Annotated in this window: 57 protein-coding genes and 1 tRNA gene; 17 read left to right on the top strand and 41 right to left on the bottom strand. The window is 37.6% G+C overall.

The annotated features are described in order from the left end of the window. Positions 1-238 precede the first annotated feature (238 nt). The 4 genes from BUC16_RS16560 to BUC16_RS16545 are packed head-to-tail and all read right to left on the bottom strand — an operon-like array spanning position 239 to position 2,882. The gene (locus BUC16_RS16560) at positions 239-805 is read right to left on the bottom strand and encodes a PhnA domain-containing protein (RefSeq protein WP_073371929.1); all 567 of its coding nucleotides are present in this window, start codon (positions 803-805) and stop codon (positions 239-241) included. Between the two features lie 55 nt (positions 806-860). After that, complete coding sequence (gene coaD, locus BUC16_RS16555; RefSeq protein ID WP_073371928.1) at positions 861-1,319, bottom strand: pantetheine-phosphate adenylyltransferase; 459 nt, start codon at positions 1,317-1,319, stop codon at positions 861-863. 7 nt (positions 1,320-1,326) lie between these two features. After that, positions 1,327-1,899 carry a TMEM175 family protein gene (locus tag BUC16_RS16550; protein ID WP_073371927.1) on the bottom strand — a complete coding sequence of 191 codons (573 nt, stop codon included), beginning with the start codon at positions 1,897-1,899 and terminating at the stop codon, positions 1,327-1,329. An 11-nt stretch (positions 1,900-1,910) separates the two neighbouring features. Next, complete coding sequence (locus tag BUC16_RS16545; RefSeq protein WP_073371926.1) at positions 1,911-2,882, bottom strand: D-alanine--D-alanine ligase; 972 nt, start codon at positions 2,880-2,882, stop codon at positions 1,911-1,913. A gap of 119 nt (positions 2,883-3,001) precedes the next feature. Between BUC16_RS16545 and BUC16_RS16540 the strand changes: the two genes are divergently transcribed. Beyond that, entirely contained in the window at positions 3,002-3,616 is a 615-nt protein-coding gene (locus tag BUC16_RS16540) for a PASTA domain-containing protein (protein WP_073371925.1), read from the top strand. After that, on the top strand, positions 3,606-4,649 hold the full coding sequence (locus tag BUC16_RS16535) for an RluA family pseudouridine synthase (protein ID WP_073371924.1): 1,044 nt from the start codon (positions 3,606-3,608) through the stop codon (positions 4,647-4,649). Before BUC16_RS16540 ends, BUC16_RS16535 begins: the two co-directional genes overlap by 11 nt. Before the next feature lie 157 nt (positions 4,650-4,806). Here BUC16_RS16535 and BUC16_RS16530 read toward each other — a convergent pair whose 3' ends face one another. The 6 genes from BUC16_RS16530 to BUC16_RS16505 all read right to left on the bottom strand — a co-directional run bounded on the left by BUC16_RS16530 (position 4,807) and on the right by BUC16_RS16505 (position 8,936). Next, positions 4,807-5,133, bottom strand: coding sequence for a helix-turn-helix domain-containing protein (locus BUC16_RS16530; protein ID WP_073371923.1), 327 nt, complete (start codon positions 5,131-5,133; stop codon positions 4,807-4,809). Positions 5,134-5,137: 4 nt separating this feature from the next. Further along, positions 5,138-5,479, bottom strand: coding sequence for a type II toxin-antitoxin system RelE/ParE family toxin (locus tag BUC16_RS16525; RefSeq protein WP_073371922.1), 342 nt, complete (start codon positions 5,477-5,479; stop codon positions 5,138-5,140). An 82-nt stretch (positions 5,480-5,561) separates the two neighbouring features. Continuing rightward, positions 5,562-6,026: a VOC family protein gene (locus BUC16_RS16520; protein ID WP_073371921.1), complete on the bottom strand. Its 465-nt coding sequence runs from the start codon at positions 6,024-6,026 to the stop codon at positions 5,562-5,564. A gap of 68 nt (positions 6,027-6,094) precedes the next feature. After that, complete coding sequence (locus tag BUC16_RS16515; protein ID WP_073371920.1) at positions 6,095-6,631, bottom strand: dihydrofolate reductase family protein; 537 nt, start codon at positions 6,629-6,631, stop codon at positions 6,095-6,097. Between the two features lie 212 nt (positions 6,632-6,843). Beyond that, positions 6,844-7,656, bottom strand: a complete 813-nt coding sequence (gene mnmL / locus BUC16_RS16510; RefSeq protein WP_211517995.1) for a tRNA modification radical SAM protein MnmL/YtqA — start codon at positions 7,654-7,656, stop codon at positions 6,844-6,846. Between the two features lie 23 nt (positions 7,657-7,679). Next, entirely contained in the window at positions 7,680-8,936 is a 1,257-nt protein-coding gene (locus BUC16_RS16505; protein WP_073371919.1) for an ATP-binding cassette domain-containing protein, read from the bottom strand. A gap of 281 nt (positions 8,937-9,217) precedes the next feature. Here BUC16_RS16505 and yaaA point away from each other — a divergent pair, with 281 nt between their 5' ends. Continuing rightward, positions 9,218-9,976: a peroxide stress protein YaaA gene (gene yaaA / locus BUC16_RS16495; RefSeq protein WP_073371917.1), complete on the top strand. Its 759-nt coding sequence runs from the start codon at positions 9,218-9,220 to the stop codon at positions 9,974-9,976. Between the two features lie 154 nt (positions 9,977-10,130). Here the strand turns inward: yaaA and BUC16_RS16490 are convergent, their stop codons facing one another. The 5 genes from BUC16_RS16490 to BUC16_RS16470 all read right to left on the bottom strand — a co-directional run bounded on the left by BUC16_RS16490 (position 10,131) and on the right by BUC16_RS16470 (position 15,861). Then, positions 10,131-10,943 carry a M48 family metallopeptidase gene (locus tag BUC16_RS16490; RefSeq protein WP_073371916.1) on the bottom strand — a complete coding sequence of 271 codons (813 nt, stop codon included), beginning with the start codon at positions 10,941-10,943 and terminating at the stop codon, positions 10,131-10,133. 263 nt (positions 10,944-11,206) lie between these two features. Next, positions 11,207-12,790 (bottom strand): MDR family MFS transporter, encoded by a 1,584-nt coding sequence (locus BUC16_RS16485; protein ID WP_073371915.1) that lies wholly within the window; start codon positions 12,788-12,790, stop codon positions 11,207-11,209. Positions 12,791-12,833: 43 nt separating this feature from the next. After that, positions 12,834-13,913 (bottom strand): HlyD family secretion protein, encoded by a 1,080-nt coding sequence (locus BUC16_RS16480; RefSeq protein WP_073371914.1) that lies wholly within the window; start codon positions 13,911-13,913, stop codon positions 12,834-12,836. A 12-nt stretch (positions 13,914-13,925) separates the two neighbouring features. Continuing rightward, a complete protein-coding gene (locus BUC16_RS16475; RefSeq protein WP_073371913.1) occupies positions 13,926-15,245 on the bottom strand; it encodes a TolC family protein in 1,320 nt (439 codons plus the stop codon). Then, positions 15,235-15,861 (bottom strand): TetR/AcrR family transcriptional regulator, encoded by a 627-nt coding sequence (locus tag BUC16_RS16470; RefSeq protein WP_073371912.1) that lies wholly within the window; start codon positions 15,859-15,861, stop codon positions 15,235-15,237. Before BUC16_RS16470 ends, BUC16_RS16475 begins: the two co-directional genes overlap by 11 nt. 223 nt (positions 15,862-16,084) lie before the next feature. On the opposite strand from BUC16_RS16470, the gene BUC16_RS16465 reads away from it, so the two are divergent. Beyond that, positions 16,085-16,957 (top strand): M48 family metalloprotease, encoded by an 873-nt coding sequence (locus BUC16_RS16465; RefSeq protein WP_073371934.1) that lies wholly within the window; start codon positions 16,085-16,087, stop codon positions 16,955-16,957. A 91-nt stretch (positions 16,958-17,048) separates the two neighbouring features. Here BUC16_RS16465 and BUC16_RS16460 read toward each other — a convergent pair whose 3' ends face one another. The 14 genes from BUC16_RS16460 to recF form a co-directional block, all read right to left on the bottom strand. Continuing rightward, a complete protein-coding gene (locus BUC16_RS16460) occupies positions 17,049-17,870 on the bottom strand; it encodes an energy transducer TonB (RefSeq protein WP_073371911.1) in 822 nt (273 codons plus the stop codon). Between the two features lie 246 nt (positions 17,871-18,116). Next, positions 18,117-18,190 (bottom strand) — tRNA-Pro (locus BUC16_RS16455). A 161-nt stretch (positions 18,191-18,351) separates the two neighbouring features. After that, positions 18,352-18,651, bottom strand: a complete 300-nt coding sequence (locus BUC16_RS16450) for a type II toxin-antitoxin system RelE/ParE family toxin (RefSeq protein ID WP_073371910.1) — start codon at positions 18,649-18,651, stop codon at positions 18,352-18,354. After that, on the bottom strand, positions 18,651-18,896 hold the full coding sequence (locus tag BUC16_RS16445; protein ID WP_073371933.1) for a type II toxin-antitoxin system ParD family antitoxin: 246 nt from the start codon (positions 18,894-18,896) through the stop codon (positions 18,651-18,653). Before BUC16_RS16445 ends, BUC16_RS16450 begins: the two co-directional genes overlap by 1 nt. Before the next feature lie 359 nt (positions 18,897-19,255). Next, complete coding sequence (locus BUC16_RS16440) at positions 19,256-19,717, bottom strand: hypothetical protein (protein ID WP_141226191.1); 462 nt, start codon at positions 19,715-19,717, stop codon at positions 19,256-19,258. A gap of 172 nt (positions 19,718-19,889) precedes the next feature. Then, positions 19,890-20,474: a hypothetical protein gene (locus BUC16_RS16435; protein ID WP_073371908.1), complete on the bottom strand. Its 585-nt coding sequence runs from the start codon at positions 20,472-20,474 to the stop codon at positions 19,890-19,892. Positions 20,475-20,740: 266 nt separating this feature from the next. Next, on the bottom strand, positions 20,741-21,292 hold the full coding sequence (locus tag BUC16_RS16430) for an RNA polymerase sigma factor (RefSeq protein WP_073371907.1): 552 nt from the start codon (positions 21,290-21,292) through the stop codon (positions 20,741-20,743). Beyond that, complete coding sequence (locus tag BUC16_RS16425) at positions 21,283-22,389, bottom strand: glycosyltransferase (protein WP_073371906.1); 1,107 nt, start codon at positions 22,387-22,389, stop codon at positions 21,283-21,285. Before BUC16_RS16425 ends, BUC16_RS16430 begins: the two co-directional genes overlap by 10 nt. 251 nt (positions 22,390-22,640) lie before the next feature. After that, entirely contained in the window at positions 22,641-23,654 is a 1,014-nt protein-coding gene (gene murB / locus BUC16_RS16420; protein ID WP_073371905.1) for a UDP-N-acetylmuramate dehydrogenase, read from the bottom strand. A 199-nt stretch (positions 23,655-23,853) separates the two neighbouring features. Next, positions 23,854-25,701, bottom strand: coding sequence for an asparagine synthase (glutamine-hydrolyzing) (gene asnB, locus BUC16_RS16415; protein WP_073371904.1), 1,848 nt, complete (start codon positions 25,699-25,701; stop codon positions 23,854-23,856). Positions 25,702-25,704: 3 nt separating this feature from the next. Beyond that, positions 25,705-26,772 carry a glycosyltransferase gene (locus BUC16_RS16410; protein ID WP_073371932.1) on the bottom strand — a complete coding sequence of 356 codons (1,068 nt, stop codon included), beginning with the start codon at positions 26,770-26,772 and terminating at the stop codon, positions 25,705-25,707. 9 nt (positions 26,773-26,781) lie between these two features. Next, the gene (locus tag BUC16_RS16405; protein WP_073371903.1) at positions 26,782-27,456 is read right to left on the bottom strand and encodes a DUF2461 domain-containing protein; all 675 of its coding nucleotides are present in this window, start codon (positions 27,454-27,456) and stop codon (positions 26,782-26,784) included. Positions 27,457-27,468: 12 nt separating this feature from the next. Then, positions 27,469-28,164 (bottom strand): thioredoxin domain-containing protein, encoded by a 696-nt coding sequence (locus tag BUC16_RS16400; protein WP_073371902.1) that lies wholly within the window; start codon positions 28,162-28,164, stop codon positions 27,469-27,471. Between the two features lie 47 nt (positions 28,165-28,211). Beyond that, positions 28,212-29,291 carry a DNA replication/repair protein RecF gene (gene recF / locus BUC16_RS16395; RefSeq protein ID WP_073371901.1) on the bottom strand — a complete coding sequence of 360 codons (1,080 nt, stop codon included), beginning with the start codon at positions 29,289-29,291 and terminating at the stop codon, positions 28,212-28,214. 144 nt (positions 29,292-29,435) lie between these two features. Here recF and BUC16_RS16390 point away from each other — a divergent pair, with 144 nt between their 5' ends. The 6 genes from BUC16_RS16390 (at position 29,436) to BUC16_RS16365 (ending at position 35,752) form a co-directional block, all read left to right on the top strand. Then, entirely contained in the window at positions 29,436-30,209 is a 774-nt protein-coding gene (locus tag BUC16_RS16390) for a tetratricopeptide repeat protein (protein WP_073371900.1), read from the top strand. Between the two features lie 71 nt (positions 30,210-30,280). Next, the gene (gene ribH / locus BUC16_RS16385; RefSeq protein WP_073371899.1) at positions 30,281-30,850 is read left to right on the top strand and encodes a 6,7-dimethyl-8-ribityllumazine synthase; all 570 of its coding nucleotides are present in this window, start codon (positions 30,281-30,283) and stop codon (positions 30,848-30,850) included. Positions 30,851-31,010: 160 nt separating this feature from the next. After that, positions 31,011-32,888, top strand: a complete 1,878-nt coding sequence (gene mutL / locus BUC16_RS16380) for a DNA mismatch repair endonuclease MutL (RefSeq protein WP_073371898.1) — start codon at positions 31,011-31,013, stop codon at positions 32,886-32,888. Next, positions 32,885-33,688 carry a rhomboid family intramembrane serine protease gene (locus tag BUC16_RS16375; RefSeq protein ID WP_084546316.1) on the top strand — a complete coding sequence of 268 codons (804 nt, stop codon included), beginning with the start codon at positions 32,885-32,887 and terminating at the stop codon, positions 33,686-33,688. Before mutL ends, BUC16_RS16375 begins: the two co-directional genes overlap by 4 nt. A gap of 95 nt (positions 33,689-33,783) precedes the next feature. Beyond that, positions 33,784-34,629, top strand: coding sequence for a rhomboid family intramembrane serine protease (locus tag BUC16_RS16370; protein ID WP_084546318.1), 846 nt, complete (start codon positions 33,784-33,786; stop codon positions 34,627-34,629). 73 nt (positions 34,630-34,702) lie between these two features. Further along, positions 34,703-35,752 (top strand): endonuclease/exonuclease/phosphatase family protein, encoded by a 1,050-nt coding sequence (locus BUC16_RS16365; RefSeq protein ID WP_073371896.1) that lies wholly within the window; start codon positions 34,703-34,705, stop codon positions 35,750-35,752. Positions 35,753-35,766: 14 nt separating this feature from the next. On the opposite strand, the gene BUC16_RS16360 is transcribed toward BUC16_RS16365, so the two are convergent. From BUC16_RS16360 to BUC16_RS16335, 6 genes are all read right to left on the bottom strand, one after another. Then, positions 35,767-36,396, bottom strand: coding sequence for a WbqC family protein (locus BUC16_RS16360; RefSeq protein ID WP_073371895.1), 630 nt, complete (start codon positions 36,394-36,396; stop codon positions 35,767-35,769). A 69-nt stretch (positions 36,397-36,465) separates the two neighbouring features. Continuing rightward, positions 36,466-38,019, bottom strand: coding sequence for a signal peptidase I (gene lepB, locus BUC16_RS16355; protein ID WP_073371894.1), 1,554 nt, complete (start codon positions 38,017-38,019; stop codon positions 36,466-36,468). Positions 38,020-38,077: 58 nt separating this feature from the next. Beyond that, positions 38,078-38,782 carry a 4-hydroxy-tetrahydrodipicolinate reductase gene (gene dapB, locus BUC16_RS16350; RefSeq protein WP_073371893.1) on the bottom strand — a complete coding sequence of 235 codons (705 nt, stop codon included), beginning with the start codon at positions 38,780-38,782 and terminating at the stop codon, positions 38,078-38,080. A gap of 11 nt (positions 38,783-38,793) precedes the next feature. After that, positions 38,794-39,357 carry a DUF5683 domain-containing protein gene (locus BUC16_RS16345; protein ID WP_073371892.1) on the bottom strand — a complete coding sequence of 188 codons (564 nt, stop codon included), beginning with the start codon at positions 39,355-39,357 and terminating at the stop codon, positions 38,794-38,796. After that, the gene (locus BUC16_RS16340) at positions 39,357-40,256 is read right to left on the bottom strand and encodes a ParB/RepB/Spo0J family partition protein (RefSeq protein WP_073371891.1); all 900 of its coding nucleotides are present in this window, start codon (positions 40,254-40,256) and stop codon (positions 39,357-39,359) included. Before BUC16_RS16340 ends, BUC16_RS16345 begins: the two co-directional genes overlap by 1 nt. A gap of 4 nt (positions 40,257-40,260) precedes the next feature. Next, positions 40,261-41,028: a ParA family protein gene (locus BUC16_RS16335; protein WP_073371890.1), complete on the bottom strand. Its 768-nt coding sequence runs from the start codon at positions 41,026-41,028 to the stop codon at positions 40,261-40,263. Positions 41,029-41,261: 233 nt separating this feature from the next. Here BUC16_RS16335 and BUC16_RS16330 point away from each other — a divergent pair, with 233 nt between their 5' ends. The 4 genes from BUC16_RS16330 (at position 41,262) to BUC16_RS16315 (ending at position 46,467) form a co-directional block, all read left to right on the top strand. Beyond that, the gene (locus tag BUC16_RS16330; RefSeq protein ID WP_073371889.1) at positions 41,262-42,410 is read left to right on the top strand and encodes a glycosyltransferase; all 1,149 of its coding nucleotides are present in this window, start codon (positions 41,262-41,264) and stop codon (positions 42,408-42,410) included. Beyond that, the gene (locus BUC16_RS16325) at positions 42,407-43,483 is read left to right on the top strand and encodes a glycosyltransferase (protein WP_073371888.1); all 1,077 of its coding nucleotides are present in this window, start codon (positions 42,407-42,409) and stop codon (positions 43,481-43,483) included. The genes BUC16_RS16330 and BUC16_RS16325 overlap by 4 nt, the downstream gene beginning before the upstream one ends. A gap of 15 nt (positions 43,484-43,498) precedes the next feature. Beyond that, the gene (locus BUC16_RS16320; protein WP_073371887.1) at positions 43,499-44,851 is read left to right on the top strand and encodes an O-antigen ligase family protein; all 1,353 of its coding nucleotides are present in this window, start codon (positions 43,499-43,501) and stop codon (positions 44,849-44,851) included. A 218-nt stretch (positions 44,852-45,069) separates the two neighbouring features. Then, entirely contained in the window at positions 45,070-46,467 is a 1,398-nt protein-coding gene (locus BUC16_RS16315; protein WP_073371886.1) for an exopolysaccharide biosynthesis polyprenyl glycosylphosphotransferase, read from the top strand. A 2-nt stretch (positions 46,468-46,469) separates the two neighbouring features. Here the strand turns inward: BUC16_RS16315 and BUC16_RS16310 are convergent, their stop codons facing one another. Together BUC16_RS16310 and BUC16_RS16305 are read right to left on the bottom strand one after the other, a co-directional pair. Continuing rightward, positions 46,470-47,603: a lipoprotein N-acyltransferase Lnb domain-containing protein gene (locus BUC16_RS16310; protein ID WP_073371885.1), complete on the bottom strand. Its 1,134-nt coding sequence runs from the start codon at positions 47,601-47,603 to the stop codon at positions 46,470-46,472. Positions 47,604-47,628: 25 nt separating this feature from the next. After that, on the bottom strand, positions 47,629-48,702 hold the full coding sequence (locus tag BUC16_RS16305) for a putative type IX sorting system protein PorV2 (protein ID WP_502493384.1): 1,074 nt from the start codon (positions 48,700-48,702) through the stop codon (positions 47,629-47,631). 191 nt (positions 48,703-48,893) lie between these two features. Here BUC16_RS16305 and BUC16_RS16300 point away from each other — a divergent pair, with 191 nt between their 5' ends. Beyond that, positions 48,894-49,604, top strand: a complete 711-nt coding sequence (locus BUC16_RS16300) for a CDP-alcohol phosphatidyltransferase family protein (protein ID WP_073371884.1) — start codon at positions 48,894-48,896, stop codon at positions 49,602-49,604. A gap of 7 nt (positions 49,605-49,611) precedes the next feature. After that, positions 49,612-50,475 (top strand): glycoside hydrolase family 25 protein, encoded by an 864-nt coding sequence (locus tag BUC16_RS16295; RefSeq protein ID WP_073371883.1) that lies wholly within the window; start codon positions 49,612-49,614, stop codon positions 50,473-50,475. 55 nt (positions 50,476-50,530) lie between these two features. On the opposite strand, the gene lptB is transcribed toward BUC16_RS16295, so the two are convergent. The 4 genes from lptB to BUC16_RS16275 are packed head-to-tail and all read right to left on the bottom strand — an operon-like array spanning position 50,531 to position 53,433. Beyond that, positions 50,531-51,271, bottom strand: coding sequence for an LPS export ABC transporter ATP-binding protein (lptB, locus tag BUC16_RS16290; RefSeq protein ID WP_073371882.1), 741 nt, complete (start codon positions 51,269-51,271; stop codon positions 50,531-50,533). A 41-nt stretch (positions 51,272-51,312) separates the two neighbouring features. Further along, entirely contained in the window at positions 51,313-51,660 is a 348-nt protein-coding gene (locus tag BUC16_RS16285; RefSeq protein ID WP_073371881.1) for a carboxymuconolactone decarboxylase family protein, read from the bottom strand. Continuing rightward, positions 51,644-52,468 carry a twin-arginine translocase subunit TatC gene (tatC, locus tag BUC16_RS16280; protein ID WP_073371880.1) on the bottom strand — a complete coding sequence of 275 codons (825 nt, stop codon included), beginning with the start codon at positions 52,466-52,468 and terminating at the stop codon, positions 51,644-51,646. The genes BUC16_RS16285 and tatC overlap by 17 nt, the downstream gene beginning before the upstream one ends. Next, positions 52,468-53,433 (bottom strand): KpsF/GutQ family sugar-phosphate isomerase, encoded by a 966-nt coding sequence (locus tag BUC16_RS16275; protein WP_073371879.1) that lies wholly within the window; start codon positions 53,431-53,433, stop codon positions 52,468-52,470. Before BUC16_RS16275 ends, tatC begins: the two co-directional genes overlap by 1 nt. Positions 53,434-53,519: 86 nt before the next feature. Here BUC16_RS16275 and BUC16_RS16270 point away from each other — a divergent pair, with 86 nt between their 5' ends. Then, entirely contained in the window at positions 53,520-55,715 is a 2,196-nt protein-coding gene (locus BUC16_RS16270) for a RecQ family ATP-dependent DNA helicase (protein WP_073371878.1), read from the top strand. Positions 55,716-55,843 lie beyond the last annotated feature (128 nt).

Genomic DNA, 55,843 nt, shown 5'->3' with positions numbered 1-55,843 from the left:
AGATTTCAGATTTCAGATTTCAGATTTCAGATTTCAGATTTCAGATTTCAGATTTCAGATTTCAGATTTCAGATTTCAGATTTCAGATTTCAGATTTCAGATTTCAGATTTCAGATTTCAGATTAAGAATGTTAAACAGCTATATAAAAAAACGAAAACGTCTCGAGAAATCAAGACGTTTTCGTTTTTTTGCTAACTGCTAACTGCTAACTGCTAACTGCTAACTGCTAACTGCTAACTAAATTTTCTTTACGTATTGCGTGATAATCACTATGGTTTGACCATCAACTCTTCCTTCAATATATTCGGCATTTTCGTGGTCTAGTCTGATGTTGCGAACGGCAGTTCCTTGTTTGGCCACCATACTCGATCCTTTTACTTTCAAATCTTTGATTAAAACCACGGAATCTCCGGTTTCTAGAATAACACCATTGCTGTCGCGGTGAATCACTTTGTTCTCGTCTTCTTCGCCTTCACCAGTTGCCTGAGCCCAAGCCAAATCATCTTCGTCAAGGTACATTTGCTCCAATAATTCCTGGTTGCGCAAACGGCTCAACATTCTCCAAGAAACAATTTGAACAGGAAGATGTTCGCTCCACATACTATCATTCAGGCATCTCCAAAGGTTTACATCCATTTTTTCAGGATTTTCGATTTGGTCTATAAGAGTTACATTGATTAAAATACTTTCGTCAATTCCGCCTTTTCGCGTTGGAAGAATTTGATATACTTTTAAATCTTCAGTAACGCCGGAAAGTTCACATTTTCCACCACTGCGTTTGATTAATTCTCTTTCTATACTCATTTTGTTTCTTTTGTTATTTTCGGCGAAAGTAGGCTATAATAGCCTTTTTTCAAATTTATTTTTTAACTCTAACCGCTTCAGGAACCAATAATTGATATTCTCCGTTATGGCGGAGAACATCTCTCACGATGCTTGAACTGATAAAGGATGTTTTTGCAGCGGTCAACAAAAACACCGTTTCAATTTTTGACATTCTTCGATTGGTGTGGGCGATGGCTTTTTCGAATTCGAAATCGGCTGGATTTCGCAGGCCGCGGAGGATGAAATTGGCATTGATTTTTTTGCATAAATCAATGGTTAGTCCTTCATAAGTAATGACGGAAACCTTTGGTTCATCTTTAAATGTTTCTTCGATAAATTGTTTTCTTTCTTCAAGCGAGAACATATATTTCTTTTCGGCATTAATACCAATAGCAATTACAATTTCGTCAAACAAAGGAATTCCTCTTCTGATAATATCTTCGTGACCCAATGTAATTGGATCGAATGATCCTGGAAAAATGGCTTTTTTCATTTTCGTCTTAATTTAGTTGTTTTTCAATTCTCGAATCCGGAACAATCCAAAGTAGTGCTACCGCAATATAGAGTAATCCGGAAATCCAGGGAGAAACAAATGCTAATGGGATTGCTGAAATATAAATTAATGTTGATATTTTACCTTTGAGGTCATTTTCAACGGCCTTGTGTAAAATAGAATCGTTTCCTTCTAATTTTATAATTCTGTTTTGAAGTATGTTATAAGCAATAGCACACATCAGCAGGACAAAACCATAAATGCTCATTGGTACTGCCGAAAAATGATGTTCTCCAATCCAACTGGTGGCAAATGGAATCAACGACAGCCAAAAAAGCAAAAACAAATTGCCCCACAAAACAGAACCATTAATTCTCTTAACTACCTGAAACATATGATGATGATTGTTCCAATAAATGCCCACATAAATGAAACTCAAAACATAACTCAGAAAAACCGGAATCAAGTGTTGCAAGGATTCAAAACTATCGTCTTCAGGTGCTTTTATTTCCAATACCATTATGGTGATAATAATGGCCAGTACGCCATCGCTAAAGGCTTCGAGTCTGCTTTTGTTCATAATTTGAGTGATTAAGCTAAAGCCAATTCTATGGCATTCGTGAATAAATCCTCCAATGAAATACCTGCTGCTTTGGCTTGTTGCGGAATTAAACTTTCGGTTGTTAACCCAGGAATGGTGTTCATTTCGAGCATATGGGGTTCTCCTTTTACAAAGATGAATTCGCTTCTGGAGAAACCTTTCATTTTCAAGACTTCATAAGCACGTTTGGCTACTTCGCTCACTTTTCGGGTCATTTCTTCGGAAATTCTGGCAGGTGTTATTTCCTGGGATTTTCCTTGGTATTTGGCTTCGTAATCGAAGAAGTCGTTTTCAGAAACAATTTCGGTTATGGGCAAAACGATTATTTCTCCTTGATAATTGATGACTCCTACAGAAACTTCTGTTCCGTCCAAGAAACTTTCGATGATGATTTCGTTGTCTTCTTTATAGGCGACTTCGATGGCAATTGGCAATTCAGCTTCGGTTTTTACTTTGGAAATTCCAAAACTGGAGCCCGATTTGTTGGGTTTTACGAAACAAGGCAAGCCCACGGTTTTAACGATTTCGGCAGTGTCGATGTGTTCGCCTTTGTTCAAATAGTAAGAAGTGGCGGTTTTGATGCCGTAAGGTTTCAAAACCGAAAGCATGTCACGTTTGTTGAACGTCAATGCGGCTTGGTAATAATCGCAGGAAGATTGCGGCATTCCAATTAATTCAAAATAAGCCTGCATCAATCCGTCTTCGCCCGGTGTTCCGTGAATGGCGTTGAAAACACAGTCGAAAGTGATTTTGGTTCCGTTTACCGTTGTTGAAAAATCATTTTTGTCTATTGGAAATTCAGCGTCGTTGTCGTCAACATAGACCCATTTTTCTTTGAAAATATGGATGCGAAATCCGTTGTATTTGGTTTTGTCAAGAAATTGATAGACTACGTTTCCGCTGATTAAGGAGATTTTGTATTCGCTTGAATATCCGCCCATTATGATGGCAATGTTTTTCATTTTATGAGTTTAATCGGTTAATTGTTTAATCGATTAACCGATTAAACGTTTTCCAAACAAAATTAGAATTTTTTTTGGAACGAAATACCTTTATCTTTGTGACTTATAAAAATAAATTTATGAGCTTACGTAAGTATCTTACCAGCCGCGTATTTTTTGGACAAGCATTTGCGGCTCTTGTCATTCTTGCCGTTTTGAGTTATTTGTTCATGCATTGGTTGACTTTTACCACCGATCACGGTCACGAAATCACGGTACCTAATTTGGCCAAATTAACCGAAGAGCAAGTGGAGGAAAAACTCGACGAATTGGATTTGGATTATGTGCTTTTGGACAGTGTGGACTACAACAGCGATTACCCAAAATATAGCGTTGTGGAGCAAGATCCATTGCCGGGCGCCAAAGTAAAAGAGGGAAGAAAAGTATATATAAAAATCAATGCTTCCGGGTTTTCGTCTGTGCGAATTCCAGATTTGATTGACAAAACCTATCGTGAAGCGGTGCCAACATTAAAAGCTTTGGGTCTTGAAGAAGGCACGATCACGTATATCCCGAATCTTGGAAAAGACATGGTTTTGGAAATGCGTTGCAAAGGTAGAAATGTTAAACCTGGAGATCGCGTTTTGAAAGCTTCCAAAATTGATTTGGTGTTGGGCGACGGAAAAGAAAGTTATGTGGAAGAAGTGGACACTACGGCCACGCCAACAGTTGTAACACCTGAAAATGAACAATAATATTGATACCACGGAGGATTTAGAAGACGAATTATTCGAACATTATCGATTTGACGTTCCCAAAGGACAATTGCTTTTGAGAATCGACAAATATTTGATGAACATGATTCCGAATGCAACTCGAAACAAAATCCAGAATGCAGCTACTGCCGGCGATATTTATGTGAATGATATTCCCGTAAAATCGAATTACAAGGTAAAACCCTTGGACGTGATACGTATTATGTTGTCGCATCCGCCATTCGAAAATAGGGTGGATCCTGAAGATATTCCGTTGGATATTGTCTATGAAGACGATGCCCTTTTGCTTGTCAACAAACCACCCGATTTTGTGGTTCATCCGGGTCACGGAAATTATACGGGAACCTTGGTGAATGCCTTGGCACATCATTTCGAGAATTTGCCAATGAACAGCAGCGAACGTCCGGGATTGGTTCATCGAATTGATAAAGATACTTCTGGACTTTTGGTTATTGCCAAAACGGAAGCGGCCATGACGCATCTTGCCAAGCAATTTGAAGCCAAAACTACCGAAAGAGAGTATATTGCGCTTGTTTGGGGAAATGTTGTGGAAGATGAAGGAACGATTGAAGGAAACATTGCCCGTCACGTAAAAGACCGTATGCAAATGGCGGTTTTTGCCGATCCGGAAATTGGAAAACCTGCCGTGACCCATTACAAAGTATTGGAACGTTTTGGTTATGTGACTTTGGTTTCCTGTATTCTGGAAACGGGAAGAACGCACCAGATTCGGGTACACATGAAACACATTGGTCATCCTCTTTTTAATGACGAGCGTTATGGTGGTCATTTAATTTTGAAAGGCACCACGTTTACCAAATACAAACAATTTATAGAAAACTGTTTCAAGGCTTTGCCACGTCAAGCTTTGCATGCCAAAACGCTTGGTTTTGTTCATCCTAATACGGGAGAATATATGCGTTTTGATACCGAATTGCCACAGGATTTTCAGGATTGCATCGAAAAATGGAGAGGCTATTCTAAAACACACGCTACGGAGGAAGAGGAGTAAAGAATTGGTACGCTAATGACACTGATTTTGACGGATAAAAACGGATTTTTTTATTTGTTTATGATAGAAAGGAAAAGCCCTATCGGAATAGACTGCCCCCAAAAAGTTAGACACTATTTGGGGGTATTTTTATGGAAAGAAAAGTTAATATAGTTTTTTATGTTAATTGTAAATTCTGTTTTTCGATTGTTACGTTAAAATTTATATCAGCTTTTAATGCTTTAAAAACTTTTAAGATAGTGTCAATTGTTGCACTATTGGTACTGCTTTCTAGTTTGGAAATTTGTGCTTTTTTTACGCCTACAAGTTCGCCTAATTGCTCTTGAGTTAGATTTCGCTCTTGTCTGGCTTTTTTAATCATTCGACCCAAAACATCCATACGAAGTTCATATTCATATTTTTCTCTTTCTTCAGTTCCAATGGTTCCGATATATTTGTCTTTCATTTCTGAAAGTGAAGTTGATTTTATTTCTGTAGTTGCCATAGCATCATTTTTTAGGTTTGTTTTCAAAATATTTAGCTCTTATTTTGCTTGCTCTTTCTATCTCGTTTGAAGGAACTTTGTCTACTTTTTTTACGAATCCGTGAGTTGCAAAAACTAATGTGTTTTTATCGTCTGTTTTGTCCCAAAATGCCAACAGTCTAATTTGAAGTCCGCCAAATTTTGTTCTAAATTCCCAAATATCATTTTGTAATTTTTTGAATAATTTGGGGTCGTTGGTTTGTTCGGCAATATCAATATTATAGAAAACCTTGGAAATGGTTTTCCTGTCGAGTTTTGCTATAAATTTTTCGGCTTCTTCTAAAAATTGGGTTTCGAAATATTTCAAACGTATAATTTTATACAAAGGTAACAAAAGTTTCTAAATTTAGAAACTTTTGTTGGCTTTTGATTTTTAATTTGTTTTGGTATTATTCTCCAGCAAACATTTTGTCCATTCGGGTTTGCATCTCTTCCTGCGGGACATCTTCTTTGTGTGTTGCAATCATCCATCTATAACCAAAGGGATCAATGACTTGTCCAACTCTGTCGCCGTAAAATTCGTCTTTTAGAGGCATATATTCTTTTGCTCCTGCGTCGATTGCTCTTTGAAATGATTTGTCCACATTGGGTACGTATAAACCAATTGTTAGTGGATTTCCGCCTAATGTTTCAGGACTTTTGGTTCCCCAATCCGGGTTTTCTTCTGCCATCATTATTAGTGAACCTTCGATGTCTAGTTCTGCGTGGGCTATTTTACCATCGGGCATTAGCAAACGAAGTTTTTCGATTGCCCCAAATGCTTTTTTGTAAAATTCAATTGCCTCGCTACAGCCTTTAATGTTGATGTAAGCATTAAGCGAGTTGGCTCCTGGATAAATATGTGATTTTGCCATAACTTTAGTTTTTAATTTATTGAGTAAAGTTAATAACGTAAAGTATGTTTTAAATAGTGTTTATCTATTTATTTATCAATACGTTGGTAGTGGAGTTGAACTAATCCTTTTTCAAATTGTTTGGTGGAAATAAGTTTTAATCTTTGTTCTGGTCTTCCGTCTTTGAAAAGTTTTGTACCGTTCCCTACAAAAACAGGAATAATTGAAATGATAAATTCGTCAATTAGGTCATGTTTCAAAAGTTCATTTATAATTTCTGAACCGCCATCACAATATATGTTCTTTTTGCCTTCTTCGGATTTAAGTTTGGTAACCAATTCAATGAAATCATCGGTATAGAATTTTATTGAACCAATATCAGGTCTTGGTGTCCGGGTAATAATATAGGTGTCTTTTTTTCCATACGGAGAATCAAAAGCCATTGTACTTACCTTGTCGTAAGTTTTGCGTCCAAGAATTATGGTATCTATTGTTTTTATAAAGTCTGCATATCCGTAGTCTTCTCCTTTTTGTTCTACAATGGAAAGAAAATCGAGGTTGTTATTGGGTTTGGCAATGTAACCGTCTAAACTCGTGGCTATGTATATAAATAATTTTCTATTCATAAAAATAGTTTTTTTTGATTGTGAAGTTATTGTCACGTGTGAAACTATCGTGTTGGCAAGGGATTTCTGGATTGTTATTTGGCGATATAAAGTGAACCCTGCACAATTTCCCTGCGTTCAATTTCGTTCTCGATATAGGTTTGAATCTGGGTTTTTTTCAAGCCCCAATTGGGGGCAATCAGCAAATCCCAATCGGAAATTCCAAACAAGCGCTAGATGACTATATCGGGACGCAAGAGCGGAATCAATTCGCAAAGCAAATCGGTGTATTCTTCCAAACTGAAGAGCTTGAAAGGTTCTCTCTTGTATTTGACGCCCATAATCGAGCCTTCGACGATGTGTAAATGGTGGAATTTTACGAATTTAATTTGCGGAAAACGGTTTATTTCGTGAATGTAATTCAACATCATTTCGCGGGTTTCCCAAGGGAAGCCAAAAATGGTGTGCACGCACAAATCAATTTTGCTGTCTTTCAACAATTCCACTGCGGCAACAAATTCGGCGTGGCTGCAACCTCGGTTGATTTGCTCCAAGGTTTCGTCATAAATCGATTCCATTCCCATTTCCAAATCCACGTCGAATCGGTCGCAATAACTTTCCAGCAAGGCCACTTTTTCGGCATCGATGCAATCAGGTCTCGTGCCCACGGAAAAGCCCACGACATCCTCGGTATTGATGGACAAAGCCTCGTCGTACATCGTTTTCAAAAGAGAAACAGGCGCATAGGTATTGGAATTCGGCTGGAAATAGACAATGAATTTATCGGCTTTGTACTGGTTTTTGGCGCGTTCCATTCCATCTTTTAATTGCGTTGAAATGGTTGGCGATTTCCTGGAAAGTTCGGGCGTGAACGAATCGACATTGCAATAGGTGCAACCACCGTAGCCCTTGCTTCCGTCGCGGTTGGGACAAGAAAATCCACCGTCCACAATGACTTTATAAACCCGTTGTCCGTTGTATTTTTCACGCAAGTGTGCGCCGTAATTATTGTATCCTTTGGCTTCTGGCAGGGGTGTTGTCTTCATGTTTCAAAATTAAGAAATTCGATTTATTGAACGGGATTTGTCACGTGGTTTATTTTGCCAATAGACCCCGTTTTCTTTGGAATTAATTCAAAAATAGAAGTGGGTTTCAGCGCAGGTTCTACTCGATGCGAAACATAAATAATTGTCATGTTGGTTTCTTGAATCAAGATATTGATGAGGTCGATGACCATGGCGGAATTGTGGTCGTCGAGACCTTCGAGAGGTTCGTCCAAAATGATTAAAGGCGGATGTTTCAAAACGGCACGAACAATCAAAATGACTCTTTGTTGACCCAAAGACAGGTTTTGGAACGACTTGTTTTTTAAATGACCCATCGCAATGACTTCCAGCCATTGTGCCGCGATTTGTTGTTGTAAAATGGTCGGTTGGATATACAATCCAATGGAATCGAAAAATCCCGAGAGCACCATTTGCTCCAAAGTCTGGTTTCTTTTGAATAAGTGCGTCATCGAAGTCGAGAAAATCCCGATGTTTTTCTTGATGTCCCAAACGCTTTCGCCGCTTCCTTTTTTTCTTCCAAAAAGAAATAATTCCTGTCCAAAACCTTTTGGGTTTTCTCCCGTAATCATTGATAAAATGGTGCTTTTTCCTGAACCGTTGGGGCCAACAAGTTGCCAAAATTCACCTTGTTTAATCGTCCAAAAAATGGAGTCTATAATGGGTTTTTCGTTGTAACTTACCGAAACGCTGTCCATTTTGACAAGGATGGAATCTTTGTTCTCATACGAATGCAAAGGTTTTGGAATGAACGTGGTTTTCATTTTTCGAACTTTGCTTGTTGGAGTGTCGACGGGTTTCACGACAAAAGAATCGTCGGTTATCTGCGCCTTGTTTTCAATGAAAGAAAGCAAATCTTCCGTGCGGTTGACCAATTGTATGAAGCCCAACGATTTTGATAATTCTTTCAAAGTATTGATCAATGTTTTTCTTGAAGCTTGATCCAAATGGTCGAAAGGATTGTCCAAAATGATGTAATCTGGATTTTGGTTCAGGCAATATTTCAGGAATTCCTTTTTTTGTTCGCCCGCCGAGAACGTGCGTAATTTTCTGTTCAATTCTTTGGGAGCGGCTTCGCAAATGTCGTATTGCTCTTCTTTTTCGATGAATTGTTGGATGGTGCTATCCGAAAAAAGAATGCCTTTCAAGTTATTGTACACGGCCAATTCGCCAATGCTGTTTCCGGAAAGTACCGTTTTGATGAATTGATTTTTATTGACAAAATCGGATAAAATGATATTCCAATGGGGATTGTTGTTCATTGTAAAAAGTATGTATGAAGGCTGGTATTATCTTTTGTAAAACTAAAAAATAATTTGTGCCTATTTGTGAAATTTGTGGTAAAAAAAACAATAAAAATGGCACGCGCCTCTCGTCTTTGCTCGAGATGACAAATGCGGATTTTGGCGGATAAAAACGGATTTTCAATCTGTGTGAATCCTTTTTATCCGTTTGAATCCGTGGATGAAAAAAATATCCGCCAATTTTCGTTTTCGGATTTTCAATTTGTACTTTTGAAATCGTTTTAAAACAAATTAAAAAAATGAAAATTGTCATATCGCCAGCCAAATCGCTAAACTTCGAGAAAGCATTGCCCATCGCCAAATATTCGGAAGGGAAGTTCCTGAAAGAATCTCGCCAAGTTCACAAAGTGTTGAAGCAAAAATCTCCCAAAAATCTTTCGGAATTAATGGATATTTCGGATAAACTGGCTGATTTGAATTGGCAACGCAACCAAGATTGGAAAACGCCTTTCACCAAAGAAAATGCACGTCCAGCCGTTTTTACTTTCGATGGCGATGTTTACACGGGTTTGGATGCCTATTCAATTCCAATAGAAAAACTGGACGATTTGCAAGACCGTTTGCGAATATTGTCGGGTTTGTACGGGCTCTTGAAACCTTTGGATTTAATTCAGGCGTATCGTTTGGAAATGGGAACCAAATTGCCCATTGGCGAAAGCAAAAACTTGTACGAATTTTGGAAGCCCATTATTGCCAAAGCTTTGAACAAGGAACTTCACAAAGGGGAATTGTTCGTCAATTTGGCCAGCAATGAATATTTCTCGGCAGTGGATGTAAAAGCCTTGAAAGTTCCCGTAATCACGCCGGAATTCAAGGATTACAAAGATGGAAAACTAAAAATCATCAGTTTTTTTGCCAAGAAGGCGAGAGGCATGATGGTGCGTTACATCATTGACACGAATGCACAAACCATCGAAGATTTGAAAGGCTTTAACTATGAAGGCTACCAGTTTGATGCTAATTTGTCGAAAGGGAATAACTTGGTTTTTACGAGATAGATTTCAGTTGGCAGATAATTAGAGTAGAAAGCATAAAAAAGCTCCGAATCTCACTTTGAATAGTGAAATTCGGAGCTTTTAAACTTGTCTTAGTTTTGTTATCTGAAATCTGCAGACTGCTTCTGCCATCTGCTTTCTGCAACCCGCCTATTGATTATTTGACTGCATTGACTTTGGCCGCTATTGCTTTTGCTTCCGGAATTAATATTTTTAGGTTTGCAATTCTCGTGGCATCGGATGGGTGGGTGCTTAAGAATTCGGAGGGAGCTCCACCTCCGGATTGTGCGGACATTCTTTGCCAGAAAACAATAGACTCCTCCGGATTATAACCCGCAATGGCCATTAAAATAAGTCCTATTTTGTCGGCTTCGCTTTCATGGCTTCGGCTAAATGGGAGCATTCCTCCAACTTGAGAGCCTATACCGTATACTTGTTGCCACATTTGCTGATTCTCGGCACTTTGTCCTCCTGTGGCGACAGCTAATCCCGCAGCACCTATTCCCTGTAATTGGGAGGCACTCATTCTCTGTGCCCCATGATTTGCCAAAGCGTGAGAAACCTCATGTCCCAAAACTGTCGCCAAACCGTTATCGTCTTTGGTTACAGGTAAAATTCCGGAGTAAACAACGATTTTCCCTCCCGGCATACACCAAGCGTTTACATCTTTGTTATCAACTAATTTATATTCCCATTGGTAACCTTTTAAATATTCGGGTTTTCCGAGATAGGCAGCATATTTTTCGGCAGCGGCTTTGATCTTTAATCCTACTTCTTCTACTTTTTTGGCCTCCGGCGTTCCTGAAATAACTTTGTTTTCTTTCAGAAAAGTACCGTATTGTTGGAATGAAGTTGGAAATAATTCACTGTTGGATACAAAATTAAGTTCTTTCTTTCCTGTGATAGGATTGGAGGCGCAAGAATGCAACAAGGCTATAACTCCTGCTCCGATTAATAAAAATTTCTTCATAATGTTGCGTTTTTAAATGTTTCTACAAAATTTTTATTCTTCTTGGGGTTCTAAACAATCCAATTGCCCGTCAATGTGGTAAATATTGATCTAGGCGGGGATAACCATTCTGATGGTCAACTAAAACGGCTCTAACAAAGTTACTCATAAATTGTGAGTTATTGGTTATTTATTAGTTGTGAGAGTTGTATTTAGGACTGGGTAAAATAAAAAATGCCGAGGGTACAATTCTCGGCATTTTTCTCATTACAAATTACAATTTTCTAATGCATGGCATCAGCAGGATCAATTTTGTTTTTTCCTTTTTTGACCATCAGAATAAAAGGAATGCACAGCAGGAACAAGATTCCGAGATACATGAAAATGTCCATATAGGACAATACGGAACTTTGCAGCATCACTTTTGATTCTATTATTTTATAGGCTTTGGACAAGGCTTCATTGTAACTGTATCCTTTAGCCATAAAGCCCATCTGCAGTTGATGCACGGTTTGTTGTACTTTATAAGAACTTTGGTCAAGATAGGATATCAAATTCACGCGGTGTTCCTGATTGAGCCTGGTGAGGTAAGTGGTAATGATGGCAATACCGAAAGAACCTCCCAATTGTCGCATCATTCCCGTAAAAGCTGCCCCTTCACCAATATGTTTCCCTTTTAGGGTGGACAATGATAAAGTGGTAATTGGCACAAACAATAAGCCCAAACCAACACCTCTAAGGATTAACGGCCAAAACATGTGCTCAACGCCCGTGTCCGGTGTCATTATTCCGTGCATCAAAAAGGTAAAAATGAAGAACACAAGGAATCCTCCCGCTGCCATATAGACTTGGGGAACGCCACGCTGAATCATTTTACCAATAAATGGCATCATGATACCCGTTGTTATGGAACTTGGAATCAGCAACAATCCCGCATCAGTTGCCGTCCATCCCAATACGGACTGGGTGTATATCGGAATGATGAAGGTCGATCCAAACAGTCCGAATCCCATAATGAATGACATAACGGTTCCGATTCGAAGATTGGTGTCTTTCAAGACTTTCAAATTTACGATTGGATGTTTATAAACGAGCTCACGCCATATAAACAGGATTAAACCAAAGAAGGAAACTACGCTTAAGGTCACGATCATGTTGTCATTGAACCAATCGTCCTGTTGGCCGTGTTCCAATACAAATTGCAGTGAACCGATGAAAGTGGTCAAGAGTACAATTCCCCACCAATCGACCTGGTTTGCTTTTAGTTTGTCCCCATATTTTGGACTTTTTACATAACCAATGGTTAGTAAAGTGGCGATAATACCTATCGGAATGTTGATGTAAAAAATGAAAGGCCATGAAAAATGGTCAACAATATAACCACCCAAAGGCGGTCCCAACGTTGGCCCAACAATAACTCCCATTCCGTAAATCGCTTGTGCCATTCCTCTTTTGGCCATGGGATAACTCTCGGTGATAATGGTTTGCGCGGTTACCAATAAGGCTCCACCTCCCAAACCCTGTATGAACCGAAAGGCAACAAGTTCCCAAATATTGGTGGCATTTCCGCATAAAAACGAAGCTACCGTAAAAACGACAATCGAGGTCGCAAAGTAATTACGGCGACCAAATTGTTGCGACAACCAACTTGTCATTGGGATTACAATTACGTTTGCAATTGCATACGCTGTAATCACCCAAGCGACATCGGTTAGGGTAGCACCTAGGCTACCTCTCATATTATTTAGGGCTACGTTTACAATCGTGGTATCCACGATTTCCAGTAAAGCACACATTATACAGGTTATCGTGATAATGACCCTGTTTATGCCGTATTCTACTAAATCGTCATCTCCGTTTTGTACCATTTTAGATTTTTAAAGTGTAATGGTTTAAATTTTGCTCAACCGATTATTTCAAATGAACATCAACATCAGCGTTCATGCCTGGGCGAAGCAATTTTATTTTTTCAGGATCGTTTGAAGGTTTCAAGCTTATTTTTACCGGTAATCTTTGGATGGTTTTTACAAAGTTTCCTGTTGCGTTATCTGGCGGAAGCAATGAAAAACGAGATCCGGTTGCTGGCGAGAACGAGGTAAGCGTTCCTTCAAAATCATAATCAGGATAAGCATCCACACTTACCGTTACTTTTTGACCAATAATCATTTTGTTCAATTGTGTTTCTTTAAAATTAGCCACAACCCAAGCTTCATTGTTGTTGATGATGTAAAATAAAGATTGTCCTTGTTGAACCAATTGTCCCGGTTGAATGTCAATTTTTGAAACTTGGCCGTCAATGGCAGCAGTCACTACAGTGTAACTCAAGTTCAATTCAGCCACTTCCAACAATGCTTTTGCTTTTTTGATATTGGCGGCGGCCACTTCAGTTTGTTTGTCGCTAACTCTTGATTTTGCTTCAATTACCGTTTTTTGGTAAGCACTCGCTTTTTGTTGTTGTTGCAAAATACGAACTTGGCTTTCCGCTTCCTGTTTTGTGGCTAATGCTTGTTCGTATTGTTGTTTCGTGATGGAGTGATTTTTGTATAAGTTTTCATAACGCACATAATCGCTGTTTGCTCTTCCCAATCTAATTTTTGCAGTTTCGATATTTCCACCAGCCGATTGTACATTGGCATCCGAAACGGCAATACTTGCCAAAGCGCTTCCAATATCTTCTTTGGCTACTTCAAATCCACCTTCTGCAGCTATAAATGCAGCATTGGCTTCTTCAATTTTTAATTGGTAATCTCTTTTGTCAATGGTAAACAAAGTATCTCCTTTTTTTACATAATCATTGTCTTTTACATACACTTTGCTGATATACCCCGAAACTCTTGGGATAATTGGGTTCATGTTTTTCTCTATTTGGGCATCATCCGTTTCTTCGTGTGCTTGAGAATGAAGGTATTTCGTGATTCCGTAAGTTCCTCCAACCAGGATTAAAACCGAAAGGATTATAATGAATTTTTTGTTTGTTTTTTTCTTTTCCATGATAGGGTATGGTTATATTTTTGAAAGGTTGAAGGTTTGTGATAATTGTCCGGTAGCCGAAAGTAATTCGTAGTATTTTTGAATGACATCCACTTTGGCAATGGTTTCGGCTATTTTTGATTTCAGTTGCTCCACGTCGGCTTCCAGTAAATCATTGGTGTCCGAAAGTCCGTTTTCGTATTTGTCTTTTACGATTCGGTAGTTTTCAGTGGCTTGTTCAACAGCTTGATTGTAAACAACATTTTGTTTTATGGCCAAATCATAATTGGTGATAGACTGTTGTACTTGAACCCTGATGTTGTCTTTTAAAAGTTCTTCGGTGTTTTTTATCTCAAGCGCTTTGCTTTCGGCAATTTTTACCTGGGTGCCATTTTTTAGAATACCGCTGATGTCATAAGATAGACCTACACCTACAAACATGGCGTTTTCCAATGTCACGACATTGTTGAGGTTCAGGGCTGTATATCCTCCAGTCAAAGCAACGTTGGGATAATAATCTCCCTTGGCTATCTTGATGTTGTTTTGGGTAGCTTTTTCCTGAAATTGCAGTGCTTCCAAATCTTTACGGTTTTGAAAAGCCGGTTGTTCGTCCGTTGGAATGGCATTTTTTGGAAAGTTGATCAAATCACTTTCGGTTACTGCCAGTCTTGTTTCAGCCGGTAATTTCAACAACGTAACCAAATAGTAATTGATTATTTTTTCATTGTGCAAAGCTTCATCAAGCGACAACTGAATTTTGGAAACCTGGAGTTGTGCCTTCAATAAATCATTTCGTGGAATGATTCCGTTTTTTTCCAAGGCGACAAAATCATTGACACGTTGTTGGGCGCTTTTTTGATTTTCCTTCAATAACTCGATGGTTCTTTGCGCTTTGTGTAAATTGGCATAATAGTTTATGACTCTCATGGCCACATCTTCTTTGGTTTTGTATGCCATTGCATTTTCGGCTTGAAACAAATTATCCTGAAGTTTTATGCCGTTTTGAATTTTCATTCCTGCATAAATAGGCAGTTTCAAGCTGGCTTGACCAATAAACATTCTGTCCGGCACGGGAAATGATCCCGATCCTGCATCAACTTCCAGGTGTACGGTTGGTTCCGTTAATTGCAACGCTTGTCCGGTAAGTTTTAAATCTGGATATTGGGTGTTCTTGGCCGATTGTAATTCTTGTTTCTTGGTTTCGACTTTGGTGTTGGCCAATGAAATTTCATTACTTTTTGTCCAAGCCAATTGTATGGCCTCTTCCAGCTTTAAATTGGTCTTGTCTTGGGCATTGATGGATGAAATTCCAATGAAGAACCCTCCCAAGAGCATTAAATGACTAATTTTCATATATCAATAGGGCTTTAATGGTTTGTTGAATGTGTTTTGTCAAATCTGTTTTGATGTAATTGTTGTATGCTTCTTCCGTTTTCAAGTCTAATATTTCTTCAAAAAAAGGTTTGTTCATCTGGAAATGAAAATAGGTTCCCAGAATGGTTGGAGTTAGCAGCGGAATTATCACGTCTTTTCTAAAAACACCCTTGGCTTGACCTTCTTGAATAATGAGTTCCAATGATTTTAAGTTTGACTTTTTTATGTCTGTAAAGGACTCCAATTCCAACACTTTCTTTTTTGATGCCAATTCAAAATGCAGTATTCGGTAAATTCCCCTGTTGCAATTGAGTCGATTGATGTAAAGTTCTATCAGCTTGTTTATTTTTTCAATAGGTTCGAGGTTTTCTTCTATCAAATTGACCAGTTGTTCTTTGAGTCCAGAAGTTTTGAATAATACCAAGGCTTCCAGCAACTTTTCTTTGCTGCCAAAATAATAGGAAACCATGGCGACGTTAATCTTGGCTTCTTTTGAAATATCCCGAATCGAAGTGCCGTCAAATCCTTTTTCGGCAAATAGCGTTTCGGCTATTTTTAAAATTTGGATTTGTTTGTCGTTTAAATCGTTTTCCATTGTGTTCTGATTTTAAGAGCGCAAAATTAAACAACTGTTTAATTTAAACAGTTGTTTAATTTTTGTTTAACGTTTTTTTAACACTTAAAAATATTGATTTTGGAAAGTAAAATAAGTTTGAAGGTTAACCTTGTCTTAAATTTATTGTGGAATGCAGGAAAACTTTTTTAGAAAATCAAAACTTAATATTATATTTGTTATGCTGAACCAATACTTAAAAAAGATGAAAAGAGAATCGATATTTTTAGTTGTGTTAATTGCTTTTTTGGGTTTTTCAAATGCCAATGCGCAAATTAAATTTGATGAAAAAGCCTTGGGGGCTGTTCAAAAAGGGATAACTGGATTTACTTTTAGCGATGCACAGGCTGCCCAATTATCAAAAGAAGCCGTTGTTAAAATGGATGCTGAACACGTCATTGCAGGTCCAACGGATCCATATACCATTCGGTTAAACAAGATTTTTGGGAAATACACCAACGCTTATGGATTGGCTTTAAACTATAAAGTTTATGTTCTCAAAGAAGTAAATGCTTTCGCCACCGCCGATGGGAGTGTACGTGTTTACACTGGTTTGATGGATGTAATGGACGACAATGAATTGTTGGTGGTTATTGGTCATGAAATTGGCCATGTTGTCAATCACGATTCCAGGGATGCCATCAAAGCGGCTTATCAAAAAGAAGCCTTGATTGATGGTGCCGCTTCACAATCAGGCAAGGTTGCAGTGATAACCGACAGTCAATTGGGAAAAATAGGCAGTGCCATGATAGATTGCAAACACAGCCGAAAACAAGAATCGCAAGCGGATACCTTTGCCTACGATTTCATGAAGAAAAACGGTTATGACGTGAATGCCGTTGAATCTGCTTTTACAATTTTGGCAAAATTGAGTGGGGGAACCCAAAGTGATTTTTTGACTCGCATGATGAGTTCGCACCCAGATTCGCAAGAAAGAGCCAATAATGCCAGAAAGAGAGCCGAAAAAGAGGGATTGTACAAAGCTTACGTGCATAAAATGCCGGTTGTGGCTAAACCAAAAACTACCACCAAGACCACCACAACGACTACAAAAACTACGACTACCACAAAAAAATAATGATTGGATTTCAATTGTGTTTTTCAATAACAAAAGCAGAACTTTTCGGTTCTGCTTTTTAATTTGAGGACTGCTTGATAATTATGTTTATTTATTTCATTTCCAATACAATCGGCAAATTGTAGGCGGTTCGAACGGGTTTCGAATCAATTATTCCCGGAGACCATTTGGTTTTCAAGGATTTCAAAACTCGAACTGCTTCTCTGCCCAAACCGTAACCAGGATCTCTGCTAACCTTGATGTCGGTCATGCTACCGTCTTTTTCGATGACAAATGACACATAAACCCTAAGGGTGTTGATGTCGTCAATTTCAGGTTTTTCAAAATTGTTGCCTACATATTTGTAGAATTTATCCATTCCGCCTGGAAATTCAGGCATTTTGTCCAAGATGGCGGTGTTCACGACAGTGGTTCCGTAATCAACTGCTTTGGTGGTTTCGGTTCCGGTTCCTGCTCCATTTCCTGAAGTCGGGTTCGTGCCAATTGTTCCTGTTCCATCCGAAATCACGTCAGAGACATTTTTGTTTTCCACGTTTGTGGCTATGTCTGGATTAGCGTCCGCTGGATGCACGATAACCGGATTTATGAGTTGGTCTTTCACTATTGTGGCTTCAGTCGCTTGGCTTTGTATCTCGGGAAGCATTGGTTCCACTATTTTGTCAAGATTGACTTTGGTAATGACAATAGGGTCTGAATCTTCTGGAATTGTAATGACGGGTTCAACATTTCGATTGAAATGGCTGGCAATTGTCGTAATTGTCCCAATGGACGCCACAAACAAGAATCCAATAAACAGGGCGGTCAAGGAACTTTTGACACTTTCACGTCGCAATTGATAGGCGCCGTATTCCTGGTTTCTGTTTTCGAAAATAAGGTCAATCCAACGGGTTTCGTAAATACTTAATCTAGACATAATTTGTGGTTTTTATTGTTAGGTATTTATCAAGTCATAAGCAGTGTCTTTTAACACATAACGTAAAAGATGTTTAATTTAATATATAAAATATCGATTATTTTTAAATTATTTTAACAAGAAGAATAGGAGTCACTGTTTTCGGGGCTTTGCGAAAAAAACGACAACTTTTAGGATTAAAGTTGGTTTGCTCATTTGTAAAAAAACAAAAGCCTGACTTGTTTACAGTCAGGCTTTTTGTTGCTGTCGGGATGACTGGATTCGAACCAGCGACCCCTAGCACCCCATGCTAGTACGCTACCTGGCTGCGCTACATCCCGCACTGTCAAAGCGATTGCAAAGATATTTTTTTACTGTTTATTTTCCAAATCATTCCAAATACAAAACCAACTTTCCATTAAGCCAAATGCCCACCCGAGGCTGCAAGCCGAACGGACGAAGTAAATCCGTTGTTGTACCTGTTAGCAGTAGCTTTTTTTATTTAGTCAGCTAATCGGTTTTCAATATCCATTCTTTCGTGTAAAACTCTTATGACTTCAATTTCATTAGTTTTGTCTTTTTTAAAGAAAATTAAATGTGATTTTACTTTTGAATATTTATATGATTTTCTAATTTTTCCAAAATCAATAGCCATATCAAAATTATCTACGATATATTCAATTTCGTCAATAATTAAGTTATAATATCTATTTGCTTGTTCAACAGACCAATTTTCTGCTGTATAAATCCAAATGTTATTGATGTCTTCTAATGCCTTTTCACTAATTATATACTCTGACATTATTTTTGAAAATTAGCTTTTAGCATTTCAAGATTTTTATTGCGGTCAAAATTTCTGATTTTGCTACTCTTTTCACCAATTTTTAGTTCATTGATTAAAGATTTTGTTTTATTTTCTTCTTGTTCGAAAACTCTTAAAGCAGTTCTAACAACTTCACTCACTGAACTATATTTTCCTGTAGCAATTTGTTCATTAATAAAATTTTCAAAATAGTCTCCTAATAATATTGATGTATTTCGTGCCATAATTTTTTTTATCAAAGATACCAATAATTGGTATTAAATTCAAATTTTTTTGTTTTTTGCGCAAAAGATACTGCTAACGTCAGTCTGTGAAAAAACTAAAATCAACCTCTTGAGAATCCCATATTTGAGTTTTTTCTTTGGTAGAGCCCTCCGAATACTTTCTGAATTTGAAGTAGTTTTTTCACAGCCTGACGTTCTCGCGCTACAAGCAGTTTGGGACTAAATTAAGCCCATTCTTCGGATTTGCCACCCGAGCGGTAGCGAATAGGCGAAGCAAATAATCCCAAATACAAAACCAACTTTCCATTAAGCCAAATACCCAAATCCGTTGTAGTGGCTGTTGGCGGTAGTGCATTTATTTATTCCACTTTTTCATAAACAATTCCATTACATTCATCACCATCTCCAATTGTAATCATTATCGAAGTTTTTCCGTCTTTTTTGCATAGAGGTTGAACACAAATTCCCTCTAACTCAAAATAGCAGATTTTCTCTTTATCCATAAACGAGTAGAACCATTTTCCTGTTTTATTCCTTTTAGAGTCATTTCCTTTTTCTGCAAATATTTTGTCAGCTAAACTTTCAGGATTATCCTCAAAAAGAAACTTGAATTGTTTGTTTTCCGATATTTCAAGTTTTAGAGGCCAAGTATAATAGTCTTCGTTTAAATATGATTTTGATTTTTCGCTTAATTCATATTTCCCAATTATTTCTCTTTTAGATGGTTCGTAATTTATTTCTTCATAACCATTTTGCCAAGAACAAAACAAAGGATGACAACTTATAAATATCAAAAAGATAAATATGGTCTTAATTTTCATTTCGGTTTTTTTTAGGTTGCATTACCGCCAACGCTCCGCGGCTTGGCGCAGTAGCGACTGCGTGAAACGATTATTTTCTTGCTAAGATAAGATTTTCCAGCGGAAAATCGAACGTTGTTATTTATTCTAAATTTAGCTATTGTGCCAAACCGTTGTTAGCAGTAGTTGTTTTTTAATTATTGCTTTGCCACTCAAAATCTTTTTCATCATTTGATAACTCACTTCTTTTAGAATTATAATCTGTTATTTTCCAATACGTAGTGTAAGTTCCAGCTCCATCTGAAAAGAAAGCATAAAGTATATAAAAATCTTTATATTTTTCAAGTTTGAATTGATCTTTACTCAATTCACCACTATGATTTGGATTATAGATTTGTGACGCATCTAGTTTAATAGATTTATTATTAATATGAATTGATAATTTTTCAAGTTCGTTTTTTGGAAAATCCATTCTAAAATCTGAACCATAATAATCTTTGTCATCAATTTTACAGATATATCTTGCATCAATACTTTCACAATATTCAATTTTGTGTTCTTTTTCAATAAAATTTTTTATTGACCAGATTAAATGTATGTTGTTTGTTATGTCAATTTTTCCTTTAGTTGTTTTTTTTTGTTGATTTATTTTTTCAACTCTAGTAAGTTCTTGTTTTTCTATTACTTCACCGAAATTGTCATCCTCTTTTTTTAAAAGAAAAACAACAATAAAAATTAAAGCAAACATTATAATTGAAAACGTGATTTTATTTTTCATTTTTACGCAATGTTAGTTTACAATTACTGCTAACTTGTATATATGTGTGACAAAATCACACAAAGCCAACCTTTTTTGGGTAGGTATGTGTGACAAACGTCACATACTATTTAGTTTCAAATATATAAATAATTATTTACTAATAATCAAATGGGTTTTTTATTTGTTTAATACTTTTCGTACTTACGGAGTTTAAAAGTAAAAGGGTAGTAAGTTTTTTTTCTATAACAAATAATGGGTACGGCTGTTTTGCAAGCCCAAATAAATTATCGATTATCCTGGATGATTTCTGCCAAAAGTTTTTTGGCACGAAGCAGTTTTATTTTGACGTTGCTTAGGGGTTCGTCAATTTTGTTGGCAATTTCCTGATAGCTCATTTCCTGGAAATAACGCAGCTGGATGACTTCCTGATAATGCGGTTTGAGTTGTTTGATGAATTGCAGCAACTGCGAAAGGTTTTGCTCGGTAATCAATTCGTCTTCCGCCGATGGAGTGGTGTCGGCAATGTTGTAGGCTTGCTGGTTTTCGTCGTCGGTAATTTCGATGAAAAGACCTGCCTTCTTTTTTCGCATCAAGTCGATGTGGACGTTTTTGGCAATGGCAATCAGCCAAGTGTTGAACTGGAATTCTGGGTTGTAACTGGCGATTTTGTCAAAGGCTTTCGAGAAAGTTTCGATGGTGATGTCTTCTGCATTGGTTTCGTTTTCAGTGCGTTTGAGCATAAAACCATAGACTTCATTCCAATAAAAATCCAATAGAAAAGTGAAGGCCGTTTGATCGCCTTTTTTCGCTTTTTCTATTTGTTGATTTATTTCCAATATACCGGCTTTGAAAAAATATTCGTGATGAACACATTTAATTGTGTGAAGATAAGCACAATTTCAATAATGGGAAACCAATACATCACATCTTTTTCTTTAAGTTTTCCGGCCGAGTACCCCAGGGTGATCCAAGTGAACGAATATCGGAAACCCACCAAACTCAAAACAATGATCCATTGGTATTGGAAAGCCAATAAAATAGTGGCCAAAAGCAGGAACAACAACTGCGAAGCATAAAAAACAGACAGTTTGATTTTGTCGAATGGTTTGTAAAAATTGGCCGTTGAAACGTGTCTTCTTTTTTGGGTAAACCAATCCTTGTATTTTGTTTTCGGTTGCGAATAAGTGAAACTTTCAGGCAAATAACAAAGTGCCGTGTTCTTGCTTTTTGCCACTTGATTGATGAATAAATCGTCGTCGCCGGAACGAACCTGGATGTGGCTGATGAAACCGTTTACATTGAAAAATTCCTCTTTTTTGTAGGCCAAATTGCGGCCGATTCCCATGTAAGGTTGGCCGATTTTTGCCCAGGAAAAATATTGGACTGCCGTAAGCAAGGTTTCAAAACGGATGATTTTATTCAAGAAGGATTTGGCCACTTTTTCATAGGCACCATAACCCAAAACGATGGTTTTGTGCATCGTGAATTGGGAACTCATTGTCGTAATCCAGTCTTTTGAAGTGGGATAGCAATCGGCATCCGTGAAAAGCAAATAGTCTTTTTTGGAAGCTTTAATCCCGAGAGTCAAGGCATATTTTTTGTTTCCCCAAAATGCCTCGTTGTTTTTTACTTTTACCAATTTTACATTGGAATATTGTTTTTCGAATTCTTCGAAAATATCCAAAGTGTTGTCGCTCGAAGCATCGTCTATGAGGATGATTTCAAAATCGGGATAATCTTGTTCGGCAAGCAACGGAATATATTTGGCCACATTTTCGTCTTCATTTTTGGCGCAAACAATAACGGAAATCGATATTTTTTTTGGATTTGATTTATGTGCTTTGGCGAAAGCAAATTTCCCAAAGACAATCAGATAATACGCAAGTTGAATGGCAACTACAACAATAAAAAAGTATAAAGTAAAGATTAACATATAGGCTTGGCTTCTTTTAAAATCTGTGCAAAGGTAATTATCAATTGTCAATTAACCATCGATAAACGGCAATTAGTTTTTAGTTTGTTTTTCAAAAGGTTCTGCTGGTATTTGTGTGAAAGACAAAACATTTAAACCATTAAGAAAATTAAGATTTGCAGTGTTCTTAACCTTCTTAATTTTCTTAATGGTTAAAAAAAAATGTTCAAAACATTTCCAGTAGAACTATTCAAAAATCTAAAATTCCAACCTTAAATTACGTTCACTTCTGCTTCTATATGAATGCCAAAAGTCTTGAAAATTGTGTTTTGAATAGTTTTGGAAACATCCAGGATTTCCTGTCCGGTTGCGTTGCCGTAATTCACCAATACCAAGGCCTGGTTCTTGTGAATTCCTGCGTCGCCAAAACGTTTTCCCTTGAATCCGGCTTGTTCGATGAGCCAACCTGCGGGAACCTTTACTTCAGTTTCGGAAACGTCATAGTATTTCATCTCCGGGAATTGTTGGTGTATTTTCTCGAAATCGGATTTTAAAACAATCGGGTTTTTAAAGAAGCTGCCGCTGTTTCCCAATTCTTTTGGGTCTGGCAATTTGCTTTGACGAATGGCAATTACGGCATTGCTCACGTCTTTCAAGCCGGGATTCGTGATGTTGTTTTTTGCCAATTCTCCACTAATGTCGCCATACGAAATGTTGATTTTATGGTTGCGTTTGGTCAATTTGAAAACTACCGAAGTAATTACGTATTGGTCTTTTGCCTCGTTTTTGAAAACACTTTCCCGGTATCCAAAACGACATGCTGAATTGTTAAAAGTTTTTATTTCCTGATTTTCTATTGCCATAGTTTCGCAAGAAACAAAAGTGTCCTTGATTTCGGTGCCGTAAGCACCAATATTTTGCACAGGAGTCGTGCCCACATTTCCTGGAATCAGCGACATGTTTTCCAATCCACCCAAATTTTGGTCAATGGTCCAAAGCACGAATTCATGCCAGTTTTCGCCAGCTTGACTTTCGACCCAGACAAAATCGTCGTCTTCCTTGATGATTTTTTTTCCTTTCAAATCGATGTGTACAACCAAGGCATCAATGTCTTTGGTCAAAAGCATGTTGCTTCCGCCACCCAGAATAAATTTTTTTTCGGATTTATTTTGTTCCAAAATGCTTCTTAATTCAGCCACATTGTGAACAGCGACAAATTGTTTGGCGCTGGCTTCGATGCCAAAAGTATTGTAGTTTTTTAGAGAAAAATTAGTTTGTATTTCCATAAAGGGAGTGCGTTTTGAATCTTGGCCAAAAGTAAGTATTAAAATTTATTTGCGTAAGTTTTATTCCAGCTAAACAAAAAAAGTTTGCCACAAATTACACGAATTCACACTAATTTCAGTACTGTATTTTATAATAATTTGTGAAAATTTGTGTAATTTGTGGCTAAAAAAAAAATCAGTTGTTTATTGCGGACAAATATTAAAATTTATTTGCATAGGTTTTTAGCCAAATATGCATCATAAATATCGGCATGATGTAAGGAATCATTTTGGTGTCGCCTTTTCGTAAATTTTGGACGAGTTTTTTGGCATCGATATTTTCGAAATACGGCATTTGGAACAAATCACTTTTCGAAAAGGATTCCAGTTCGGCAATGAATCCGGGACTTTTTACCAAATAATCGCCCCAAGGAACGCTCAATCCCACTTTTTTGAAATTCAGGATTTCGTCCGGTAAACGCGATGCCATGGCCGATTTTAGTATGAATTTCCATTTTTTGCCCGTAAATAACCACTTGTCGTTCAAGGAACCCAATCCTATAATAAGTCTTTGATCCAGGAAAGGCTCCCGGCATTCGATGGAAGCACCCATCGTGCAACGGTCGTTTCTGTCCAGAAGCGAACATAAATAAGAGTGTTGGTCAAAATAAAGGGCTTGTCTTCTCAAATTATTGGGATACAAGGATTTTGCCTCTTCCAGTATTTGGTTTCTGTATTCGTTTTTTGGTGGATTGATAATTCCATAATTTTTGGCAATGTCATTCGGATAGATATTGCAGCCATTATAGATGACCAAATCGTCCTGATTTTTTATTTGGGAATAACGGGCCAGTTTTTCATAACGCGGACTTGTCGTGAAATAATCCATGTGGCCAATTGTGGCAATCGTGCTGAGTAATGACGGATATTTCAAGGCTTTGTATCTCACGTAGCCGCCCATCAATTCGTCGGCACCTTCGCCGGAAAGCAACACTTTTACCGATGGTTTTGCCATTTGCGAAAGTGCCAAAATATGCGGTTCGCTCAAGTGCATAATGGGTTCATCCTGAAAATAAGTGGAATCGATCAGCTTGTCAAAAAGAGCGTTGTCTTCCAATTGCATGGTGTTGAAACCATAGTTAAATTTATCGGACATCATTTTGGCCAAGTGTGATTCGTTGTGTTCCTTTTCCTTGAATCCAATGTTAAATGTTTGGATATCCTTGAAATTTTGCTGGTTCAACGAAGCCAAAATCGAGGAGGAATCGAGTCCACCGCTCAACAAAACGCCAACGGGAACATCGCTCACCATTCGCAATTTTACGGAATCGTCAAAAGTTTCCCGAAACCATTCCACCGGATTCGTGATTTTGGGCTGGTTTTGAATTTCTGTTTTCAAATCCCACCATTTTTCAGAAGTTGTTTTTCCGCTTTCGTGAAGGGTCAAAATATGTCCCGGCAACACTTTTTTTACGTTTTCATACAAGGTGTTTTCGCCGGCCACAAAACGGTTGAAAATATATTCTTCCATTCCGTCTTGCGCCATTTTTAAGGAAACTCCAGCCGCAAACAGGGCTTTTTGTTCAGAAGCGAAATAGAAAGTTTCACCGTAAAAAGAGTAATACAATGGTTTGACGCCCATTCTGTCGCGAACGGCCGTCAGTTTTCGTTCTTTCTTGTCCCAGATTACAAAGGCAAACATCCCGTTGAGGCGGTGAAGCATTTTCGTGCCGTGCAATTCGAATAATTTCAACAAAACTTCCGTGTCGGAACTGGTGCGAATGTCAAATCCGTTGCTTCGCAGTTCGGGATAAAAGTCCTTGAAATTGTAAATTTCGCCATTATAGACCATGACATAACGACCATTATCCGAAAGAAAAGGTTGGTGTCCAGCCTCGGAAACATCCAAAATGGAAAGCCTTCGATGTCCTAAACCAATGTTGTTTTCAATGAATAATCCTTTGTCGTCAGGCCCGCGATGCTCGAGTGTGTCACGCATTTTGGTCAAGAGGCGTTCGTCCACTTTTTTTTGCGATTGCAGATGCAGGATTCCATTAATTCCACACATAAATTAGTAGCTTTTTGACGTGTTGATTAATTCGTGATACTTGTTGGCAATAATTTCCATATTGGTGTTGTAATCTGCAATTTCTTCCACAAATTTTCTGTTTTTTATGACAGCCGCATTTCGATATTCTTGGTTTTCTAATGCCCAAAGCAGTTCATTGGCAAGCATTTCGGTATCACCAATCGTTATCAGTTGGCCGTTTTCGCGGTGTTTGATCCAACTTTGATTTCCCGGAATATCAGTAACCACTGGATAACAATTGGAAGCCATGGCTTCAAACAAGGAAGCCGAAACGCCTTCGGTTATGGGCATGCTGATGTAAAAATTGGATTGCTGCAATAGTTCGGGTAATTCTGTGTTTGGAATTCGCCCCGTAAAAACGACCTTGTTTTCAAGGTTCATTTTCTTTGCCATTTCTCGTAACATGGGCAACAGTTTTCCGTCTCCAACAATGGTTAATTCGAAATCAATCCCTTTTAGGCTTAAAATCCAAAAGGCTTGCAGGATTACATCGTGTCGGTATTCCGGCATTAAGGATCGGGTCACGATGGCGGTTATTTTTTGTGATGGAATGTTTTCTTTGTTTTTAAATTGCTCCAAATCGATTCCTTTTGGCAAGACCAACACTTTATGCATGTCGACATTGGCTTCTCGCATAGAAATGGTCATCACCGGTCCCCAAGCGTGAATTAAAGTTGCTTTTTTAAAAGCATAACATTGAATCATTGATTTTAGTGGCAGCAAAATAGATTTTTCGGGCCATAAATCGGTTCTGCCTTGTTGCGCAATTACTGCTGGTTTTACTCCCGATAATGCGGCAAGAAAACCATAACTGGTGGTTCTTTCGGCAATAACCATGTCGGGTTGGTGCTTTTTGATTATTTTTTTAATCGAAAAATAAGCGGTGCTGAATTCGAAAATTCGGACTAGCCTATTCCAAAAAGTAGTGCTGGGTGTTTTGAGTTCCCAAGTGATGATTTCAAAATCGCCAAACTCTTTCAAACCGTTCATCCAAGTGATGGCGTCGGCCCTGTAGGTTTCTCCTAGAAAAAGTATCTTGCGTTTTTCCATTTTCATGAATTAGTCTTCAGAAGTCAGTGCCCGATTGATGAAATCGTTCAAGGGTTTCAACAGGATTAATTTTTGGGTCGTTTTGGACACGAAATCTTCTTTTAAAATTTCTTCAAAATCAAATTTCTGCGAGGTTTCAAAGCTTTTTAATTTCAGGAATTCTATTGCAGGATGGTCTTTTTCGTAGCCTCTTGGCGGGTTTTTCAGCAGGTTTTTTTCATTCCGGTCAAAATCACCAAATTCCTTTTTGAAATTTTTATGGGCAAGAATCTCTTCCAAATCTTCGTGAAAATAAGCAATTTCTTTTCGCACTTTTTTCAAATCCTCGGCTTCGGGACAATAGAATCCACCGGCTATAAAACTGCCACTTCTGGCGATGTGGACATAATAGCCCGAACGATTCATTCCTTTGGAACCACTCGAAATCCAGATGCCGATATGGTCTTTGTAAGGTGATTTGTCTTTCGAAAAACGAATGTCGCGATTGATCCTGAAAGTGCAATTTTTTACTTCCAGCATTTCCAAAGAAGGATCGAGCGGCTTCATCGCATCCAGGATGTCTGCCACCAATTGCTGGTAGTCTTTTTTGAAAACTTCGTATCGTTTTTTATTGTCCAAAAACCAATCCCGATTGTTGTTGGCTTTTAAATCGTCCAGGAATTGTAAACTGTCTTTTGAAAGCATATTTTTTGAGGATTACAATTGTTTTTTTAAATCTTCTTCACTGATGAAACCGGAATGTTTCCATTTGATTTCCTTGTTTTCGTATAATAAGAGGGTCGGCAATTCGTCGATTTTCATTTCTTTCATCAATGTTTTGTTTTCGTCGGCATTCAGTCGAATGATGACTACTTTGTCTGCACAATCTTTTTGCATTTGCAAAAGATAAGGTGTCATTATTTTGCAGGGTGCGCACCATTCGGCATAAAAATCGATCAGCACTTTTTTATCCGTGTTCAATAACTCGGCATATTCCTGGTTGCACATACCGATGATTTTGTCATCCGGTTTTGACAAGCCGGCCGAATTCCATTTCAAGATTCCGCCTTCCAGTTGGTATATTTTTTTGAATCCCAGCTCGTCTAATTTTGCAGCAGCTTTGGCACTTCTTCCACCGCTTTTGCAATACACAAATACGGGTTTTGATGGGTCTAATTTTCCTGTATTTGCCACAAAATCATTGGCGAGCCAATTGATGTTTACTGCATTGTCGATATGTTCCGATGCAAATTCTTCTGGAGTTCTCACGTCCAGAATTTGGGCATTTGGAGTGGTTTTTATCTTTTCCGCGAAAACTGTCGCTTCAATGTTTTCGATTTTTTTCGCAGTTTGTCCGTTACAGAAAATAGCTGTAAAAGGGAGCAGGAGCAAGAAAAGATGTCGAAATTTCATTGTGGAATTGATTTATTTTATGTGTGGCTAAAATAGGCAATTTCTTTTTACAAGTTGAATATTTTATAAGTCTGGTGTGTCGATTTCACGATGTTTTCGGTGCGTTCTGGATGCGTGTCCGAAATGAAAAGCTGTCCAAAAGAATCGCTGTTGACCATTTCCATTATTTTGGATACCCGACTTTCATCCAATTTGTCAAAGATGTCGTCAAACAATAAAATGGGTTTTAGGCCGCATTGGTTTTTTATGAACTCGAATTGCGCCAGTTTCAAGGCGATCAGAAATGATTTTTGTTGGCCTTGCGAGCCGAATTTTTTTATCGGATAATTGTCGATTTCAAACGATAAATCATCCTTGTGGATTCCCACGCTAGTGTAGTGCAGAGCCCTGTCTTTATTGATGTTTTCTTCCAAAAGTGTCAACAAGTCATTCTCGAATAAATGGCTTTCGTAAACCAATTGCACGGTTTCTTGCGAGCCGGTTATGGCTTGATGATGCGTGTTGAAAATAGGGATAAACTGCTCGATGAATTCTTTCCGTTTTTCGAAAATGTATTTCCCGAAAGTGGCGAGTTGCTCGTTGTAAATAGAAAGGGTGTCATTGTCGAAAACATAATTCAACGCAAAATATTTCAACAAGGCATTGCGCTGGCTCATCACTTTTTGGTATTGAATGAGTTGTTTCAGGTATTGGGAATCCAATTGCGAAATCACGCTGTCCATAAATTTTCGACGGGTTTCGCTGCCTTCCACGATCAAATCCCTGTCGGCAGGCGAGATGATTACCAATGGAATGAAGCCAACGTGTTCCGAAAATTTGTCATAGACTTTTCCGTTGCGTTTCAATATTTTTTTTTGTCCTTTTTTTAGGCTGCATACAATTTGCTCGTTTCTTTCGTTGATTTCAAACTCGCCGTCGATGACAAAAAATTCTTCCCCGTGCTTGATGTTTTGGACAGCCAACGGGTTGAAATAACTTTTTCCGTAAGACAAATGATAGATGGCATCCAGCACATTGGTCTTTCCAATTCCGTTTTTGCCCACAAAACAATTTATTTTGCCCACAAATTCGAAATCTGCTTCTGAAAAATTCTTGTAATTGAATAAGGAAATCTTTTTTAAATACATTTGTAAGGCTAGCTGGTATTGAGAAACTTGTTGCTTTTGAAGCGTTTTTTTTAGGTGGGTGCAAATTATTGAAAAATATCGATAAAAGAGGTTTTAGATTTGAATAAATATTATATTTTTGCCACTCACTAAATTAAAATTTAAATGGCTACTTATAATAAAAGAGGATATAAACCAGCAAAAGAAAAAGAAGTTACTGAAGTTACGGAAGACATACAAGTTATTGAAAAAGACAGTACCACTGCAGGTGTTTTTTCAACATTGGACGAAACGGCTTCAAAAACTGAAGATTTTGTAGCTAAAAATCAAAATGTAATTATTGGAGTAGTTGGTGCAATCGCATTGGTTTTGGTTGGATATTTAGCCTATGAAAAATTTGTTGCCGCTCCAAAAGAAGACGAGGCTGCAACCGAAATGTTTCAAGCACAACAATATTTTCAGCAAGCGACAGACGGTGTTGCCAGTGATTCTCTATATAAATTGTCTTTGAAAGGAGCTGAAGGAAAATTCGGTTTTGTTGATATTGCCGATAAATATTCTGGAACAGATGCAGGGAATCTTGCCAACTATTATGCAGGTATTGCCTACTTGAATACAGGTAAATACACGGAAGCTATTGATTATTTAGGAAAATTCAAATCGGATGACGTTGTTTTGAGCGCTTTGGCAAAAGGTGCCATTGGAGATGCTTATTCTCAAAACAAACAACCAAAAGAAGCTTTGGAATATTATGTGAAAGCGGCTGAATCCAATAAAAATGATTTTACTACGCCACGTTTCTTGTTGAAAGCAGGAAAAACAGCTTTGGAATTAAAAAACAATGAAGACGCTCTTAAATATTTCACGGATATAAAAGAGAATTTTGAGGCCTCTCCTGAAGCTGCTTCAGTAGATGTATTGATAGGATTGGCACAATAAATCCAGATGGCAGTATTCAGATGACAGTTTTTCTGCAATCTAAAATCTACAATCTGTAATCTTAAATAAAGATGGCTACGATAAATAAAAATTTGTCCGAATACGATAAAAACTCAATCCCAGACGCGAAAAATTTTCGGTTTGGGATTGTTGTTTCAGAGTGGAATGACACCATAACCGAAGGGCTTTTCAATGGTGCAATAACAGGTCTTCTCGAAAACGAAGTTCCCTCGGAACACATCATTCGATGGAATGTTCCCGGGAGTTTTGAACTCGTTTATGGAGCCAAAAAAATGTTGCAAACCCAAAATGTGGATGCCGTAATCGTGATTGGTTGCGTGATTCAAGGACAAACCAAGCATTTTGATTTTGTATGCGAAGGCGTTACCCAAGGCATTAAAGACTTGAATGTTCAAACGGATATTCCTGTTATTTTTTGTGTTTTGACCGATAACACCATGCAACAATCCATAGATAGAAGTGGAGGAATCCACGGAAATAAAGGAACGGAAGCCGCTGTTGCCGCCATAAAAATGGCTTATTTGAGACACCAAGCTTCGTTTAGCCACCATTTAAAAAATCAACCCTTATTATCCACGGGACCTTTGCAAATAGAAGGTTTGAAAATGTTGGACGAATAAAAATATTAAAGATGTTTTTCTAAAACCTATACTGTTTTTGACGGTATAGGTTTTTTGTTTTTTATGATTAATTTATCTATTAATCCCAATAGAAATTCCTTAAATTTGTTCCCGTTGGTTTAGACCAAAAACCAAAAACTAAAAACCACAAACTGAACTAATGCCGAGTATAATACAATTACTTCCTGATCATGTTGCCAATCAAATTGCCGCTGGAGAAGTCGTTCAGCGACCGGCTTCGGTGGTCAAGGAATTGCTTGAAAATGCCGTTGATGCGGGTGCAAATGACATTAAATTAATTCTGAAAGATGCCGGAAAATCACTGGTTCAAGTCATTGACAACGGAAAAGGAATGAGCGTTACCGATGCTCGTTTGTGTTTTGAGCGTCACGCCACTTCCAAAATTCGCCAGGCAGAAGATTTGTTTTCGTTGCATACCAAAGGGTTTCGCGGGGAAGCATTGGCATCGATTGCCGCAATTGCCCACGTGGAAATGAAAACCAAGCAAGATCAGGAAGAATTGGGAACCCACATTGTCATTGAAGGCAGCAAGTTTGTGTCGCAAGAAATGGCGGTTTTGCCAAAAGGAACTTCATTTGCAGTCAAAAATTTATTTTTTAATATTCCTGCCCGCCGCAATTTCCTGAAATCGGATGTGGTGGAATATCGTCATATTGTTGATGAGTTTCAACGAGTGGCATTGGCGCATCCTCAAATATATTTTACGTTTTATCACAACGGAAGCGAAATGTTCAATTTGCAGGCTTCGAGTTTCAGGCAGCGAATCGTGAATGTTTTTTCGGGGAAAACCAACGAGAAATTAGTTCCCGTTAACGAGGAAACCGAAATCGTGAACATTCAAGGTTTTGTTTGCAAGCCCGAGTTTGCGAAGAAAAATAGGGGAGAACAGTTTTTCTTTGTCAATGATCGTTTCATAAAAAGCGGTTATTTGCACCACGCCGTGATGGCCGCTTACGATGGACTTTTGAAAGACGGGGCACAGCCGAGTTATTTTCTGTATCTTCAAGTGCCGCCCAATTCCATTGACATCAATATTCACCCAACAAAAACGGAAATCAAGTTTGACGATGAATCGGCTTTGTATGCCATTTTGAGGGCTTCGATAAAACACAGCTTGGGACAATTTAACGTGGCTCCCGTTTTGGATTTTGAGCGCGATGCCAATCTGGACACACCATACCATTATAAAGATTTGGAAGCGGCAACGCCCACGATTCAGGTTGATGGCAGTTTTAATCCATTTTCGGAAGAAGACAAACCCAACAAACATTATGCAAATACAAGTTCCAGTTATAGAAAACCGGAGCCAGCCGCAAGTTGGGAAAGTTTGTACGTGGGTTTGAAACACGATACGCAAGAAGTTGACACGATTTCATTTGAAAATAATGAAGTCACGTTCGAGAATGATGAAGTTACTTCTTCTTTGTTTGATGGGGAAGAAGTGGAACAGGCGGTGCATAAAACGCATCAAATCCATAAAAAATACATCGTGAATCCCATCAAGTCAGGAATGATTATCGTGGATCAGCAGCGGGCACACCAACGCATTTTGTATGAACAATTTTTGACCAATATCACGGTCAATTTGGCATCAAGCCAGCAATTGTTGTTTCCGTTGCATTTGTATTTTTCCAATGGAGAAATGCAGTTGATAACCGAATTGAAACCTTCGTTGACCAATACAGGCTTTGTTTTTGAGGAAACCAATGAAGACAGCGTGGTGATTTCGGGATTGCCGGTCAATGTTTCCGAGAGTGAAGCTTCCATCGTTTTGGAACAACTTTTGAGCGATTTGCAGGACGGAATTCCGGAAAGCAGTTTCAGCCAAAATGACACCATTGCCAAATCGATGGCACGAAGTTTGGCGGTAAAAACCGGAACTTATTTAACCCAAAAAGAACAGGAAAACTTGGTCAACGGGCTTTTTGCCTGCAAAGACCCCAATGTTTCCCCATTTCATAAACCTACTTTCATCACGATGCGTGTGGAAGATTTAGACAAAAAATTTGCACTATGATGAATATCACGCCAGTTGTAAAGCAACTATTGATTATAAATATTATCTTTTTTATTGGCTCACAATTAGTGCCGGCATCGTATGATTTATTTGCACTTTTCTACCCTGAAAACGATAGATTCAAGGTTTGGCAGCTTATAACCCATATGTTTATGCATGGAGGCTATATGCATATTTTCTTCAATATGTTTGCGCTGTATTCCTTTGGAAGTGCTTTGGAACATTTTTGGGGTGGAGAAAAATTCTTGTTTTTCTATATTTCTTGTGGTTTGGGAGCTGCACTGCTTCATACAGGAATGAATTATTATGAAATTAATTCTTTATTGTCGGAAGTTGCCAGTTTGAATTTATCATCTTCGGAGCTTCATCAATTATTAAATGCCGATTATAGTTCGCTTTTTGATTCAAATGGCAAAATGATGGCAGGAGAGATCAATACTATTTTGGAAAGAGTTCATTGTACTCAAGAACAATTTAATGCTATTGCCCAAGCCTCGATGCTTACAAAAATCCCTGTTGTTGGAGCTTCGGGTGCTATTTATGGATTGTTGGTTGCTTTTGCTTTTATGCTACCCAATGCCGAATTAGCCTTGATGTTTATTCCAGTTCCAATAAAAGCGAAATATTTTGTGCCGGGAATATTGGCAATCGATTTGTTTTTAGGATTCAAAGGACAATCTATTTTTGGAGCAGGAAGTACAGGAGTTGCTCATTTTGCCCACGTTGGTGGAGCAGTAACGGGTTTCTTGATGATGTGGTTTTGGAAGAAAAACCAGTTCAACAAAAATCGTTGGAATTAAATCCAGATTGCAGATTTCAGTAATCAGTATTCAGTAGTTAGGAAGGAATCTAAAAATTAAAATCTAAAATGGGCAGTATAATTGACGACTTAAAAATGCAGTATAAATTCGGTGGAATAACCCAAAAGTTAATCTACTGGAATATCGCTTGTTTCGTGGTTTCGTATGTGGTTTTTGGACTATTGCGATTGGTGGATATTGACGTGAATTTTATTCAATACGTGAGTTTGTCCTCCAATCCAGCAGATTTTCTATGGAAACCTTGGTCAATAATTACCTATGCTTTTTTTCATTCAGACCTGTTTCATATTTTTTTCAATTTGATAATTTTGAATTTTTCCAGTCAATTGTTTTTGACTTTTTTCAACCAGAAGCAATTATTGGGACTGTACATACTGTCGGCTATTTTTTCAGGAATAATCTTTGTTTTGTCCTTTTATTTAATGAATGTTATTGCGCCACTAGTTGGGGCTTCCGGAGCCATTATGGCGATTTTGGTTGCAGCGACTACTTATAGCCCTTTGATGAATGTACGGTTGTTGTTTGTTGGGAATGTCAAACTTTGGCATATTACGGTCGTGATTCTCGTGATTGATTTATTACAAATCCGTTTGGATAATTCTGGAGGACATATTGCCCATTTGGCAGGTGCTTTTTTTGGTTTTGTTTATGTCAAATTATTGGAAAATGGAACCGATTTGAGTAAAATTGTTTCAAGCATAATAGATTTTTTTGTTAATTTGTTTAAGAAATCCCCATCAAAGCCATTCAAAAAGGTTCACAAAAATTATAAAAAACCTGCGGAGAAGACTATTTCCAGGATTGTGACAAAGGACAAGACACAACAACAAATAGACGAAATACTGGATAAAATCAGTCGTTCGGGTTATGATTGTTTGACAAAAGAAGAAAAAGAATTCTTGTTCAAAGCCGGGAAATAAGTGTTCAGTTTGCAGCCCGCCTGTCGGCAGACAGGTATTCAGTCGCAGTTTGCAGCAATGAAATTATAAGCATATGAAAAACCTTTCTTGGTTTAATAAAATAATGTTTTTTTTGAATATAGTCCTGACTGTATCAACTTTCGTTGCTTATATCTTGCCTTTTTTAGCTCCCGAGGTTTTTCCTCTTTTGTCGGTGTTTACCTTGTTCATGCCTTTGTTTTTCGTGTTGAATGGGCTGTTTTTTCTGTATTGGGGAATTCAATTCAAGAAACGCATGATTTTGTCGGGTTTGGTGCTTTTGATGGGAATTACTTTTATCAACAAGTTTTATAAATTTTCAGCCAAAGAGAATCCAGTTGACGAAAAAGATTTTGTTGTCATGAGTTATAACGTGCGTTTGTTCAATGTGTTCAAATGGTTGGAACGAGATGATGTGCCGGATAATGTTCTTGCTTTCATCAATGATGAAAACCCGGACATATTGTGCATCCAGGAATATTCCAATTCGGCCAATATTGATTTAAAAGTGTATCCGCATCGTTATATTTTTACGGAAGGCAATCAAATCAAGACGGGACAAGCCATTTTTTCCAAGTTTCCCATTATAGATCAAGGGCATATCGTGTTTCCAAATTCAAGCAACAATGTTGTTTTTGCCGACATCAAAAAAGGGAAAGACATTATCAGGGTGTATAATATGCACTTGCAATCGATAAAAATTTCGCCTGATGTCAATGAAATAAATGAGAATATTGATGCCATCAATCAAGGTGGGAAATCACAAAAGCTTTTTACCAGGATAAGTAAAGCCTTTATGCAGCAGCAGCAGCAAGCCGAAATATTCAAGGAACACAAAAAAGACTGTCCTTATCCCGTCATTATTTGTGGAGACATGAATAACAGTGCTTTTTCGTACGTGTATCGTAACATCAAGGGAAAACTGAAAGACAGTTTTGAGGAAGCCGGAAAAGGTTTTGGAGCCACTTACAAATTCAGGTATTATCCAGCCAGAATCGATTATATTTTTGCCGATGCCACGATGAAAGTCAAAAAATTCGAAAGTTTTCCTGAATTTGAAAATTCCGACCATTATCCAATTATGGCAACATTGTCAATGGAGTAGTGACGGGATAAACTTTACTTTAAAATCAATGGTTGCTTTTTCAAATAATCCAAAGCGTATCTTCCTTCGTTAAACAACAAATCCAGAATACTTAGATTGTTCAAAAAACCGTGTTTTTCTTCGAAAACTTGGGTATAGGATTCAAATTGGGAGTTGTCTTTTTTACCGTCTGCCAAAGCCCTGAAATCCAAAATCGTGTTCGGATCCACTTCGTGGAAGTATTCGCTCGTGGTGTCGTATTCGAATTTCATTCGCAAACATTTGGCAACAATTTCCATTGCTTCGAAATTCAAATCCATCAAAAAAACGTGTTTTTTTTCGAAAATGGGACGAATGTCATCTTCAAAATATTCAAAGAAAGGAGAGGTTCTATAAGCTGCTTCCAGTGATTTGAAATGTTGTTTTTGCCAGTCGAAAGCGGTTTCTACCCGGGTGTCTTTTGTTTTTTGATGGCGACCTTCCAACGAATGTTTTACGGGAATGTTCAATAGCTGGATACCATTCGGACTGTAAATATAGGTTCTGTTGCGATTGGTCTGTTTTTGGAAATTATCTTCCATTTCAAACACGATTTTTTCAGATTGTGCCATGGCAACAAAATGACTAATCGATGGAAAGTAGGTAGGAAATAATAACGATTTCATTTGTATTATTTGTTTTCAAGTTCCAGATTTCAGGTTGGAACTTGAAACCTGAAATCCGAAACGTTTTAGTTATGCTTTATTTGCTTTTCTCTTTTTCCAAAAATATTCTCCAACAAAAAAGGCAAACAATGCAATCATGAAATATTGAAAATACGATTGTGGCTGACCGTCTCCGCCAACAGTGGTAAACAATCTTTCCCAACGGATTTTTCCAAATCCTTTGCCATTGGTGTCCCAGCTCATCCAAATGAAGACTGGTTTTCCCACGACATGGTCTGCGGGAACATAACCCCAATAACGGCTGTCTTCAGATCTGTGACGATTGTCACCCATCATCCAATAGTAGTTTTGTTTGAAGGTATAGGTTTTTGTTTTTTCACCATTGATGTAAATATCGCTGCCCTTGACTTCCAGTTTGTTATTTTCATATTCGGTTATGATTCTACTATATAAAGGCAAAGTCATAAAGTTTATGGCTACGGTTTTGCCTTCCTCCGGAATGTAAATTGGACCATAATTATCGCGATTCCATTTGTTGATATGTGGAAATATGCCGTCTTCAACACCTTTTGATATTTCTCTGGTCACGGCTGTAATTCCGGGAACATTTTTTAGTCTCTGAACACTGGCATCTGTCAAGGCACCCACAAATAAGGTGTCTCTGGCTTCACTAGTGAATCCAGCTCCGTCCGTCACGTCCATGTCTTTGAATAAATATTCAAAATCTATTGGTGTTTTTCCGTCCAAGGCTATTTTGTATGAGTATTGCGGTTTTGCTCTCTCAGGCAAGGTCAATACTTGACCGTTGATGTAAACAATTCCGTCTTTTATGGATAGGCTGTCACCAGGAATTCCAACACAACGTTTTACATAATTTGATTTTTTGTCAATTGGTTTGATGACGGCTTTTCTGTCGGAACGGTCAAAAAATTGATAAACAGTGTCCGCTGGCCAGTTGAAAACGACAATGTCTGAATGTTTTATTTTTTCGAAAGCAGGCAACCTGAAATAAGGCAATTGAGGCCAGCTTAGATAGGATTTGCTTTTGGTCAATGGAATCGAATCATGAACCATTGGCAAAGCCACGGCAGTCATGGGAACTCTGGCGCCATAATTCATTTTGCTCACGAACAAAAAGTCACCAACCAATAATGATTTTTCCAGTGAAGAAGTAGGAATGGTAAAAGGTTGTACCACATAAGTGTGAACCAATGTTGCCACAATAATGGCAAAAAGCAACGAACTTAATGTGCTCGCAGTTTGGTTTTCTGCATTCAAATTTCTGTTGGCTACATAATTTAATTGCTGCGTATAATTGACATAATAGATGTAAAAACCTAAGGTGGCGATGCCTAAAAAAGTGTCTAATGATGATTTTTTACCAAAACTTCTCAAAGTCTCCACCCAAATGACAGGAAACATGATCAGGTTGATAATAGGAATGAAAAGCAAAAGTGTCCACCAAGTCGGGCGACCGATTATTTTAAGTAAAACAATGGCATTATATACTGGAATGGCAGCTTCCCAACGTTTTTTGCCGGCAGCTTCATATATTTTCCAAGTTCCCAAGAAGTGAATTATTTGTACAATCAAGAAAAACACAAACCATTGAAATGCTGTCATACTATTTATGATATTAGATTTATTATATTAGATATTTTTATTGTCGTATTTCGAATATCTAAATTTGTACATTCAAAACGTCTCTCATAGTGAAAACACCGTGTTTGCCTACAATCCATTCGGCGGCAATTACAGCGCCAAGGGCAAAACCTTCACGATTGTGGGCGGTATGTTTGATTTCGATACTGTCTATTGGCGTATTGTAAGTTACGGTATGCGTTCCGGGAACAGTCCCGATTCTTTTGGCTTCGATATGAATCTCGTTTGATTGGGGAGTTTCCAATGTCCAATTGGTGTAGTTGCTGTTTTCAATTACTCCTTTTGCCAATGAAATGGCGGTTCCACTTGGTGCATCTAGTTTTTGGGTATGGTGAATTTCCTCCATATCCACCTTGTAACTGTCAAATTTCGACATCATTTTGGCCAAATATTCATTGAGCTCAAAGAAAAGATTTACACCCAAACTAAAGTTGGAACTCGAAATAAATCCTCCATTTTTTTCCTTGCAAAGTGCCAACATTTCGTCATAATGTTCCAACCAACCCGTAGTTCCTGAAATCACGGGAACATTGGCGTGGAAACAACTGGATATGTTGCTGACAGCAGCCGATGGAACACTGAAATCGATGGCTACATCAGCATTCGAAAGTCCTTCATAAGTATTGAATTCGTCTTTTTTCAAAACAATTTCATGTCCTCTTTCCGTGGCAATTCTTTCGATTACCTGTCCCATTTTTCCGTATCCTAAAAGTGCAATTTTCATTTCTTTGATTTCTAAAAATTATAATTAAATGTTAGTCCCACATTTGTCCTATCTGTTACATTATTCAAATAAATATTTGGTTTCAAAGACAAATTTTCATTTACGTTGAATTGTATTAAAGCTGCGTCAACATTGGCGTCGATAATGTTCAAAATATAAAAACCAATAACGAAGAAAGCGGACAAATCTCGATTTCGTTGGTAAAACTTTTGGGCAGATATTAAAGTTTCGTCGTCGTATCTTTCAAATTCTTCGGTTCTTCCCAAACCTTCCAATCTTCGTTTGTATTCGTCTCGATACTCGTTATAGCTTTTTTGGCTGTCAATGTAATAGTAAAGACTCGTTCCCATAGCTCCGTAAACAATGGGGATTTTCCAGTATTTTTTGTTGTAAGCTTGTCCCAATCCCGGTAAAATGGCCGAATAAAAAGCTGCTTTTGCCGGTGTCAAAGGGTCAATGTCATTCGATTTCAAGGTGTCTTTTGCAATCAAGGCAGCTTCTGTTTTCTTTTGCGAAAAAACGGTGTGGCTTCCTAAAAAAAAGAAGAGTAGACCTATGAAAAATATTTTATTCACTACCCTTTTATTAGTTTAATGATTCTGTTGAAGTCTTCTTCGGAGTGGAATGGAATGGTAATTTTTCCTTTTCCGTTTCCAGCCACTTTTACATCGACTTTGGTGCCAAAATAAGTGTTGAAGGTGTTTTTTTCGGTGTCGGCAATTTCAAACGATGCTGTTTTTGCTTTAGTTGCAGGCTTCGGTTTTAAACTTTCGTGATAATTTTTAACCAATGCTTCGGTATCGCGAACGGAAAGATTCTGGCTCACGATTTTTTGGTAAATATCGGCTTGAATGTCTTGGTTTTCGATGTTGATAATCGCTCGGCCGTGTCCCATGCTGATGAAACCATCCCTGATTCCGGTTTGGATAATTGGATCCAACTTTAAAAGTCTTAGATAATTGGCAATTGTCGAACGTTTTTTTCCCACGCGTTCGCTCATTTGCTCCTGTGTCAACTGGATTTCGTCAATCAATCTTTGGTACGAAAGGGCTATTTCTATGGGGTCCAAATCGTGGCGTTGGATATTTTCCACCAAGGCCATAATCAAGGATTCATTGTCGTTTGCAATTCGGATATAAGCAGGAACGGTAGTCAATCCAACCAATGTTGAAGCACGAAGACGTCGCTCACCCGAAATTAATTGGTACTTGTTGAATTCTAATTTTCGAACGGTGATTGGTTGAATAACCCCTAATTCTTTTATGGAAGTCGCTAATTCTCTTAAGGATTCTTCGTTGAAATTGCTTCTGGGCTGAAATGGATTGATTTCGATAGCGTTGATTTCAAGCTCGATGATATTTCCAACCACTTTGTCGGCATTTTTATCGCTTACGGATTTTATGTCGTTTTCCGGGTCTTTCAATAATGCCGATAATCCTCTTCCTAAGGCTTGTTTTTTTAGTGCTTGTGCCATAAATCTATTTGCTGTTTTTCTTTATGATTTCGTGAGCCAATTGTAGGTAATTTGTAGCTCCTTTGCTCGTGGCGTCATAGTTTATGATGCTTTCGCCATAACTTGGTGCTTCACTCAATTTCACGTTTCTTTGGATTATGGTCTCAAAAACCATGTCGTTAAAATGTTTTTGAACCTCTTCAACCACTTGATTGGACAAACGCAATCTGGAGTCAAACATGGTAAGCAGCAAGCCTTCGATATCTAAACTTGGATTATGAATTTTTTGGATGCTTTTTATGGTATTCAATAATTTACCCAAACCTTCCAATGCAAAATACTCGCATTGTATCGGAATTACCACGGAATCTGCCGCAGTCAAAGCATTCAACGTAAGCAAACCAAGAGAAGGCGCACAATCGATGATGATGTAATCGTACTCGTCTTTGATGCTTTCCAATGCTTTTTTAAGCATGTATTCCCTGTTTTCTTTGTCAACCAATTCGATTTCGATGGCAACAAGGTCAATATGGGAAGGGATTACGTCCACATTTGGAGCAGTACTTTTTATTATTGCCTCTTTTGGCGTATTGCTGTGCTCCAGAATTTGATAGGTTCCCATCTCGACTGTTTCTACGTCAATTCCTAATCCTGAAGTGGCATTTGCCTGAGGATCAGCGTCAATCAGTAATACTTTTTTTTCTAAAACACCTAGTGAGGCAGCGAGATTAATAGACGTTGTCGTCTTTCCAACTCCTCCTTTTTGATTAGCAATCGCAATGATTTTACCCATTTATTTTTCTAAATTTTGAACGGTAAAAATACAATTAATTATGGTTTCTGAAAATCTATTTTGTTAACAAATGTTAAGGTCTGATTAGTAGCCAATTTTTAGAAAATTGTTCTTGGAATTTCAATTATTTTTGCCCATTTTTCTTGAATGGAGTTAGTGACAAAATTTAATTTTCCCTTTGATAATGATTAGATTTAGCAATACATTTACGCTGGAAAAACTAATTCGCATAAATGAATTTTGTCATCATTACTCACGTGCCGCATATTGTGGAGCAGAATCACTATTTTGCTTACGCCCCTTATGTTCGTGAGATGAATATTTGGATTAAACAGGTCGATAAGGTGATTCTTGTGGCTCCTGAATCCAACTCCAGAAAAACGCCTATTGACATAAAGTACCATCACGAAAATATTGAATTCATTGCTGTTGAAGGTTTTGATGTTTTGGGTCTAAAAGCTGTTTTTGATTCAATTTTTAAAATACCAGGAATTTGTTGGAATATTTATTCCGCAATGCAAAAAGCCGATCACATTCATCTGCGCTGTCCCGGAAATATGGGTTTGTTGGCGAGTTTAATCCAGATTTTATTTCCAAAAAAGATTAAAACAGCCAAATATGCAGGCAATTGGGATCCGAAATCGAAGCAGCCCCTGAGCTATAAATTGCAAAAATGGATTTTGTCGAATACATTCCTGACTCGAAACATGCAGGTTTTGGTTTATGGAAAATGGGAGGGAAGTTCCAAGAACATCAAGCCTTTTTTTACCGCAACCTATCATGAAGTTGATAAGTTGCCCATTGTTCCTAAAAATTTGCAACAACAAATTTGTTTTGTTTTCGTGGGAACTTTGGTGTCGGGCAAAAATCCCTTGTATGCGATTCAATTGGTGGAAGCTTTATGCCAAAAAGGCCATAATGTTGCCTTGTCTTTGTATGGTGAAGGAGCGGAACGAAACAAATTGGAACAATACATTGTCGAAAATAAATTGGATGACATCATTTCATTGGAAGGAAACCAAACACATGAAATGGTAAGAAAAGCTTATGAACAAAGCCATTTCGTTATTTTACCGTCCGAAAGCGAAGGTTGGCCAAAAGCCGTTGCCGAAGGGATGTTTTGGGGTTGTGTTCCCGTGGCGACACCCGTTTCTTGTGTGCCTTTTATGCTGGATTATGGAAATCGTGGAATTTTGTTGGAAATGACCCGAGAGCATAGCTCGAACTGGCGTAGCAATTTGGAAAAAGACGCCTACCAATTGGAACTTGTCTTGAAAAATGAAATCGATTGTCAAGGCAAAAGTCAAAAGGCGAGTGATTGGTCCAGAAAATATACCCTGGATGTTTTTGAGGATGAAATAGAAAAATTGTTGACACGATGAGAATACTCCAAATTATAGATTCTCTTGAGGCTGGAGGTGCCGAGCGAATGGCCATAAATTATGCCAATGCACTTGCCGATGCAATAGAGTTTTCGGGATTGGTGGTAACCCGAAAGGAAGGTGCACTTTTGAATCAGGTGAAAAAGGAAGTTTCTTATTTGTATTTAAACAAGAAAGGAACGATTGATATAAAAGCGGTTTCTGCATTGCGAAAATTTGTGGTAAAAAATAAAGTGGAAATAATTCATGCACACAGTACTTCCTTTTTTCTGGCTTTTCTTTTGAAATTATCCTGTCCTTCGATAAAATTAATTTGGCATGAACATTATGGAGCTAGAGTAAATGAATCCAGAGTTGATAATTTAATATTGTTTTTTACTTCTTTCTTTTTTACTTCTGTTTTTGTAGTCAATCATCAATTGGAAGATTGGGTCAAAAAAAAGTTATTCGTTAAAAAAGTCTTTTATATTCCTAATTTTGCAGCATCTGATGAAAATCAGCCCAAAGTTACAGTTATGAAGGGAGAAATAGGTAGACGTATTGTTTGTTTGGCAAATTTAAAAAAACCAAAAAATCATATTGCTTTATTATTTGCTTTCGAAGAGTTGAAACTAAAAGATTTAGGTTGGAGTTTACATTTGATAGGGAAAGATTATAATGACGAGTATTCAAATAATATAAAAGAGTTTGTGTCTGAAAAGAATTTAAAAAAAGCTGTTTTTATTTACGATTCTCAAAATGATATACAAAATATTTTATCTCAAGCTACAATAGGGATTTTGTGTTCAACAAATGAAGGGTTTCCAGTGTCCTTACTTGAATATGGGTTAGCTAAATTGGCTGTAGTTTCTACCAATGTTGGATATTGTTCCGAAATCATTAAAGATGATATTAATGGGTTGTTGTTTAATCCTTTAAATAATGGACAAGTTAAGAAACAACTCTATAAAATGGTTTTAGTAGATAAAGTACAAAGAGAAGTATTTGCTTTACATTTGCATAATTTAGTTTTAGAAAATTATTCAAAAGAGAAAAGTGTTCAATTGTTATTATCAAAATACAATTTGCTTTAAAAGCAATAGTTTTATATGAAAAAAGACGAAATCTTGTATCTCAATTTAATCCTGTTCCATGTCGGAATTGGATTTTTGGTGTTTGTATTTCCTTTTTTTTCAAAAATATACGGATATTTGATTTTTATATTGTGGGCTCTTTATATCATTAAAAAACAAAACAAAAATAACGAAGCCTTGATGGCTGCTGCTTATGTAGTGGGAAGCGAAGTTTTTTTGAGGATGACACATGGTAATCCTTTGTATGAAATTTCGAAATATGGGGTAATGGTCTTTATTTTTTTGGGAATGTATTTCAGCGGATTTTCGAAAAATGCCACGCCCTATTGGATATTTCTATTATTGTTGATTCCCAGCGTGGTATTGACGACTTTTGTGTTGGATTTTGATACTGACATCAAGAATACCATCGCTTTTAATATTTCGGGTCCCGTATGTTTGGGAGTGTCGTCGCTTTATACTTTTAGACGAAAGATTCCTTTGGACCAAATAAATTCCATCCTTCTTTCAATGGGTTTGCCTATTGTTACTTGTATGGTGTATCTAACTTTTTATACTCCAAATATTAGAGACGTCATCACCAGTACCCAATCCAATTATGAAACCTCTGGAGGATTTGGTCCCAATCAAGTGGCTACCATTTTGGGAATGGGAATGTTTATATTCTTTTCCAGAATAATTTTGGAGTCCAAGACTAAATATCTGGTCATCATTAATTTAATCATTGCCTTGAATATTACTTATCGAGGAATGGTTACTTTCTCGCGCGGGGGAATGGTTACGGGTTTTTTGATGATTATATTATTGGTATTCTTTCTCTACACTAAATCTAATTTTGCCGGAAGGGTAAAACTAAATTATTTGATTGTATTGTTGTCTATCGCCATGACGGCAACATGGGCATACACTTCTTTTCAAACAGGAGGACTTATAGACAAGCGTTATGCCAATAAAGATGCGGCAGGAAGAGTTAAAGAAAGTAAGTTTACAGGAAGGGAAGAAGTTGCCAAAGGTGAAATCGATGTTTTTTTGGATAACCCAATTTTTGGCGTTGGTGTTGGAAAAGGAGTTGAAGTTCGAGAAGCCAAAACCGGGGACGGCACTTTGTCACATGACGAGATTACCCGAATGTTGGCGGAACACGGTACTTTAGGAATTATTGGATTGTTGATTCTGTTTTTTACGCCCTTAGCTTTGTATCTGGAAAACAAATTCAACATGTATTTATTGTGTTTTGTGGCCTTTTGGTTTTTTACCATCAATCATGCAGCCATGCGAACGGCCGCCCCGGCATTTGTTTATTCTTTGTCTTTGCTCAATGTTTATTTTAGTGAAATTCCTAAAAAGAAGATCGTGTCGGACTCATAAAGACAATACAATTTTATAAAGAGGCAGCTTGATGTTTTTTGGATAGAAAAAGAATACTTTTTCAACTAAATCGAGAATGAATCCTTGCATGAATTAAAGATAATTTACCCTATTCAATTACTTTGACTGAATAAAATTGCAGTTTGCCGAATTTTTAATGATTTCATTGGATGTTTGTGTAGATTTGTTTTTCTTTATATAGAACCAGTAATTGAGTAATGAATAAAAAAAGCAACAAAATACATTTTGAAGTATCTGAAAGGAAAGTGCTGTTGCGTTTTTTTGATATTGTTTTCGTTTTTTTGGCATTACATTGTGTCGGAATTGTTTTGAATTTGGAGTATTTGGAATCTTCAACTACTCATTTTTATTATGCCGCCGTTCTTGCTTTTTATATCAATGGTGTTGGGACCGTTTTTGAAATGTACGATTTGCAGGTTGCCAGTAATCAATACCAAGTGTTGAAAAGTAGTATTCTCACTGTCTCTACCACTGTTTTGTTTTACTTGTTGACACCTGTTTTTTCTGCCGAATTGCCTTCAAACAGGTTTCAAATTTTAATCTTTTATTTTACGGTAATTTTGGCCTTGGTTTTATGGAGAACTTTTTATGTCAAATTTTTGGCTTCCAATAGATTTGTGCAAAATGTTGTGTTGGTTTGCAATCAGGAGCAAGTGGAAGAGTTGGTCAAGGAACTCGAAAAATCGGATCCTCATTATCGAATAGTTGCTTATGTTAATACAGTAAGTAACAACGATGCTCGGCTTGAATATCATTTGGTACAGCTTCTTGAAATTAATGATTTGGTTGCATTTGTTGAGGAAAACAGCCTTTTTGAAATTGTTGTTGCCTCACATAAAACGGATGATATTACCGTTGAATTGTACCAAAAATTACTTCATTTATTGGAAAACGGAACGACTATTCGCGAATATACCCAAGTTTATGAAAATAAAACGCAGCGTATTCCCGTGCATTACATAACCAGGGATTTTTACAAATTTTTTCCTTTCAATAGAACCAACAATAATCAACTGTATTTGCTGAATTTAAAAATTATGGAAACCCTAATTTCCATATTGGGAGTGTTGTTTGGAATACTTATTCTCCCTTTGGTATTAATCGGGAATGCCATTGGCAATAAAGGAAAATTATTTTATACCCAAGAACGAGTGGGAAAAAACGGCAAAATATTCCAGATTCTCAAGTTCAGGACCATGGTTAATAATGCCGAGAAAAGTGGTATTGTTTTTTCGACTTCCAACGATAATCGAGTGACTGCTTTTGGTAAATTTATGCGTAAAACCAGAATAGACGAAATCCCGCAATTTGTTAATATCTTAAAAGGCGATATGGCGGTTATCGGACCAAGACCCGAACGTCCTTTTTTTGTCAAGGAAATTGCCGAAATAATGCCTTTTTATGAAACCCGACACATTATAAAACCAGGGCTTACGGGGTGGGCGCAAGTCAATTATTCCTATGGTGAATCAATGGAAGACAGCTTGATAAAACTGCAATATGACTTGTATTATATCAAACACCGAAGTCTTTTTCTGGATTTGAACATTACCCTCAAAACCATCAGCACGGTTTTATTTTATCGAGGACAATAGTTCTAAATTACTACAGGAATTCGTTTGCTGTTTTGGATGGCCGTTTTTACCAACAATGTCATGCTCGTCAGTATTAAAGGCAACATAATCAATAAATGTATCTTGTTCAACATAAACGCAACGTAGATAAAGAGGAAAAGAATATTCAATACCGATAAATTGATAATCCATTTTTTGTTTTTGGTGTAAAGAAAATAGAGTAATACGAACAATAGTGGATTGAATAACAAGGTGTTGTAGTTGTTGGCCAACTCTTGGTGAAAGGAATAAAATCCCATAAATCCAAAAAATAACCCCAACAATCCCATTATCGAAAAGTAAAATACGTTAATGCTTTTCTTGTTTATGACTACAATAAATCCAAGCAACAAGATGAAGGTGTAAATGTTGTCCCACCAAGAGCTTGGTGCTTCTTTTTTGAACTCCAAAAGGTTTATGCTTTTCTTGCAAAGTGGGTGGTTTTTAAATTGAGTTTGTTGCAAACTTTCATGCAGTTCCAAAGGCAGGAATATCCGTGTCCCATAATCGTCCACTTTACTCCCGAAGATAATGCTGGTGCCCAATTTTTGATAAAAAGAATTGTCAAAATAAGGGTAAAGAATGGTTCTGTAGGTTTTATCCGTGTCATTTTTTTTAAAAACCACATTCGACCCCAATGTTTTGTTCAGGATTTCGACAACCATCGAAGTACAGTTTCTGTCGATGAATTTATAGGTGTAATAGCGCTCTTCCGAAGCCAAGACCGAGTTTAAATTGTTGAATAAATTTTGTTTGTAAACCGCGGGTATAATAAGTTCCTGTTCGAAAACACTTCTTTGTTCGTAGTTGTATTGATCCATAAAATCTGAAAAAGAATGAGCAATGACAAAATACTGTAAATCTCCTTTGGCGAATTTCGCGACAAAATTGGGCGTGGCAAAATCAAAAGCGCCATAATTGTAAACCACATCCAGATTGTTGTCCGTGTCTGTTATTCTAAGGGCGGTATGTCCAAAAAGAGAATAAGATTCGTTGCCGGTATCACAAGTAATGATGCTGATACGAGCGTTTTTGGACAACAAGATTTCTTGGCAAAAACTGCTTGTCGAAGTGATTAGCAATGCGAAAAAGAATATTTTTTTTACTAATGAATTCATCTATGAAGGTATAAAAAGAATAAAATTAATTTCTAAACTGTCCCAAATCCACTTTTACAGAAAAAATATTCGAATACAAAGCGGCACTTTGGTTGCCTAAATCAGTCAAGGCATAATCAATTTGGATACCCTTGTATTTGAATCCCAAACCGATATTCGGTTGAAATCCCACTTTTTTGGTATTGTCTATTTGCTGTATGTTTTGAAAATTCCCCAGGCCGGCACGCAAGAAAACCAAGTCGGTGTAACCAAATTCAAAACCCAGCGCAGGATCAACACTTGCAAAATCTGTTGAAATGATATCGTTTGTTTTGGTAAACAACATATTGATGTTGGCGGCAGCCAAAAGACTGTAATCATAACGAATAATGAACTTTTTGGACAATCCAAATTGTGCTTTTGGAGCCGTAATCTCGGTGCTTTCGGGCAGTTCCTGATTTTGTCCCGGAATAGCGTTGGCAATCTTTTTGTATTCGGCTTCGTCAATGCTCCAAACATTATAGGTGGTCGTAATATCGCGAAGCATCAAGCCAAACTGCCAATCGTTATTTTCGAATTGTATTCCGGCATCAAATCCAAAACCCCAAGAGCTGGCAAATTGTCCAATAATTCGGCGAATCACTTTGGCATTGACTCCATATTGAAATCCGGGAATTTGCAGTTTGCGGGCATAAGAAAAAGTAACACCATAATCGGCTGTGGAAAAAAGACTGATGCGATTGTAGTCGATGTTGCCTTGATTGTCGATTAATTCAGTTGTATTCATGATGTCGTCTACTCCAAAACGGATCAGGGAAACGCCCCAAGCGCTTTCGTCGTCGATGGGTTTTGCGTAAGCGATATAATCGTATTGGGCAATATTGGCAAAATAATTGGCATGCATCAAGGATAGTTCGTGGTCTTCCAGATGAATCAATCCGGCGGGATTCCAATAACCGGAATTCACGTTGTTGGTATGCGAAGTCACGGCGTTTGCCATTCCCAATGCTGCGGCATCGACTCCAATGTTCATAAATTCATTCGAATACTTTCTTACCGTTTGCGCATACGAACTGGCGCAAATCAAAAGGAGGAAGAAGAAAGGAATTTTTTTTAGCATTGATTGTTTCTCAGACTGAAGTATCGTTTAATTTTTTCCAAAAATATAATTTTTTAATGAGCTTAGTCCTCTCTTTGGATAAATAATGACTGCCAAAGAAGCTGTTGTTGAAAATCTCTATTAAAAAACGCACTTCTCATTCAGTTATTATATTAAATTTGTCCACTTCGAAACATTTAATCTACCAAACGATGCAAATAAAAAAACACATTCCGAATATAATTACGCTGTTAAATCTTTTTTGCGGTTGTATTGCCGTAGTTTTCGTGTCGGAATTAAATTTTGAAATGGCTTTTTATTTTGTTTGTCTGGGTATTTTTTTAGATTTTTTTGATGGATTTTTCGCCAGATTGTTCAAGGTGGCCGGAGAACTTGGTTTGCAATTGGATTCTTTGGCAGACATGGTTACCAGCGGAGTAGTTCCAGGGTTTGTAATGTTTTGGTTGTTGCAGCAAACTCAAAATCCTGCAGCTCCAATCTTGATTTTGCCGTATTTGGGTTTCATCATTACTTTGGGTTCTTGTTATCGTTTGGCCAATTTCAATATTGACACTCGTCAAACGGATTCTTTCATTGGTTTGCCAACACCTGCCAACGCCTTGTTTATATTGAGTTTGCCGCTGGTTTTAAAATATTCCAATTCATTGGTTGTTTTCGATATTCTGACGAATCAATGGATTTTGTTGGCTATCACTTTATTCAGTGCTTACATCCTGAACGCCGAAATTCCGTTGTTTTCCTTGAAAATAAAAGATTTTAGTTTCCAGAAAAATGCCCTTCAAATCGTCTTTTTGGCTTTGTGTGTTTTGTTGCTGGTTTTCTTCCAATATTTGGCAATTCCGTTGGTTATCGTTACTTATGTTTTGTTGTCGGTTATCAACAACAAGTTCCTGAAAAAGTAGTTTTTCAATGAGGCCAACCACCACACGAAAAAAAGCCGTAATTAAAAGAAAACCACGAAAGAAAGCTTCTTTTTTCTCTGGAAAACTGTTGCGTTTTTCGATGATTGGATTTTTTGTTTTGCTGTTTCTTGGAGTTTGTTATCATTATCGCAATGGATTGGCTTACTATTTTAGTTTTAAATCACATAAAATAAGTTACGAAGAAGCCGAAGCCAAACGCATTTCGGATGTTCGCAATTACCAAGTTTTGGAAAATCACCAAGGCAAGGCAATTGGCATTGATGTTTCCGAGTTTCAGGGAAAAATAGACTGGACTTTGGTCGAAACTATTGAAGAAGATCATCCGTTGGAGTTCGTTTTTATTAGGGCTACTGCTGGAAACGACAGGGTAGATGGTCAATTTGAAGATAATTGGCTTGGTGTCAAAAAACGAAAAATGATCCGAGGGGCTTACCATTATTATCGTCCCAACGAAAATTCATTGGAACAAGCACAGCTTTTTATAAAAACAGTTCGTCTTCGCAAAGGCGATTTGCCTCCCGTTTTAGATATTGAAAAACTGCCTAAAGGACAATCCTTGGATAGCCTGAAAATTGGATTGAGACGTTGGTTGAAAGCCGTGGAGGCTCATTATAAAGTCAAGCCCATTATTTATACAGGAGAGAAATACTACGATGATTTCTTGAAGGAAGATTTCTCGGATTATCTTTTTTGGATTGCCAATTATAATTTTTATCGAGAGAAAATAGAGGAGGATTGGTTGTTTTGGCAATTTACGGAAAAAGCTTCCGTGTCGGGGATAAAAGGCAATGTGGATGTCAATATCTATAATGGCGATGTGGAACAGTTGCGGTTTATTACGATGGAATAGTTGGTACAAAAAATCCATTCATGTCGAATGGATTTTTTGTGCTTTAAAATATGCTTTAAAACTCCAATTTCTTTTTTCTCAATTCGAAATTCTGTCCTAAATATACTCTACGTACCATTTCGTCTTCCACCAATTCTTCGGGAATACCGGCTTTTAGAATACCTCCTTCAAACATAAGATAGGTTTTGTCCGTGATGGCAAGGGTTTCCTGCACGTTGTGATCGGTGATCAGGATTCCAATGTTTTTATTTTTTAACTGGGCCACGATTCGTTGAATGTCTTCCACGGCAACTGGGTCAACACCTGCAAAAGGTTCGTCCAACAAGATGAATTTGGGGTCAGTGGCCAAACAACGAGCGATTTCGGTACGACGACGTTCTCCTCCCGAAAGCAAATCGCCACGGTTGGTTCGAATGTGTTCCAAGCTAAATTCGGCAATTAGGCTTTCCATTTTGGCTTCTTGGGCTTCTTTGGGAAGGTTGGTCAATTGCAAAACGCTCAAAATGTTGTCTTCAATACTCAGTTTTCTAAAAACGGAAGCTTCTTGAGCCAAATAGCCAATTCCTTGTTGGGCTCTTTTGTACATTGGATAGTGGGTAATGTCTAAATCGTCCAGATATATATTGCCCATATTGGGTTTGACCAATCCCACGATCATATAAAAAGAAGTTGTTTTTCCAGCACCATTTGGACCTAAAAGCCCCACAATTTCGCCTTGATTCACCTCTACGGAAATGCCTTTGACAACGCTTCTCCCTTTATATGTTTTAATTAAATTTTCGGCTCTTAACTTCATTTTTATTTTTTTATATAGTTAGCTGTTGAAACACTTTTTGATTATTCAACATTTTCCAATTCTTCCCAAAACTCATAGGCTCTGCGCAAATGGGGTATTACAATTGTTCCGCCTACCAAGGTGGCAATTCCCATGGCTTCCATCATTTCTTCTTTGGAAATGCCTTCTTTATGACAGTTTTCCAAATGGTATTTCACGCAATCATCACAACGCAACACCGTCGAGGCCACTAATCCCAAAAGTTCCTTGGTTTTTACGTCAAGCGCTCCTTCGGTATAGGCATTAGTGTCAAGATTGAAAATTCGCTTTACAATTTTGTTGTTGTCTGCCAATAATTTTTCGTTCATTTTAGAACGATAGTCATTGAATTCTTTAACTAAGTTTCCCATTTTTTCTCTGTAGGTTTTTATAAACAATGGCAGAAATTATCACGCTTATTTCGAAAATAATCAACATTGGTATGGCTACAATAGTTTGACTCACCACATCTGGAGGAGTAACTATGGCGGCGATAATTAATACAAGCACGACAGCGTATCTACGGTATTCTCTTAAGAAAGTAGGAGTAACTAATCCTAGTCTTGTCAGGAAATAAATGATTATGGGTAATTCAAAAAATAATCCGCTGGCGATAATGGATGTTTTTACCATGCCCATATAGGAATCCAGTGTAAATTGGTTTTTTACCATTTCACTCACGGTAAAGGTGGCCACAAAATTGACCGACATGGGAATAACGATGAAATAGCCAAAAAGCACTCCCATAAAAAAAAGTAAAGAGGAAACAAAGATGAATGCTCGTGCGTTTTTCTTTTCTTTTTCATACAAAGCCGGGCTGATGAATTGCCAAATTTGCCATAGTATATAAGGGAAAGCTAAAATAAAACCTGCCAGAATACACATCCATACAAACATGTTGACTTGACCTTCCATTTCTGTATTTTGGATAATAAAAGGCAATTCTTCAATGCAAATACTTTCGCCAAAATTTAATTGATGCGATAAATCACAAAATAAACGATAAGTATAAAACGAAGGTCTTGTAGGTCCAAAAATTATAGTGTCAAATAAATAGTCGCTTATAAAATAGGTTGCAAATGCCATTATTAAAACGGCAATCGTGCTTCTAACCAACAACCATCTTAATTCTTCAAGATGGTCTAAAAACGACATTTCTTTAAGTTCCTTTTTTCCCATTATATGATTCCTTCTTTTAAAATGTCATGTAAATGCAACACGCCTTTGTATTCGCCATCGTCAACAACGATTAATTGCGTGATGGAAAAATCTTCCAGGATGTTCAATGCATCTACAACCATAGTAGTGGATTGTATCATTTTAGGTTTTTTTGTCATGATGTCTTTGGCAGACAAATGGGTAAAAGTGTCGTTGTCGTTCAACATTCTTCGGATATCTCCATCGGTAATGATTCCGATTACTTTTTCGTTTTCTACCACGGCGGTAACTCCAAGACGTTTTTCGGATATTTCGAAAATTACTTTTTTTATGGGAGCATCAGGTGTAACCATTGGTTTTAGCGAGTTTTCAAGCATGTCTTTCACTCGAAGCAATAGTTTTTTGCCCAAAGCGCCACCAGGATGGTATTTGGCAAAATCCTCGCTGGTAAAATTTCTCAAATGCATCAAGCAGACGGCAAGCGCATCTCCCATGACAAGTTGAGCCGTGGTACTGTTGGTCGGAGCCAGATTATTTGGACAGGCTTCAGCATCAACGGTTGTGTTCAAGACATATTTGGATTCTTTTGCCAAGAAAGAAGTCGTGTTTCCGGTCATGCCAATTAATTGGTTTCCGAAATTTTTCAATAAAGGAATGAGTGCTTTTATTTCGGGACTATTGCCACTTTTTGAAATGCAAAGGACAATATCATCGGGTTGCACCATGCCCAAATCGCCGTGAATGGCCTCGGTGGCATGTAAAAAGATGGATGGCGTTCCTGTTGAATTGAACGTGGCTACCATTTTTTGGGCTATAATCGCACTTTTTCCAATGCCTGTGACAATCAATCTTCCTTTAGAATTAAAGATGATTTGTGTTGCTTCGGCGAAGTTAATGTCAATAAAATCAATCAGTTTTGCGATGGACTCACTCTCGGAAAGAATGGTGTTTTTTGCTGAAATTAGTATATTTTCCTTTGTGTCCAAAATAGAATTGTTATAAAAATTTGTATGTATAAAAGAAATTAGTATCTTTAGTGGTGCAAATTTAGATAAAATACCATTAATAAAGAATGAATTCAAACGAAATTGATATCCACAAAGAATTAAAGAAGTATTTCGGCTTTAACCAATTCAAAGGGTTACAAGAACAGGTCATAAAAAGTATCCTCAACAAGGAAAATACTTTTGTGATTATGCCGACGGGAGGAGGAAAATCACTTTGTTACCAATTACCTGCCTTGATTCAAGAAGGAACGGCCATCGTTGTTTCTCCACTGATTGCCTTGATGAAAAATCAAGTAGACGCCATTCGAAGTTTATCTTCCGAAAATGGAATTGCCCATGTACTTAATTCCTCGTTGACCAAAACAGAAATTGCCCAAGTCAAAAAAGACATTACCTCTGGTTTGACAAAACTTTTATATGTAGCTCCAGAATCCTTGACCAAGGAAGAATATTTAAATTTTCTTCAAACGGTGCCCATTTCTTTTGTCGCCATTGACGAAGCGCATTGCATCTCGGAATGGGGACATGATTTCAGGCCGGAATATCGAAACTTGAAAGGAATTATCAAGCAATTGGGAGATGTTTCCATCATAGGTCTTACGGCGACAGCCACTCCAAAAGTGCAGGAAGACATCCTTAAAAATTTGGATATGTCTGATGCGACAACTTATAAAGCATCGTTCAACAGAGCTAACTTATATTACGAAGTACGTACAAAAACAAAAAATATTGAATCGGATATTATTCGTTTCATCAAGCAACATAAAGGCAAATCGGGAATTATTTATTGCCTAAGCCGCAAAAAAGTGGAAGCCATTGCCGAAGTTTTGCAAGTAAACGGAATTAGTGCCGTGCCCTACCATGCAGGATTGGATGCCAAAACGCGAGCCAAGCATCAAGACATGTTTCTTATGGAAGACGTGGATGTGGTGGTGGCTACGATTGCCTTCGGAATGGGAATTGACAAGCCTGATGTCCGTTTTGTAATTCATCACGATATTCCAAAATCATTGGAAAGTTATTACCAAGAAACAGGTCGTGCCGGTCGCGATGGAGGCGAAGGTCATTGTCTTGCGTATTATTCGTATAAAGATGTAGAAAAACTCGAAAAATTCTTGTCTGGCAAACCGGTTGCCGAACAAGAAATCGGTTTTGCCTTATTGCAGGAAGTCGTGGCTTATGCCGAAACATCCATGTCGAGGAGGAAATTTCTTTTGCATTACTTTGGTGAAGAATTCGATAACGAAACAGGTGACGGTGGCGATATGGACGACAATGTCCGCAATCCAAAAATTAAGGTGGAAGCCAAAGACCAAGTCGTCAAGTTACTCGAAGTGGTGCGCGATACCAAGCATATTTATAAATCCAAAGAAGTGGTGTTTACCTTGATTGGTCGTGTCAATGCAGTGATAAAAGCCCACAGAACAGATGTTCAACCTTTTTTTGGTTCGGGTGTCGATCATGATGACAAATATTGGATGGCATTATTGCGCCAAGTATTGGTGGATGGATTATTGTCCAAAGACATCGAAACTTACGGCATTGTAAAAATCACCAAGAAAGGATTGGATTTTATCAAAAAACCAACTTCGTTCATGATGTCTGAAGACCACGAATACAATGAATCAGAAGATGAAGCTATAGTAACCGCAGCAAAATCTTCAGGTGTAGCCGACGAGGTTTTGATGGGGATGCTGCGTGACTTGCGTAAAAAAGTGGCCAAAAAATTGGGAGTTCCTCCTTTTGTGGTTTTCCAGGATCCTTCATTGGAAGACATGGCTTTGAAATACCCCATTTCCATGGACGAGTTGATCAATACCCATGGAGTTGGAGAAGGAAAAGCAAAAAAATACGGCAAGGAATTTATTGCGTTAATAAGCCAGTATGTGGACGACAATGATATCGTTCGTCCAGATGATTTGGTCGTGAAATCAACAGGGGCCAATTCCATCAATAAATTATACATTATCCAAAATATTGACAGGAAATTGCCGCTTAGCGATATTGCTTCCTCCAAAGGATTGTCCATGGAGGCCCTGATAACGGAAATGGAACAAATCGTGAATTCCGGCACCAAGCTAAATATCAAGTATTGGATTGATGAAATGTTGGACGACGATCAACAAGAAGAAATTCACGACTATTTTATGGAATCGGATTCCGATAATATTGAGGTTGCTCTGAGGGAATTTGAGGGTGATTATGATATAGATGAATTGCGCTTGATGCGAATCAAGTTTATCAGCGAAGTAGCTAATTAATTTCAGATTTCAGATTTCAGATTTCAGATTTCAGATTTCAGATTTCAGATTTCAGATTTCAGATTTCAGATTTCAGATTTCAGATTTCAGATTTCAGATTTCAGATTTCAGATTTCAGATTTCAGATT

The sequence above is a fragment of the Flavobacterium fluvii genome, from assembly GCF_900129545.1.
In the GTDB taxonomy this organism is placed as follows: Bacteria; Bacteroidota; Bacteroidia; order Flavobacteriales; family Flavobacteriaceae; genus Flavobacterium; species Flavobacterium fluvii.
This window is presented reverse-complemented; position numbering and strand designations above follow the sequence as displayed.

What these genes read in the sequence shown, in the direction of transcription:
- BUC16_RS16370 (WP_084546318.1), top strand. Translation starts at nt 33,784, where the DNA reads ATGCAGTATAAATTCGGTGGAATAACCCAAAAGTTAATCTACTGGAAT.
- BUC16_RS16425 (WP_073371906.1), bottom strand. Translation starts at nt 22,389, where the DNA reads ATGTTAATCTTTACTTTATACTTTTTTATTGTTGTAGTTGCCATTCAA.
- lptB (WP_073371882.1), bottom strand. Translation starts at nt 51,271, where the DNA reads ATGAAGTTAAGAGCCGAAAATTTAATTAAAACATATAAAGGGAGAAGC.
- BUC16_RS16550 (WP_073371927.1), bottom strand. Translation starts at nt 1,899, where the DNA reads ATGAACAAAAGCAGACTCGAAGCCTTTAGCGATGGCGTACTGGCCATT.
- BUC16_RS16515 (WP_073371920.1), bottom strand. Translation starts at nt 6,631, where the DNA reads ATGAATAGAAAATTATTTATATACATAGCCACGAGTTTAGACGGTTAC.
- BUC16_RS16340 (WP_073371891.1), bottom strand. Translation starts at nt 40,256, where the DNA reads ATGGCACAAGCACTAAAAAAACAAGCCTTAGGAAGAGGATTATCGGCA.
- BUC16_RS16295 (WP_073371883.1), top strand. Translation starts at nt 49,612, where the DNA reads ATGAGGCCAACCACCACACGAAAAAAAGCCGTAATTAAAAGAAAACCA.
- BUC16_RS16310 (WP_073371885.1), bottom strand. Translation starts at nt 47,603, where the DNA reads ATGAATTCATTAGTAAAAAAAATATTCTTTTTCGCATTGCTAATCACT.
- BUC16_RS16470 (WP_073371912.1), bottom strand. Translation starts at nt 15,861, where the DNA reads ATGGAAAACGATTTAAACGACAAACAAATCCAAATTTTAAAAATAGCC.
- mnmL (WP_211517995.1), bottom strand. Translation starts at nt 7,656, where the DNA reads ATGAAGACAACACCCCTGCCAGAAGCCAAAGGATACAATAATTACGGC.
- BUC16_RS16505 (WP_073371919.1), bottom strand. Translation starts at nt 8,936, where the DNA reads ATGAACAACAATCCCCATTGGAATATCATTTTATCCGATTTTGTCAAT.
- tatC (WP_073371880.1), bottom strand. Translation starts at nt 52,468, where the DNA reads ATGGGAAAAAAGGAACTTAAAGAAATGTCGTTTTTAGACCATCTTGAA.
- BUC16_RS16375 (WP_084546316.1), top strand. Translation starts at nt 32,885, where the DNA reads ATGATGAATATCACGCCAGTTGTAAAGCAACTATTGATTATAAATATT.
- BUC16_RS16490 (WP_073371916.1), bottom strand. Translation starts at nt 10,943, where the DNA reads ATGAAGAAATTTTTATTAATCGGAGCAGGAGTTATAGCCTTGTTGCAT.
- BUC16_RS16560 (WP_073371929.1), bottom strand. Translation starts at nt 805, where the DNA reads ATGAGTATAGAAAGAGAATTAATCAAACGCAGTGGTGGAAAATGTGAA.
- BUC16_RS16330 (WP_073371889.1), top strand. Translation starts at nt 41,262, where the DNA reads ATGAATTTTGTCATCATTACTCACGTGCCGCATATTGTGGAGCAGAAT.
- BUC16_RS16320 (WP_073371887.1), top strand. Translation starts at nt 43,499, where the DNA reads ATGAAAAAAGACGAAATCTTGTATCTCAATTTAATCCTGTTCCATGTC.
- BUC16_RS16360 (WP_073371895.1), bottom strand. Translation starts at nt 36,396, where the DNA reads ATGAAATCGTTATTATTTCCTACCTACTTTCCATCGATTAGTCATTTT.
- asnB (WP_073371904.1), bottom strand. Translation starts at nt 25,701, where the DNA reads ATGTGTGGAATTAATGGAATCCTGCATCTGCAATCGCAAAAAAAAGTG.
- BUC16_RS16400 (WP_073371902.1), bottom strand. Translation starts at nt 28,164, where the DNA reads ATGAAATTTCGACATCTTTTCTTGCTCCTGCTCCCTTTTACAGCTATT.
- BUC16_RS16480 (WP_073371914.1), bottom strand. Translation starts at nt 13,913, where the DNA reads ATGGAAAAGAAAAAAACAAACAAAAAATTCATTATAATCCTTTCGGTT.
- BUC16_RS16300 (WP_073371884.1), top strand. Translation starts at nt 48,894, where the DNA reads ATGCAAATAAAAAAACACATTCCGAATATAATTACGCTGTTAAATCTT.
- BUC16_RS16475 (WP_073371913.1), bottom strand. Translation starts at nt 15,245, where the DNA reads ATGAAAATTAGTCATTTAATGCTCTTGGGAGGGTTCTTCATTGGAATT.
- BUC16_RS16285 (WP_073371881.1), bottom strand. Translation starts at nt 51,660, where the DNA reads ATGGGAAACTTAGTTAAAGAATTCAATGACTATCGTTCTAAAATGAAC.
- BUC16_RS16305 (WP_502493384.1), bottom strand. Translation starts at nt 48,702, where the DNA reads ATGCTAAAAAAAATTCCTTTCTTCTTCCTCCTTTTGATTTGCGCCAGT.
- BUC16_RS16325 (WP_073371888.1), top strand. Translation starts at nt 42,407, where the DNA reads ATGAGAATACTCCAAATTATAGATTCTCTTGAGGCTGGAGGTGCCGAG.
- lepB (WP_073371894.1), bottom strand. Translation starts at nt 38,019, where the DNA reads ATGACAGCATTTCAATGGTTTGTGTTTTTCTTGATTGTACAAATAATT.
- BUC16_RS16485 (WP_073371915.1), bottom strand. Translation starts at nt 12,790, where the DNA reads ATGGTACAAAACGGAGATGACGATTTAGTAGAATACGGCATAAACAGG.
- BUC16_RS16335 (WP_073371890.1), bottom strand. Translation starts at nt 41,028, where the DNA reads ATGGGTAAAATCATTGCGATTGCTAATCAAAAAGGAGGAGTTGGAAAG.
- BUC16_RS16410 (WP_073371932.1), bottom strand. Translation starts at nt 26,772, where the DNA reads ATGGAAAAACGCAAGATACTTTTTCTAGGAGAAACCTACAGGGCCGAC.
- yaaA (WP_073371917.1), top strand. Translation starts at nt 9,218, where the DNA reads ATGAAAATTGTCATATCGCCAGCCAAATCGCTAAACTTCGAGAAAGCA.
- murB (WP_073371905.1), bottom strand. Translation starts at nt 23,654, where the DNA reads ATGGAAATACAAACTAATTTTTCTCTAAAAAACTACAATACTTTTGGC.
- BUC16_RS16435 (WP_073371908.1), bottom strand. Translation starts at nt 20,474, where the DNA reads ATGAAAAATAAAATCACGTTTTCAATTATAATGTTTGCTTTAATTTTT.
- BUC16_RS16365 (WP_073371896.1), top strand. Translation starts at nt 34,703, where the DNA reads ATGAAAAACCTTTCTTGGTTTAATAAAATAATGTTTTTTTTGAATATA.
- BUC16_RS16390 (WP_073371900.1), top strand. Translation starts at nt 29,436, where the DNA reads ATGGCTACTTATAATAAAAGAGGATATAAACCAGCAAAAGAAAAAGAA.
- BUC16_RS16315 (WP_073371886.1), top strand. Translation starts at nt 45,070, where the DNA reads ATGAATAAAAAAAGCAACAAAATACATTTTGAAGTATCTGAAAGGAAA.
- BUC16_RS16540 (WP_073371925.1), top strand. Translation starts at nt 3,002, where the DNA reads ATGAGCTTACGTAAGTATCTTACCAGCCGCGTATTTTTTGGACAAGCA.
- BUC16_RS16465 (WP_073371934.1), top strand. Translation starts at nt 16,085, where the DNA reads ATGAAAAGAGAATCGATATTTTTAGTTGTGTTAATTGCTTTTTTGGGT.
- BUC16_RS16445 (WP_073371933.1), bottom strand. Translation starts at nt 18,896, where the DNA reads ATGGCACGAAATACATCAATATTATTAGGAGACTATTTTGAAAATTTT.
- BUC16_RS16545 (WP_073371926.1), bottom strand. Translation starts at nt 2,882, where the DNA reads ATGAAAAACATTGCCATCATAATGGGCGGATATTCAAGCGAATACAAA.
- BUC16_RS16405 (WP_073371903.1), bottom strand. Translation starts at nt 27,456, where the DNA reads ATGCTTTCAAAAGACAGTTTACAATTCCTGGACGATTTAAAAGCCAAC.
- recF (WP_073371901.1), bottom strand. Translation starts at nt 29,291, where the DNA reads ATGTATTTAAAAAAGATTTCCTTATTCAATTACAAGAATTTTTCAGAA.
- BUC16_RS16450 (WP_073371910.1), bottom strand. Translation starts at nt 18,651, where the DNA reads ATGTCAGAGTATATAATTAGTGAAAAGGCATTAGAAGACATCAATAAC.
- coaD (WP_073371928.1), bottom strand. Translation starts at nt 1,319, where the DNA reads ATGAAAAAAGCCATTTTTCCAGGATCATTCGATCCAATTACATTGGGT.
- BUC16_RS16440 (WP_141226191.1), bottom strand. Translation starts at nt 19,717, where the DNA reads ATGAAAATTAAGACCATATTTATCTTTTTGATATTTATAAGTTGTCAT.
- BUC16_RS16520 (WP_073371921.1), bottom strand. Translation starts at nt 6,026, where the DNA reads ATGGCAAAATCACATATTTATCCAGGAGCCAACTCGCTTAATGCTTAC.
- BUC16_RS16535 (WP_073371924.1), top strand. Translation starts at nt 3,606, where the DNA reads ATGAACAATAATATTGATACCACGGAGGATTTAGAAGACGAATTATTC.
- BUC16_RS16270 (WP_073371878.1), top strand. Translation starts at nt 53,520, where the DNA reads ATGAATTCAAACGAAATTGATATCCACAAAGAATTAAAGAAGTATTTC.
- dapB (WP_073371893.1), bottom strand. Translation starts at nt 38,782, where the DNA reads ATGAAAATTGCACTTTTAGGATACGGAAAAATGGGACAGGTAATCGAA.
- BUC16_RS16530 (WP_073371923.1), bottom strand. Translation starts at nt 5,133, where the DNA reads ATGGCAACTACAGAAATAAAATCAACTTCACTTTCAGAAATGAAAGAC.
- mutL (WP_073371898.1), top strand. Translation starts at nt 31,011, where the DNA reads ATGCCGAGTATAATACAATTACTTCCTGATCATGTTGCCAATCAAATT.
- ribH (WP_073371899.1), top strand. Translation starts at nt 30,281, where the DNA reads ATGGCTACGATAAATAAAAATTTGTCCGAATACGATAAAAACTCAATC.
- BUC16_RS16460 (WP_073371911.1), bottom strand. Translation starts at nt 17,870, where the DNA reads ATGTCTAGATTAAGTATTTACGAAACCCGTTGGATTGACCTTATTTTC.